The sequence below is a fragment of the Pseudomonas sp. GYB4201 genome (assembly GCF_056312595.1).
On record NZ_JBWGIG010000007.1, the window covers coordinates 1 to 55,505 of the forward strand.

General features: G+C 62.5%; 54 protein-coding genes and 4 pseudogenes (1 of these 58 running past the window's edge). 34 read left to right on the forward strand and 24 right to left on the reverse strand.

The features are described from left to right. The first annotated feature begins 286 nt into the window (after positions 1-286). On the forward strand, positions 287-616 hold the full coding sequence (locus AC0Z2B_RS08265) for a hypothetical protein (RefSeq protein ID WP_416424365.1): 330 nt from the start codon (positions 287-289) through the stop codon (positions 614-616). A gap of 48 nt (positions 617-664) precedes the next feature. Beyond that, the gene (locus AC0Z2B_RS08270; RefSeq protein WP_476295876.1) at positions 665-1,681 is read left to right on the forward strand and encodes a class I fructose-bisphosphate aldolase; all 1,017 of its coding nucleotides are present in this window, start codon (positions 665-667) and stop codon (positions 1,679-1,681) included. Here the strand turns inward: AC0Z2B_RS08270 and AC0Z2B_RS08275 are convergent, their stop codons facing one another. The 4 genes from AC0Z2B_RS08275 to AC0Z2B_RS08290 all read right to left on the reverse strand — a co-directional run bounded on the left by AC0Z2B_RS08275 (position 1,682) and on the right by AC0Z2B_RS08290 (position 5,443). Beyond that, positions 1,682-2,425, reverse strand: coding sequence for a PRC-barrel domain-containing protein (locus tag AC0Z2B_RS08275; protein WP_476295877.1), 744 nt, complete (start codon positions 2,423-2,425; stop codon positions 1,682-1,684). Positions 2,426-2,500: 75 nt separating this feature from the next. After that, positions 2,501-2,962, reverse strand: coding sequence for a YbaK/EbsC family protein (locus tag AC0Z2B_RS08280; RefSeq protein ID WP_476295879.1), 462 nt, complete (start codon positions 2,960-2,962; stop codon positions 2,501-2,503). Beyond that, positions 2,901-4,310, reverse strand: a complete 1,410-nt coding sequence (locus AC0Z2B_RS08285; protein ID WP_476295881.1) for a dicarboxylate/amino acid:cation symporter — start codon at positions 4,308-4,310, stop codon at positions 2,901-2,903. Before AC0Z2B_RS08285 ends, AC0Z2B_RS08280 begins: the two co-directional genes overlap by 62 nt. A 74-nt stretch (positions 4,311-4,384) precedes the next feature. Beyond that, positions 4,385-5,443 carry a tartrate dehydrogenase gene (locus tag AC0Z2B_RS08290; protein ID WP_476295882.1) on the reverse strand — a complete coding sequence of 353 codons (1,059 nt, stop codon included), beginning with the start codon at positions 5,441-5,443 and terminating at the stop codon, positions 4,385-4,387. A 123-nt stretch (positions 5,444-5,566) separates the two neighbouring features. Here AC0Z2B_RS08290 and AC0Z2B_RS08295 point away from each other — a divergent pair, with 123 nt between their 5' ends. Further along, on the forward strand, positions 5,567-6,466 hold the full coding sequence (locus tag AC0Z2B_RS08295; protein ID WP_416424359.1) for a LysR family transcriptional regulator: 900 nt from the start codon (positions 5,567-5,569) through the stop codon (positions 6,464-6,466). Here AC0Z2B_RS08295 and AC0Z2B_RS08300 read toward each other — a convergent pair whose 3' ends face one another. Next, a complete protein-coding gene (locus AC0Z2B_RS08300) occupies positions 6,467-7,876 on the reverse strand; it encodes an MFS transporter (protein WP_476295884.1) in 1,410 nt (469 codons plus the stop codon). A 151-nt stretch (positions 7,877-8,027) separates the two neighbouring features. Beyond that, a complete protein-coding gene (locus AC0Z2B_RS08305) occupies positions 8,028-9,119 on the reverse strand; it encodes an NADH:flavin oxidoreductase/NADH oxidase (RefSeq protein WP_476295885.1) in 1,092 nt (363 codons plus the stop codon). A 51-nt stretch (positions 9,120-9,170) separates the two neighbouring features. Between AC0Z2B_RS08305 and AC0Z2B_RS08310 the strand changes: the two genes are divergently transcribed. The 4 genes from AC0Z2B_RS08310 to AC0Z2B_RS08325 all read left to right on the forward strand — a co-directional run bounded on the left by AC0Z2B_RS08310 (position 9,171) and on the right by AC0Z2B_RS08325 (position 11,933). After that, positions 9,171-9,506: an ArsR/SmtB family transcription factor gene (locus AC0Z2B_RS08310; protein WP_475503193.1), complete on the forward strand. Its 336-nt coding sequence runs from the start codon at positions 9,171-9,173 to the stop codon at positions 9,504-9,506. Between the two features lie 123 nt (positions 9,507-9,629). Next, positions 9,630-10,436, forward strand: coding sequence for a transporter substrate-binding domain-containing protein (locus AC0Z2B_RS08315; RefSeq protein ID WP_473006786.1), 807 nt, complete (start codon positions 9,630-9,632; stop codon positions 10,434-10,436). 78 nt (positions 10,437-10,514) lie between these two features. Beyond that, positions 10,515-11,243 carry an amino acid ABC transporter permease gene (locus AC0Z2B_RS08320; RefSeq protein WP_476295887.1) on the forward strand — a complete coding sequence of 243 codons (729 nt, stop codon included), beginning with the start codon at positions 10,515-10,517 and terminating at the stop codon, positions 11,241-11,243. 3 nt (positions 11,244-11,246) lie between these two features. Next, positions 11,247-11,933, forward strand: a complete 687-nt coding sequence (locus AC0Z2B_RS08325) for an amino acid ABC transporter permease (protein WP_476295889.1) — start codon at positions 11,247-11,249, stop codon at positions 11,931-11,933. 253 nt (positions 11,934-12,186) lie between these two features. On the opposite strand, the gene AC0Z2B_RS08330 is transcribed toward AC0Z2B_RS08325, so the two are convergent. Further along, positions 12,187-12,423, reverse strand: a complete 237-nt coding sequence (locus tag AC0Z2B_RS08330) for a hypothetical protein (protein ID WP_476295891.1) — start codon at positions 12,421-12,423, stop codon at positions 12,187-12,189. A gap of 239 nt (positions 12,424-12,662) precedes the next feature. On the opposite strand from AC0Z2B_RS08330, the gene AC0Z2B_RS08335 reads away from it, so the two are divergent. Next, complete coding sequence (locus AC0Z2B_RS08335; RefSeq protein ID WP_476295893.1) at positions 12,663-13,298, forward strand: hypothetical protein; 636 nt, start codon at positions 12,663-12,665, stop codon at positions 13,296-13,298. 764 nt (positions 13,299-14,062) lie between these two features. Here AC0Z2B_RS08335 and AC0Z2B_RS08340 read toward each other — a convergent pair. Continuing rightward, positions 14,063-14,614, reverse strand: coding sequence for a hypothetical protein (locus AC0Z2B_RS08340; protein ID WP_476295895.1), 552 nt, complete (start codon positions 14,612-14,614; stop codon positions 14,063-14,065). 177 nt (positions 14,615-14,791) lie between these two features. Here AC0Z2B_RS08340 and AC0Z2B_RS08345 point away from each other — a divergent pair, with 177 nt between their 5' ends. From AC0Z2B_RS08345 to AC0Z2B_RS08365, 5 genes are all read left to right on the forward strand, one after another. Next, positions 14,792-15,037, forward strand: coding sequence for a FitA-like ribbon-helix-helix domain-containing protein (locus AC0Z2B_RS08345; RefSeq protein ID WP_476295897.1), 246 nt, complete (start codon positions 14,792-14,794; stop codon positions 15,035-15,037). Then, positions 15,037-15,456, forward strand: coding sequence for a PIN domain-containing protein (locus tag AC0Z2B_RS08350; protein WP_476295899.1), 420 nt, complete (start codon positions 15,037-15,039; stop codon positions 15,454-15,456). Before AC0Z2B_RS08345 ends, AC0Z2B_RS08350 begins: the two co-directional genes overlap by 1 nt. 182 nt (positions 15,457-15,638) lie before the next feature. Further along, positions 15,639-16,055 (forward strand): hypothetical protein, encoded by a 417-nt coding sequence (locus tag AC0Z2B_RS08355; RefSeq protein ID WP_476295901.1) that lies wholly within the window; start codon positions 15,639-15,641, stop codon positions 16,053-16,055. A gap of 38 nt (positions 16,056-16,093) precedes the next feature. Further along, positions 16,094-16,720, forward strand: coding sequence for a LysE family translocator (locus AC0Z2B_RS08360; protein WP_476295903.1), 627 nt, complete (start codon positions 16,094-16,096; stop codon positions 16,718-16,720). A gap of 135 nt (positions 16,721-16,855) precedes the next feature. After that, a complete protein-coding gene (locus tag AC0Z2B_RS08365) occupies positions 16,856-18,340 on the forward strand; it encodes a Fic family protein (protein ID WP_476295905.1) in 1,485 nt (494 codons plus the stop codon). 57 nt (positions 18,341-18,397) lie between these two features. Here AC0Z2B_RS08365 and AC0Z2B_RS08370 read toward each other — a convergent pair whose 3' ends face one another. The 5 genes from AC0Z2B_RS08370 to AC0Z2B_RS08390 form a co-directional block, all read right to left on the reverse strand. Next, positions 18,398-18,931 carry a hypothetical protein gene (locus AC0Z2B_RS08370; protein WP_476295907.1) on the reverse strand — a complete coding sequence of 178 codons (534 nt, stop codon included), beginning with the start codon at positions 18,929-18,931 and terminating at the stop codon, positions 18,398-18,400. Positions 18,932-19,069: 138 nt separating this feature from the next. Then, positions 19,070-19,354: a DUF7693 family protein gene (locus AC0Z2B_RS08375; RefSeq protein WP_476295909.1), complete on the reverse strand. Its 285-nt coding sequence runs from the start codon at positions 19,352-19,354 to the stop codon at positions 19,070-19,072. 95 nt (positions 19,355-19,449) lie between these two features. Then, the gene (locus AC0Z2B_RS08380; protein ID WP_476295911.1) at positions 19,450-20,370 is read right to left on the reverse strand and encodes a substrate-binding domain-containing protein; all 921 of its coding nucleotides are present in this window, start codon (positions 20,368-20,370) and stop codon (positions 19,450-19,452) included. Positions 20,371-20,409: 39 nt separating this feature from the next. Beyond that, positions 20,410-21,201: a TIM barrel protein gene (locus tag AC0Z2B_RS08385; RefSeq protein ID WP_476295913.1), complete on the reverse strand. Its 792-nt coding sequence runs from the start codon at positions 21,199-21,201 to the stop codon at positions 20,410-20,412. Continuing rightward, on the reverse strand, positions 21,198-22,214 hold the full coding sequence (locus AC0Z2B_RS08390) for a Gfo/Idh/MocA family oxidoreductase (RefSeq protein WP_476295915.1): 1,017 nt from the start codon (positions 22,212-22,214) through the stop codon (positions 21,198-21,200). The genes AC0Z2B_RS08385 and AC0Z2B_RS08390 overlap by 4 nt, the downstream gene beginning before the upstream one ends. A gap of 158 nt (positions 22,215-22,372) precedes the next feature. Between AC0Z2B_RS08390 and AC0Z2B_RS08395 the strand changes: the two genes are divergently transcribed. Both AC0Z2B_RS08395 and AC0Z2B_RS08400 read left to right on the forward strand, forming a co-directional pair. Next, the gene (locus AC0Z2B_RS08395; RefSeq protein ID WP_476295917.1) at positions 22,373-24,379 is read left to right on the forward strand and encodes a sigma-54-dependent Fis family transcriptional regulator; all 2,007 of its coding nucleotides are present in this window, start codon (positions 22,373-22,375) and stop codon (positions 24,377-24,379) included. 58 nt (positions 24,380-24,437) lie between these two features. Continuing rightward, positions 24,438-26,000 carry a sigma 54-interacting transcriptional regulator gene (locus tag AC0Z2B_RS08400; RefSeq protein ID WP_476295919.1) on the forward strand — a complete coding sequence of 521 codons (1,563 nt, stop codon included), beginning with the start codon at positions 24,438-24,440 and terminating at the stop codon, positions 25,998-26,000. Between the two features lie 3 nt (positions 26,001-26,003). Here AC0Z2B_RS08400 and AC0Z2B_RS08405 read toward each other — a convergent pair whose 3' ends face one another. From AC0Z2B_RS08405 to AC0Z2B_RS08415, 3 genes are read right to left on the reverse strand one after another with little or no spacing between them, the layout of a single operon-like run. Beyond that, positions 26,004-27,014, reverse strand: a complete 1,011-nt coding sequence (locus tag AC0Z2B_RS08405; protein ID WP_476295921.1) for a zinc-dependent alcohol dehydrogenase — start codon at positions 27,012-27,014, stop codon at positions 26,004-26,006. Between the two features lie 10 nt (positions 27,015-27,024). After that, entirely contained in the window at positions 27,025-27,843 is an 819-nt protein-coding gene (locus AC0Z2B_RS08410) for an SDR family NAD(P)-dependent oxidoreductase (protein WP_476295923.1), read from the reverse strand. 17 nt (positions 27,844-27,860) lie between these two features. Beyond that, positions 27,861-28,376, reverse strand: a complete 516-nt coding sequence (locus AC0Z2B_RS08415; protein WP_476295925.1) for a 2,4'-dihydroxyacetophenone dioxygenase family protein — start codon at positions 28,374-28,376, stop codon at positions 27,861-27,863. A gap of 280 nt (positions 28,377-28,656) precedes the next feature. Between AC0Z2B_RS08415 and AC0Z2B_RS08420 the strand changes: the two genes are divergently transcribed. From AC0Z2B_RS08420 to AC0Z2B_RS08440, 5 genes are all read left to right on the forward strand, one after another. Continuing rightward, positions 28,657-29,046 (forward strand): NUDIX domain-containing protein, encoded by a 390-nt coding sequence (locus AC0Z2B_RS08420; RefSeq protein ID WP_476295927.1) that lies wholly within the window; start codon positions 28,657-28,659, stop codon positions 29,044-29,046. Positions 29,047-29,811: 765 nt separating this feature from the next. Then, the gene (locus AC0Z2B_RS08425; RefSeq protein WP_476295928.1) at positions 29,812-30,420 is read left to right on the forward strand and encodes a dTMP kinase; all 609 of its coding nucleotides are present in this window, start codon (positions 29,812-29,814) and stop codon (positions 30,418-30,420) included. Between the two features lie 132 nt (positions 30,421-30,552). Next, on the forward strand, positions 30,553-32,226 hold the full coding sequence (locus tag AC0Z2B_RS08430) for an AMP-binding protein (RefSeq protein WP_476295929.1): 1,674 nt from the start codon (positions 30,553-30,555) through the stop codon (positions 32,224-32,226). Between the two features lie 51 nt (positions 32,227-32,277). Further along, on the forward strand, positions 32,278-34,131 hold the full coding sequence (locus AC0Z2B_RS08435; protein WP_476295931.1) for an ABC transporter ATP-binding protein: 1,854 nt from the start codon (positions 32,278-32,280) through the stop codon (positions 34,129-34,131). Between the two features lie 141 nt (positions 34,132-34,272). Beyond that, positions 34,273-35,193 (forward strand): LysR family transcriptional regulator, encoded by a 921-nt coding sequence (locus tag AC0Z2B_RS08440; protein ID WP_476295933.1) that lies wholly within the window; start codon positions 34,273-34,275, stop codon positions 35,191-35,193. A gap of 33 nt (positions 35,194-35,226) precedes the next feature. Here the strand turns inward: AC0Z2B_RS08440 and AC0Z2B_RS08445 are convergent, their stop codons facing one another. Continuing rightward, positions 35,227-36,330 carry an alkene reductase gene (locus AC0Z2B_RS08445; RefSeq protein WP_476295935.1) on the reverse strand — a complete coding sequence of 368 codons (1,104 nt, stop codon included), beginning with the start codon at positions 36,328-36,330 and terminating at the stop codon, positions 35,227-35,229. Positions 36,331-36,567: 237 nt separating this feature from the next. Between AC0Z2B_RS08445 and AC0Z2B_RS08450 the strand changes: the two genes are divergently transcribed. Continuing rightward, positions 36,568-37,011, forward strand: coding sequence for a nuclear transport factor 2 family protein (locus AC0Z2B_RS08450; protein WP_476295937.1), 444 nt, complete (start codon positions 36,568-36,570; stop codon positions 37,009-37,011). 56 nt (positions 37,012-37,067) lie between these two features. After that, positions 37,068-37,712: a DUF2268 domain-containing putative Zn-dependent protease gene (locus AC0Z2B_RS08455; RefSeq protein ID WP_476295939.1), complete on the forward strand. Its 645-nt coding sequence runs from the start codon at positions 37,068-37,070 to the stop codon at positions 37,710-37,712. Between the two features lie 40 nt (positions 37,713-37,752). Here the strand turns inward: AC0Z2B_RS08455 and AC0Z2B_RS08460 are convergent. Further along, positions 37,753-37,893, reverse strand: a pseudogene (locus AC0Z2B_RS08460) (IS3 family transposase); the annotation flags it as partial. A 133-nt stretch (positions 37,894-38,026) separates the two neighbouring features. On the opposite strand from AC0Z2B_RS08460, the gene AC0Z2B_RS08465 reads away from it, so the two are divergent. The 9 genes and pseudogenes from AC0Z2B_RS08465 to AC0Z2B_RS08505 form a co-directional block, all read left to right on the forward strand. Next, positions 38,027-39,160 (forward strand): nucleoid-associated protein, encoded by a 1,134-nt coding sequence (locus tag AC0Z2B_RS08465; protein WP_476295941.1) that lies wholly within the window; start codon positions 38,027-38,029, stop codon positions 39,158-39,160. 3 nt (positions 39,161-39,163) lie between these two features. Next, positions 39,164-40,204 carry a hypothetical protein gene (locus tag AC0Z2B_RS08470; protein WP_476295943.1) on the forward strand — a complete coding sequence of 347 codons (1,041 nt, stop codon included), beginning with the start codon at positions 39,164-39,166 and terminating at the stop codon, positions 40,202-40,204. 317 nt (positions 40,205-40,521) lie between these two features. Then, the gene (locus AC0Z2B_RS08475) at positions 40,522-41,955 is read left to right on the forward strand and encodes a hypothetical protein (RefSeq protein WP_476295945.1); all 1,434 of its coding nucleotides are present in this window, start codon (positions 40,522-40,524) and stop codon (positions 41,953-41,955) included. A gap of 5 nt (positions 41,956-41,960) precedes the next feature. After that, positions 41,961-42,437, forward strand: a complete 477-nt coding sequence (locus AC0Z2B_RS08480; protein WP_476295946.1) for a GNAT family N-acetyltransferase — start codon at positions 41,961-41,963, stop codon at positions 42,435-42,437. A gap of 177 nt (positions 42,438-42,614) precedes the next feature. After that, positions 42,615-43,124 (forward strand): annotated as a pseudogene (locus AC0Z2B_RS08485) (IS3 family transposase); the annotation flags it as partial. Positions 43,125-43,149: 25 nt separating this feature from the next. Next, a pseudogene (locus AC0Z2B_RS08490) lies at positions 43,150-44,080 on the forward strand (DinB/UmuC family translesion DNA polymerase); the annotation flags it as partial. Positions 44,081-44,283: 203 nt separating this feature from the next. Beyond that, positions 44,284-44,817, forward strand: a complete 534-nt coding sequence (locus AC0Z2B_RS08495) for a hypothetical protein (RefSeq protein WP_476295948.1) — start codon at positions 44,284-44,286, stop codon at positions 44,815-44,817. Continuing rightward, positions 44,810-45,361, forward strand: coding sequence for a hypothetical protein (locus AC0Z2B_RS08500; RefSeq protein WP_476295950.1), 552 nt, complete (start codon positions 44,810-44,812; stop codon positions 45,359-45,361). The genes AC0Z2B_RS08495 and AC0Z2B_RS08500 overlap by 8 nt, the downstream gene beginning before the upstream one ends. A 170-nt stretch (positions 45,362-45,531) precedes the next feature. Next, positions 45,532-46,024 (forward strand): annotated as a pseudogene (locus AC0Z2B_RS08505) (transposase); the annotation flags it as partial. A gap of 12 nt (positions 46,025-46,036) precedes the next feature. On the opposite strand, the gene AC0Z2B_RS08510 reads toward AC0Z2B_RS08505, so the two are convergent. From AC0Z2B_RS08510 to AC0Z2B_RS08525, 4 genes are all read right to left on the reverse strand, one after another. After that, complete coding sequence (locus AC0Z2B_RS08510; protein ID WP_476295952.1) at positions 46,037-46,798, reverse strand: hypothetical protein; 762 nt, start codon at positions 46,796-46,798, stop codon at positions 46,037-46,039. An 88-nt stretch (positions 46,799-46,886) separates the two neighbouring features. After that, the gene (locus AC0Z2B_RS08515; protein ID WP_476295954.1) at positions 46,887-47,663 is read right to left on the reverse strand and encodes a hypothetical protein; all 777 of its coding nucleotides are present in this window, start codon (positions 47,661-47,663) and stop codon (positions 46,887-46,889) included. A 764-nt stretch (positions 47,664-48,427) separates the two neighbouring features. Then, positions 48,428-48,682, reverse strand: a complete 255-nt coding sequence (locus AC0Z2B_RS08520; RefSeq protein WP_476295956.1) for a DUF3077 domain-containing protein — start codon at positions 48,680-48,682, stop codon at positions 48,428-48,430. Between the two features lie 534 nt (positions 48,683-49,216). Beyond that, positions 49,217-49,648 (reverse strand): hypothetical protein, encoded by a 432-nt coding sequence (locus tag AC0Z2B_RS08525; protein WP_476295958.1) that lies wholly within the window; start codon positions 49,646-49,648, stop codon positions 49,217-49,219. 69 nt (positions 49,649-49,717) lie between these two features. Here AC0Z2B_RS08525 and AC0Z2B_RS08530 point away from each other — a divergent pair, with 69 nt between their 5' ends. Beyond that, on the forward strand, positions 49,718-49,873 hold the full coding sequence (locus AC0Z2B_RS08530; protein WP_476295960.1) for a hypothetical protein: 156 nt from the start codon (positions 49,718-49,720) through the stop codon (positions 49,871-49,873). Here AC0Z2B_RS08530 and AC0Z2B_RS08535 read toward each other — a convergent pair whose 3' ends face one another. Both AC0Z2B_RS08535 and AC0Z2B_RS08540 read right to left on the reverse strand, forming a co-directional pair. Further along, positions 49,874-50,332 carry a hypothetical protein gene (locus AC0Z2B_RS08535; RefSeq protein ID WP_476295962.1) on the reverse strand — a complete coding sequence of 153 codons (459 nt, stop codon included), beginning with the start codon at positions 50,330-50,332 and terminating at the stop codon, positions 49,874-49,876. Positions 50,333-50,497: 165 nt separating this feature from the next. Next, a complete protein-coding gene (locus AC0Z2B_RS08540) occupies positions 50,498-51,289 on the reverse strand; it encodes an NYN domain-containing protein (RefSeq protein WP_476295964.1) in 792 nt (263 codons plus the stop codon). A 261-nt stretch (positions 51,290-51,550) separates the two neighbouring features. On the opposite strand from AC0Z2B_RS08540, the gene AC0Z2B_RS08545 reads away from it, so the two are divergent. Together AC0Z2B_RS08545 and AC0Z2B_RS08550 are read left to right on the forward strand one after the other, a co-directional pair. Continuing rightward, positions 51,551-53,260, forward strand: a complete 1,710-nt coding sequence (locus tag AC0Z2B_RS08545; RefSeq protein ID WP_476295966.1) for a ShlB/FhaC/HecB family hemolysin secretion/activation protein — start codon at positions 51,551-51,553, stop codon at positions 53,258-53,260. A 21-nt stretch (positions 53,261-53,281) separates the two neighbouring features. After that, positions 53,282-55,505, forward strand: the beginning of a protein-coding gene (locus AC0Z2B_RS08550; RefSeq protein WP_476295968.1) for a two-partner secretion domain-containing protein. Its footprint extends 8,765 nt past the window's final position; 2,224 of the gene's 10,989 nt are visible here — the first part of the coding sequence; it begins with the start codon at positions 53,282-53,284; its stop codon lies beyond the right edge, outside the window.

Sequence of the window (55,505 nt, forward strand, 5' to 3'; positions counted from 1 at the left end):
GCGGGTCCCCTCCCTCCGGCGTCGCCCAAGCGGCCGACGGCCCGGAATAGAAGCGCCTCCGGTTCCGTCTTCCCCGGCTACGCCGTGGACCGCTTGGCCAACGCCTCCAGTCGGCCCTGGCGCTTTACGGGGCACACAATCAAGATCAACGGCCGCACGGGATCAAGATCAACAGCAGTCGGTGTAATCCAAGGGTAGCGAAGCGCTGCAGGCGAAATGCTGGCCCCCAAGGCTTTTACTTCCCGCCAAAATCACTTCAATTTCAGGTGCTTGGGGCAGGGATTAAATGCGCAATGTAATGATTACGCTTGCAGGGGTTGCACTCACCGGGGCCACGCTGTGCGCCCAGGCCCGGGACCTTCGGCCCGATGACCGCTACATGTGCGCCTGGGGCGCCGGCACCGCGGCGCGCGCCCAGGAGCTGAAGCTGGCCGGGGTGTCGCGCTACGCCGCGCGGGAAAAGATCCACACCATGAAATTCAGCAAGGGCTGGATGCGCATGCTGGCCCTGGGCATCACCGAGCAGACCTACGACAACGCCACCCGCGCCAGGCCGGCGGTGGTGCACGACACCTTCTACGAAGGCTGCCTGCACTACAAGCTGGCGCGCAAGTAGGGCCGATCGCGCCTATCCTTGGCCATTCAGCCAAGGCAGAGGTGAATTATGACCGATCATTCCAATTCCCTGATCGACACGGCCCGGGCGTTGATGGCGGCAGGCAAGGGCTTGCTGGCCATGGACGAGAGCCTGGGCACCTGCAACCGCCGGTTCGCGCCCCTGGGCATCGCCCAGACCGAGGAGAACCGCCGGCGTTACCGCGAACTGCTGGTGACCACCCCGCAGCTGGCGCAGCACATCAGCGGCGCCATCCTCTTCGAGGAAACCCTGTACCAGCACGCCAAGGACGGCACGCCCTTCGTCGATATCCTCAAGGCCGCCGGCATTGTCGTCGGCATCAAGGTGGACGCCGGGGCGCAGCCGCTGGCCGGTTTCCCCGGCGAGCGCATCACCGAAGGCCTGGACGGCCTGCGCGAGCGCCTGCAGCACTACGCCAGCCAAGGCGCGCGGTTCGCCAAATGGCGCGCGGTGCTGAGCATCGAGGACCAGCTGCCGAGCCGCACCGCCATCGAGGCCAACGCCCACGGCCTGGCGCGCTATGCCGCGCTGTGCCAGGAGGCCGGCGTGGTGCCCATTGTCGAGCCGGAAGTGCTGATGGACGGCGACCACGACCTGGCGCGATGCCAGGCGGTGACCCGCGAGGTGCTGGACACGGTGTTCGCACAGTTGCACCGCCATGGCGTGCTGCTGGAGGGCATGTTGCTCAAACCCAACATGGTGCTCCCGGGCGAGGGCGCCCCGCAGGTGTCGGTGCAGGCCGTGGCCCAGGCCACCGTCGAGACGCTGCGGCGCGCGGTGCCGGCGGCGGTGGGCGGCATTGCCTTCCTGTCGGGCGGGCAGTCGTCGGCGCTGGCCACCGAACACCTCAATGCCATGCACCAGGGCGCGCCCTTGCCGTGGCCGCTGACCTTCTCCTACGGCCGCGCCTTGCAGGACGATGCCCTGCGCCTGTGGGCCGGCGACGACGCCAATGTGCAACGCGCGCAGCAGGCGCTGCTGTTGCGCGCCCGCTGCAACGGCGCCGCCGCCCAGGGCCAGTACCGCCCGGCCATGGAAGGCTGATTACTCGGGCGGGTCGTTGCGGGTTTCGACCGACCAGTACACCGAGCGCTGGTAGTGGGTGTACAGCACCGTCTCATGCTCGCGGCTCAGCGGCGCCGTCTCGTCATAGGGCGGCGACGCCTGCACCGTGGCGCGGTCGATGTCGAGGAGTACTTTTTGCTCGTGCCAGGAAATCTTGTCGATCCATTCCGGGGCGATCAGCACCTTGTGGCCCACCCACCAGTTGCTGGTGTTGATGACCAGGTACTGCACCGCCCAGGACTCCTCGTTCACCAGCAGCGTGGCGACGTGGCCGATGTCGCCGTCACTGGCGTGGATATGGTAGCCACTGACTTCTTCGCCGCTGCGCAGGCGCACGTCGTCCTTGGCTTCACGCGGCGCGACGGCGGGTTCGATGGCCGTGTCCCAGACCCCGCCCGTGCCCCAGTAGAAGGGCAGGCCGTAATAGTCCAGGTGGTCCATTTCGTGCTGGCGCGAAACGGGCCTGGCGGTGTCGATGTCCGGGCTGGCCTTGACCTGCTCGCGGGTGATATTGACGCTGAGGCGGTAGTTGCTCCAGTCGCACTGCTGGATGGAGGCGGGGGCGATCAGCACTTTGCGGCTGGCCAGCCACGAGCCGGTTTCCACCACCAGGTAGCGGACCACCCAGGTGGCGTCGTCGAAATAAACGTCCTTGACCTTGCCGATGTCACCGTCGGTGGCACCCAGGGTGTAGTGTTCCAGGTCGTGCAGGTTTCTTAACATGGGGAATGTCCTGTCGCAGGGGGCAGTACAAGAGTAGGCCCTGCCCCCGAGCACAAGTTCCCGGCCTGACGGGCGTCAGGCCTGGGCGACGTCCACCCATTGCGCGTTCACCAGCGTGGCCATGCGCTGGGGGCACAGGCGCACTGCGGCATTGGTGGCGCCGCCGGCCGGCAGCACTTCGGCAAAGGCCTGCAGCGACACGTCGCAGTACACCGCCACGGCCGCCGGCAAGCCGAACGGACACACGCCGCCCACCGGGTGGCTGGTGTGTGCCTGCACCTCGGTAGCGTCGAGCATCTTGGCCTTGACCCCGAACCGCGCCTTGAACTTCTTGTTGTCCAAGCGCGCGTCACCGCGGGTGACGATCAGAATCACCTGGTCATTGACCCGCAACGACAGCGACTTGGCGATCTGCCCCGGCTCGACGTTGTGCGCGCTGGCGGCCAGGGCCACGGTGGCGGTGCTTTCGGCCAACTCAATGACCGAGAGGTCCGGGGCGTTCGCCGCCAGGAAGGATTTGACGGTTTCCAGACTCATTGCTGCTCCTTGGTTCGCGGGCCAAAACGGTCCATACCTTACCATAGCGCTGCAGCACCGGGGTCAGCCGGGGCACTGTGGCTGCGGGCTCCGGCACCGTTTCACCCTCCATGGCCCGGCGCAGCTTGTCGCTGTCCAACGCGCCCACCCATTTGGCGATGGCCAGGGTGCCGACGCCATTGCCGATGGTGTTGGTGATGGCCCGCGCTTCCGACATGAAGCGGTCCACGCCCAGCAACAGCACCATGCCCGACACCGGGATGGTGCCCAGCGAGGCCAGGGTGGCCGCCAGGATGATGAAGCCCGAGCCACTGACGCCCGCCGAGCCCTTGGAGGTGAACATCAGCACCGCCAGCACGATCAGCTGGTCGCTCAGGCTCAACGGCGTGTTGGTGGCCTGGGCAATGAAGATCGCCGCGATGGTGTAGTAGATCGCCTGGCCATCGGGGTTGAAGCTCAGCCCCGCCGGAATCATCATGCCGGCGACCGGCTTGGAGCAGCCGGCCTGCTCCATGCGCGTGATCATGCGCGGCAGCACCGATTCGGAGCTGCTGGTGCCCAGCACCGTGAACAGCTCTTCCTTGATGAAGCGCAGGAACTTCCACAGGCTGAAGCCGGTGTAGCGGCAGATCGGCCCCAGCACCAACACCACGAACAAGATGCAGGTCAGGTACACGCAGGCCATCAGCTTGCCCAGGGCGAACATCGAGCCGAAGCCGTACTTGCCGATGGTGAAGGCAATGGCGCCGAACGCGCCGATGGGCGCCAGGCGCATGACCATGTTGACGATGTTGAACATGCCCTTCATCAGGCTGTCGACCACGTCGATGAACACCTTGGCGCGCGGCCCGGCGTTGGCCAGGGCCACCCCCAGCAGAATCGAGAACATCAGGATCTGCAGGACGTTGCCCTTGGCGAAGGCGTCGACGATGGTGTCGGGGATAATGCCCAGCAGGAAGTCCATGAACGAGGCGTGGGGCGCCGCCGCGGTGTAGGTGGCGATGCTGGAGGTGTCCAGCGCCTTGGGGTCGATGTTCATGCCGGCGCCCGGCTTGAACAGGTTCACCACGATCAGCCCCAGGCCCAGCGCCAGGGTCGAGACCACCTCGAAGTACAGCAGGGCGCGCACGCCCACGCGGCCCAGTTCCTTCATGTTCTCCATGCGCGCGATGCCGCTGACCACGGTGAGGAAGATCACCGGGGCCAGCAGCATCTTGATCAGTTTGATGAAGCCGTCGCCGATGGGCTTGAGCGCAGCCCCCGTGTCGGGCCACAGCACGCCCACCAGGGCGCCGAGGGCTACAGCGATGAGTACCTGTACATAGAGTTTGCCGAATATGCGTTTCATGACGGACCCTGATTCTTGTTGTTGTCAGGCGCCGCCCCGGCGCGGGCGCGGTGATCCGCGCAGCGCCGGGGAAATCAGCGCTGCAGCAGTTCGATCACCGCGGCGGTTACCTGGCGGGTGGTGGCGGTGCCGCCCAGGTCAGGGGTGTGCACGCCGGCTTCGGTGACGGCCTCGATGGCGGCCATCAGCTGCCGCGCCGCGGCGACCTCCCCCAGGTGTTCGAGCATCATGGCGGCGGTCCAGAAGGTGGCGATGGGGTTGGCCACGCCCTTGCCGGTAATGTCGAAGGCCGAGCCGTGGATGGGTTCGAACATCGACGGGAAGCGCCGGGTGGGGTTGAGGTTGGCGGTAGGGGCTATGCCCAGGCTACCGGACAGCGCCGCGGCCAGGTCGGAAAGAATGTCGGCGTGCAGGTTGGTGGCCACGATCACGTCCAGGCTGGCGGGCTTGAGCACCATGCGCGTGGTGAGCGCGTCCACCAGCTCCTTGTCGGTGACCACGTCGGGGAAGTCCTTGGCCACTTCGTGGAAGATCTCGTCCCACAGCACCATGCCGTGGCGCTGGGCGTTGGACTTGGTCACCAGAGTCAGGTGCTTGCGCGGCCGGGTGCGTGCCAGTTCGAAGGCGAAGCGGTGGATGCGCTCGACGCCGGCGCGGGTGAACACCGAGACCTCGGTGGCCACCTCTTCCGGCAGCCCGCGGTGCACGCGGCCACCGTTGCCGGAGTATTCGCCCTCGGAGTTTTCGCGAATCACCACCCAGTCGATTTCGTGGCCGTTGTGCAGCGGGCTCTTCACCCCGGGCAGCACGCGGGCCGGGCGCACGTTGGCGTATTGGTCGAAGCCCTGGCAGATGGGCAGGCGCAGGCCCCACAGGGACACGTGGTCGGGCACGTTCAGCGCGCCCACGGCGCCGAAGAAGATCGCGTCGAAGGTTTTCAGTTCCGCCAGGCCGCCTTCGGGGATGTAGTGGCCGCGCTTGAGAAAGCTCTCGGAATTCCAGTCGAAGTGCTTGAACTGCAGGGCAAAGGTGCCGCTGCGACGGGCCAGGGCGTTGAGGACTTCGACGCCGGCCTCGATCACTTCCACGCCAATGCCGTCACCAGGCACGGCAGCAATGTTGTAGGTCTTCATGGCTCTCTCCAGGGGCTGTTGTTGTGCGCCGGCACTGGGCTGCGGCGGGTGACTGGAGTATATGTAGTGAGCCAAAGCCATTGGTTAACCACAAATCACTACATCATTAACCTGGAGTTATGAATGAACCAGGCCCAGGACCTGTCCTTTTTCCATCTCTTGGCCAAGCAGGGCAGCCTGGTGGCCACCGCGCGCGAGCTGGGCGTGACGCCACCGGCGGTGAGCAAGCGCCTGGCGGCACTGGAAGCGCGGCTAGGCGTGCGCCTGGTCAACCGCACCACCCGTTCCATGAGCCTGACCCCGGAGGGCGAGCTGTATTTCGCCCACGTGGCGCGCATCCTCGCGCAGATCGACGAGGCCGAGCAGCTGGTCAGCAGCAGCCGCGCCACGCCCAAGGGCCTGATCCGGGTGAACGCCTCGCTGGGCTTTGGCCGCCGCCACATCGGCCCGGCGCTGGCGGCGTTCTTCAGCCACTACCCGGAGGTGGAGATCCAGCTGGAGATCAGCGACCACCCGCTGGACCTGGCCACCCACGGCTTCGACCTGGGCATTCGCTTCGGCAGCCTGCCGGACGCCGCGCTGCACGCCCGCAAGATCGCCTCCAACCGGCGCCTGCTGTGCGCCTCGCCGCTGTACCTGGAGAAGCACGGCACGCCTGTGAAGCTTGCGGACCTGGCCCGCCACAACTGCATTTTCATTCGGCAGAACGAATCACCCTACGGCGTGTGGAGCTTCAACCACGGCGGCCGCACCGAGAACGTCAAGGTGCACGGCGCCCTGGGCTGCAATGACGGCGAGGTGGCGTTGAACTGGGCGCTGGAAGGCTACGGCATTCTGCTGCGCGCCGAGTGGGACATCGCCCGCTACGTGCGCAGCGGGCGGCTGCGGTTGGTGCTGGAAGACCAGACCCCGACCCGCGCCGACGTCTACGCCGTGTACCCCCAGCAGCTGCACCTGTCGGCGCGGGTGCGGCGCCTGATCGACTTCCTGATCGAGCGCTTCCGCCATATCGATGGCGTGTGATCAGCCGCGCTTGCCAATCCGGCTGATGCTCACGCACATCGCCAGCCCGGACGCCACCGCGGCCACTGCCAGGGCCATGTGCATGGCCCGCGCTTCCAGCACCGCGGCATCGGCCAGCGCCTGGCCCGCCGCCGGGTGCCCCAGGTACGCCGCCAGCACCACGGCCACCAATGCCGCGCCCAGGCACTGGCCGAAGGTGCGGGCGATGGCCAGCACCCCGGAGGCGTTGCCGCTGCGCTCACGCGGGACGTTGGCGAGCATCTCGCGGTTGTTGGGGCTCTGGAAGAAGCCGAAGCCCACGCCGCACAGGCATTCGCGCCAGAGAATGCCGAACGTGCCGGCATCGGCCGGCAGCAACGCCATCAGCACCAGCCCCAGGGTCAGCAGGCCCAGGCCGATGGTCGACAGCACCGCGGGCGGATGGCGGTCCGCCAGGCGCCCGGCCTGGGGCGCGGCCAGGATAATGCCCACCGGCCAGGCGGTGAACAGCAGCGCCGCGCCCAGCACGTCGTAGCCGTAGGCGTTCTGGAACAGGAACGGCAGCGACAGGATGGCAATGCCCTGGCTGACGAACGCCGTCAGCGACGTCAGGGCCGCGAGGGAAAAGCGCAGGTACTTGAAGATTTCCAGGGGCAGCAAGGGCACCGGCGCGCGGCGTTGGCGCCAGATAAACGCAGCGCCTGCAGCCACCATCAACAGTGAGTAAGCGCCAGCCTCGCTGGCAGCCGCCGCGCCAGTGGCCATGATCGCCGCGCCCATGGTCACGGCCGACAGCACGGCGCCGAGGTAGTCGAAGGGCTCACCGCTGCTGGCACGCTGCCCGGGCACATAGCGCCAGCCCAACAGCGCGGCGGCGATGCCCAGCGGCAGGTTGATCGCGAACAGCCAGGGCCAGCTGGCCAGCCACAGCACGGCGCCGCCGAACGCTGGGCCCACGGCGGTGGCCAGGGCCACCAGCAGGGCGTTCAGGCCCAGGGTACGGCCCAGCAGGCGGGTGGGAAACACCGTGCGGTAGATGGCCGGGCCGATGCTCAGCGTGGCGGCACCGCCCACGCCCTGGACCACGCGCATGGCCACCAGCACGTCCAGCGACGGCGCCAGCGCGCAGCCCAGCGACGCCAGGGTGAACAGGCTGACGCCGCCCACGAACAGGCGGCGAAAGCCGATGCGCGTGGCCAGCGAGGAAAAAATCATCAGCGTCATGGCGGCCGCCAGCAGGTAGCCGTTGGCAACCCAGATGGTGGTGGCGGCGGGTACGTTGAAGGCATGGGCCATGGAGGGCAGGGCGATGTTCACCACCGTGCCGTCGATCACGGCCATGGCGGTGGCCGTCATGATCGCCACCATCGCCAGGCGTCGTTGGGCGCCGGGCAGGCCGTCGTCGTTGGGTAGATCCTGGAACAGCGACATGCAGATCCCTTGCAAAAGGAGGAGGGCAAGGAGGATAAGCCAGACGGGCGGCGCGCGGGAAGGGCGGACGCCGCCTGCGGCAGCTGCTACAGAGGCCAGCGGCCGCACGCCACGTCAGGTACGTAGCAGTGGCCGAAGGCCGCGTCAGGGTTTACCGATAACGCTCGAGCCAATGGGCGTAAGGCGCTGGCAGGGTCCACGAAGCCTTGTCCACGCCCAGTTCCTTGGCCGCAAAGTACGACCAGTGCGGGTCGGCCAGGTGGGCACGGCCCACCGACACCAGGTCCAGCTGGCCGGCGCTGACGGCGTCATGGGCCAGTTGCGGGGTGCCAAAGCCCCACGCCGAGGTCACCGGCAGGTCGGCCTCGCGGCGCACGCGCTCGGCGATCGGGCCGAGGAACGCCGGGCCCCACGGGATGTTGGTCTCGGCGATGGTGAAGCCGACGCTGACGCTCAGCAGGTCCAGGCCACCGGCCTTGAAGCGGCGCGCCAGTTCGATGGACTCGGCCAGGGTCTGCTCGTCGCGGCCGTCGTATTCGATCACGCCGAAACGGGCGGTCAGCGGCAGGTGCTCCGGCCACACTTCGCGCACCGCGGCCAGGGTTTCCAGGAGGAAGCGGCTGCGGTTGTCGAAGCTGCCGCCGTAGGCGTCGGTGCGCTGGTTGGCGTGTTCGGAGAAGAAGCTCTGGCCCAGGTAGCCGTGGGCGAAGTGCAGCTCGATCCATTCAAAACCGGCGTCACGGGCGCGGCGTGCGGCGTCGACGAAGTTCTGCTTGACCCGGGCGATGTCGTCCAGGGTCATGGCGCGCGGCACTTTCGGCAGGTGGTGGCCGAAGGCGATGGCCGACGGCGCGATGGTGTCCCAGCCGTTGGGCTCGCCAGCGGCGATATGGTCGTCACCTTCCCACGGGCGGTTGGCGCTGGCCTTGCGGCCGGCGTGGGCGATCTGGATGCCCGGCACCGAGCCTGCGGCCTTGATGGCCTGCACCACGGGCACGAACGCCTGGGCCTGCTCGTCGTTCCAGATGCCGGCGCAGCCCGGGGTAATGCGGCCTTCGGGGGCCACGGCGGTGGCTTCGACCACCACCAGGCCGGCGCCGCCACGGGCCAGGCCCGCCAGGTGCACGTGGTGCCAGTCGTTGATCAGGCCGTCGGTGGCCATGTATTGGCACATGGGCGGGATGGCGATGCGGTTGCGCAGCGTCACGTCCTTCAGGGTGAAGGGTTGGAACAATGCAGACATGGGAAAACTCCAGGAGATAGCTATTTTCGCTTGTTCGATCATAATCGAACTATGGCAATTTATGGAAGCCTCGATATCATGTGCGCCATGCGAGCCTATACCCACCCCAATCCCGAAGACTTCACCCTCGAGCGGCTGTTGTACGCCTTGAGCGACCCCGTGCGCATGGACATCGTCCGGCACCTGGCCGGCGTGCCCGAAGCCACCTGCGGCGAACTGGACGGCGGGCGGCCGAAATCGAGCATGTCCCACCATTTCCGCGTGTTGCGCGAGGCAGGGCTGGTGCAGACCCGCAACGTCGGCACCACGCACATGAACTCGCTGCGCAGCGAGGCGCTGGAGAGCCGCTACCCGGGGTTGCTGGCCAATATTCTGTCGCACCGCTAGCCCTGTTTTATATTCCTGAAAAATATAAACAAATAATATTATATTCCTTTTGGTTTTTTAGCCTTACTGCAAGACTTCCGGTGCAGGCACTTTGCCTATCTGCCCCTACAGGAAGTCGAGCCAATGAAAAAACTTACGGCCCTTGCGGCCCTGTCCCTGGCGTTGCTTTCCGGTATCGCCCACGCCGACCGTCTTGAAGACATCAAGAAAGCCGGGGTGCTGCGCGTCGCCGCCTTCGACAGCAACCCACCGTTCGGCTTCATCGACACCAAGACCAAGCAGCTCGCCGGCCTGGACGTGGACTACGCCAAGGCCATCGCCGCCAAGCTGGGCGTGAAGCTGGAACTGCAGCCCACCAACCCGGCCAACCGCGTGCCGCTGCTGGTGGCCAACAAGGTCGACCTGGTGCTGGCCAACTTCACCATCACCAAGGAACGCGCCGAGCAGGTCAACTTCAGCACCCCGTACTTCGCCTCGGGCCAGCAATTCATCGTCAAGAAGGGCACGCTCAAGAACGAGAGCGACCTCAACACCTGGCGCGTGGGCGTCGACAAGGGCACCACCAACGAAGGCGTGCTGCGCGAGAAATTCCCCGGCGCCAAGGTAGTGGCCTACGACGACACGCCGTTCGCCTTTACCGCGCTGCGCAACGGCAACGTCCAGGCCATCACCCAGGACGGCCCGAAGCTGATCGGCCTGCTGGCCAACGTGCCGGACCGCGACAAATATGAAGTGCCACCTTTCACCATCTCCGACGACCTGATCGGCGTGGGCCTGCCCAAGGGCGAGACCGCCCTGACCAACTTCGTCAACGACACCCTGGTAGCGCTGGAGAAAGACGGCCAGGCCCAGAAGATCTACGACACCTGGTTCGGCCCGACCACCAACACGCCGCTGGCGCGCCTGTTCAAGATCGGCGACAAGGGCTGATCCCGCCCTTGTGACTGCACATGGCATGCGCCTGCCCGGGCGCGTGCCTGGTTTCGTTTGACCTGGATACGCGCCTACATGTTTGGTGAATTGCTTGCCCCCCGCTATTTGCAGTGGCTGGCCGACGGCTTCCTGCTGACCCTGGGCCTGTCAGTGCTGGTGTGCCTGGTGGCCACGGTGCTGGGCGCCTTGCTGTACCTGGCGCGCAGTGCGCCGTCGCGGCTGCTGGCGTGGCCGGCGCGGGCCTACCTGCTGGTGATCCGCAACACGCCGCTGCTGGTGCAGTTGTTCTTCTGGTATTTCGGTGTCACCGCGTTGCTGCCCGACAGCCTGGTGACCTGGCTCAACACCCCGCGCAGCCTGGCCCTGGGGCCGCTGACAGTGGAGTGGCCATCGTTTGAATTCATCGCCGGCTTCTGGGGTTTGACCCTGTACACCACCGCCTTCGTCGCCGAAGAGCTGCGCGCCGGCATCGACTCGGTGCGCAAGGAACAGCGCGCCGCCGGCCTGGCCCTGGGCCTGCGCCCGGCGCAGGTATGGCTGCACGTGGTGCTGCCCCAGGGTTTGCGCACGGCCCTGGGCCCGCTGCTGGGCCAGTACATGAACGCGGTGAAGAACTCGTCGCTGACCATGGCCATTGGCCTGGCTGAACTGTCCTACACCTCGCGGCAGGTGGAGACCGAGACCTTCAAGACCTTTCAGGCGTTCGGCTACGCAACCTTGCTGTACATCCTCACCATCGCCCTGATCGAAGCGGCAGGGCAGTTGATCCAACACAGTCGGCGCTACCGCCGGGGAGTGGCCTGAGCCATGGACTTTTCCGTCATCGTCGACAACCTCGGCTATTTCATGTGGGGCGCCTACCCCGACGGCCCCTTGGGTGGCGCGGCGCTGACCCTGCTGCTGAGCCTGCTGTCGGGCATCGCCGCCGGCGTGCTGGGGCTGATGGGCGGCATTGCCCTGGTGACCAGCCGCGGCTGGCTGCGCTGGGTGTTGGTGGGCGTGCTGGGTTTCCTGCGGGCGATTCCGGTGCTGATGCTGATGTTCTGGAGCTATTTCCTGCTGCCGATTCTGTTCCACGTCAACGTGCCGGCTTTGGCCACGGTGGTGTGCGCGCTGTCGCTGATCGGCGGCGCGTACCTGTCGCACTCGGTGGCGGCGGGCATCAACAGCCTGCCGGCCGGCCAATGGGCCGCGGCCAGGGCGCTGGGGCTGCGGCCGGCGCAGGTGTTGTGGCTGGTAATATTGCCCCAGGCCCTGCCGCTGATGCTGCCTTCGTTCCTCAACCAGTGGGTGTCGCTGATCAAGGACACGTCGCTGGCGTACGTGATCGGGGTAGGGGAGCTGTCCTATGAAGCCACGCAGGTGAGCAACCGGGTGATGGTGCACCCGGTGGAGATCTTCCTGTTCGTGGCGTTGGTCTATTTCGTGCTGTGCAGCGCGCTGCAACTGGCGGCCAGCCGGGTGGCCCGGCGTGGCGCCAGTGCCGCCCCGTAGCAGCCTGGCGGCAGCGGCTACGGGTTTTATGTGGGGCTGGAAATAATTAGACACAAAGGGCAGCGACAGCCCCTTCCTATCACGTATTTTTCACATCGGCTGGCGTACTTTGAAAGTGCTCCAGATGCTTTGCCAGGCCAGCTTTCCCCCATCGCCCGCCTGGCGTGCACAGAGCGCAGTCGGTATCACACACTTGCCCCAGCAGCACCCGGGTGGCAGCCCAGGAAGGGTCGCTGACTGGGGCAAGGGTGCCCTAGCTGAGCCAGGTCGTTACTACCCGCCGGTCCAGCTCTTCCCAGTCCGCCATCCCCAGCACCCGCACCGTGTTCAACCCACGCAAGTACCCGCGCAACTGATTGGCCACCGCCCGCTGGGTGTCCGGGTCGGCAGGGTTCGCGCGCAGCACGTCTTCGTACTCGATCAGGTAATCGGCCACGCGCTCCTTGAACTCGGGTAGCACGGCGGCGCGAATCAGGTCGAACGTTCGCATGCAACATCCTTTTTTCGTTGTCATTGGACTGTCGGCCAGTCTGCACGCGCTATTGCCTCGGGATCAAGCGCCTTGAGCGGGGGTGGCCAGGGCAAGATGAAACTTGTCGGTTTTGTGACACTGGTTTATTGACGCAGGGGGGCATGATGGCAAAATGCTCACCCGCGCGGCGCCCCAAGCCCGCGAATCTGGAAAAAGTGTCGCCTGGACACTTTGCTTTTTGACCAAGGAAGTTACCCATGAAGTTCGCAAAAACCCTGGCCCTGGCCGTTTCGCTCACCCTGGGCGGCTGCGCCAGCTTTACCAAGGACGAAGTGGCGCCAGTGACGATGCCGTCCATGGCCAGCTACGCCAACAAACCCAACGTGTTCGTGGATTTCGATTTCTACCAGGGCACGCCAGGCAGCAGCACCGCGGTGGAAGTGCCCCAGGCGCGCAACCAGCTGCGGCCGCAACTGGAAAAGTCGCTGAACGACTCCAAGCTGTTCGGCCGGGTAACCCTGGACGAATTCAACAAGCAGCCGGGTGACTACACCCTGCACCTGAAGGTCTACAACCATCCACCAAGCGGTGGCCAGGTGGTTTGGGCGTTCCTGAGCGGTTTCACCCTGATGCTGGTGCCGGCGCTGGGCACCGACCAGTACACCATGACCCTGGAAGCGCAGGATGCGCAGGGCAAGACGTTGAGCACCGAGAGCAACCACGATGCAATCAATACCTGGATGGGGGTGTTGTTTGTGCCGCTGATGGCGAATACGCCGAAGGAGGCGGTGAGTGATACGTTTACGCGGCAGGTGAATGCGTTGCTCAAGCAGATGGTGGATCGGCAGAGTTTGAAGTATTCGGGGTTGGATGTGCGTGTTCCGCGTGCGTGAGGTGAAGTAAAAGCACAGCAAAAACACAGCAAAAACAACGCGAACCGCTGTTGATCTTGACCTTGATCCCGTGCGGCCTTTGATCTTGATTGTGTGCCCCATAAAGCGCCAGGGCCGACTGGAGGCGTTGGCCGAGCGGTCCCTGGCGTAGCCGGGGAAGACGGAACCGGAGGCGCTTCTATTCCGGGCCGTCGGCCGCTTGGGCGACGCCGGAAGGAGGGGACCCGTAGCGAAGCGGAGGGACCAAGCAGGGGCAAGCCTTTTTTGCTTACTTTTTGTGGCGTTTGACAAAAAGTGAGCCGGCGTAAGGCCGGAAAGGTGATTCTGCATCACCCTTGGTAATGGATATGTGCATGGCTTTCGAATCTCGCTTCTGAGGGATTTGGACATATCCATTTTCGCGGGGATACCACTGACCGTTTCGGCCTTACGCCGACTCCCTTTTTGGCAGTCGCCCCAAAAAGGAAGCAAAAAGGGCTTGCCCCTGCTTGGGCCCTCCGCTGCGCTACGGGTCCCCTCCTTCCGGCGCCGCTCAACGGGCAGACGGCACCCGCTATAGAAGCCTGCGGGTTACCGTCTCTTCGGCCTGCGGCGTCGGCCCTTCGGGCAGCCCGTTGATCGACGCCTCCAGTCGGCCCTGGCGCTTTACGGGGCATACAATCAAGATCACAAGCAGATCAACAGCTAGATCAACAGCTAGATCAACAGCTAGATCAACAGCTAGATCAACAGCGGCTCGAAAGCCGGATCGAGAGCTACCGCAATTACTTCTCTGCCAGCGCCTGGATGAACAGCGGGTCGCTGTACAACGCTTTGAGCAGGTCACGTACCAGAGGGTTGTAGGCATTCGCCGCGTTGGCAATGGCGATCACGCCCAGGAAGCTGCTGCTCCACTGGCTGTTCACGGTCTTGGTGGCGTCGTACTTGACCACCGAGCCGTCAAGCAGGGTGAAATGCGCGGCCAGGGTGCCGTTGCCGGTGATCATGCCGGCGGTGAGGTTGCTTTCGGTCACCACGGCAGTCAGGTGGCGCTGGGCCTGGGGATTGACCAGCCCGGCGCGAGCCAGCTCACCATTGAGCGCGGCCTGCACGTGGCCGGCAATGCTGCCGCTGGGCGAGCTGATGGGGTTCATGCGCACGAACATCGAGCCCTGGCCCGGCGCCGCGGTCACCTGGGCAGGGGTCACCGGTTGCAGAGGAGCGTGCTTCTTGAGGGTCTGGACGTTGTCGAAGTTGGGCTCGTAGGGGGTCATGGTGGCGCCACAGCCTTGCAGCAACAGGGCGAACAACGGCACCAACAATAAAGCTTTTTTCACAGCGGTTCCTTGCTTGGGGGTAGTGAGGGGGCGTGATTATCGGGGGCAGGGCGCGACAGGGCAACCATGAGTGATGGCATAACGATATCTTTCATCTTCGCAGCCGCTCCTCGCCTCGATTTGAGCTCCTGTTAATCAATGACTAATATGCAGTCATTGATTAACGGGAGGTGGGCCATGGCTACAATGACAATTCGCAACTTGGATGACCAGCTCAAGGCGCGATTGCGCGTGCAGGCCGCCATGCACGGCCGCTCCATGGAAGATGAGGCCCGGGATATCCTGCGTTCGGCGTTATGTGCCGAACCTGTCAGGGGTGCCTCGCTGGTCGATTCAATTCGTGCGCGGGTACAGGCGTTCGGTGGGGTAGAGCTTGAGCTTCCCGTTCGGGAGCCGATCGTTGACAGAGTGAATTTCGACTGATGATTCTGCTCGATACCAATGTCTTGTCCGAAACGCTTCGAGCCGCGCCAGATGAAAGGGTCTTGAAATGGTTGGCTCTGCAACCCCGTGCATCGCTGTTCACCACCACGGTGACCCGTGCGGAGCTGTTGTACGGCGCCAACGTATTACCCCAGGGGCAGCGCCGCGAGCTACTGGCGGGGGCCATCCGGGATATCTTCAATGAGGATTTCGCCGGGCGGGTCATGTGCTTCGACAATGATGCAGCAGACGCCTACGGCCAGATCGCCGCCGCTCGCAAAGCCTGCGGCAAACCCATCAGCCAATTCGATGCCATGATCGCAGCCATTGCGAAATCACGCGGCGCGACCTTGGCCACCCGCAACGTCAAGGACTTCATGGAGTGCGGTCTGGACATCATCAATCCATGGACCGCCTAACCCCGTAGCAGCTGCCGAAGGCTGCGTCCCGCACCAACGCGGTATGGCTGGTGCCTCGCGGCGCCTGTGGACGCGGCCTTGGGCCGCTGCTACGGGTGCAGGGCGCGTCACGGGGTGGTGCTTCTAGGCGGTTTTGATGCGGCGTGGCACACTGGCGCCCCGTTTTTTCATGGACTCGATTTATGCCCGCTCCCCACGTCTCGCCCGCGCTCTGGCAGGCCATCACCGACGCCGCTGGCGCCTCCTTGCTGACACCTGGCGGCCAGCGCAATTTCCTCGTAGGCGAGGGCAGCGAGACGCACATCGACGTGTTCACCGGCGCCGAGCGCGCCACCCGCGTGCGCCTGCCGCGCCGGGCCTTCGAGCAGACCCTGGGTTACCTGGCCAGCAACGGCCACCTCGACCGCCCCAATGCCATCGAGGTCAAGGCCAACCAGGACCCCGAGCGCGCCGGCCCGTTGTGCCGCGCCGCACGCCAGCGCCCCGACGGCAGCTTCGGCGCCCGGGTGGTGACCTACGTGCTGCCGATCCTGGAGTTCTGCGACGTGGTGGGCATCAACCGCACGGCGCTGCCCAGCGTTGCCTGGCTGGAGCCTTGATGCAGTAACATGGGCGCTTTTGCGGAGCAGCCCTGACGATGTTGACCTTGCAGCAATTCCTCGGATTCCTCGCAGCCGCGCTGCTGATCACCGCCACGCCCGGCCCGGACAACCTGATGGTGTTGGGCATGGGCATGTCCAAGGGCCGGCGCCAGGGCATCGCCTTCGGCCTGGGCTGCGCGTTTGGCTGCCTCAGCCACACGCTGCTGGCGGTGCTCGGCGTCAGCGCCTTGATCGCCGCGTCGCCTACCGCGTTCACCCTGTTGAAGATCGCCGGCGGCCTGTACCTGATGTGGCTGGGCTACAACGCCTGGCGCAGCTCGGGCGCGGTGAAGGTCGGCGCAGTCAAGGTCGCGGACGAGTCGCTGGCAAAGCTGTTCTCCAAGGGCTGCTTCGCCAACGCCATCAACCCCAAGGTCGTGCTGTTCTTCCTGTCGTTCCTGCCGCAGTTCGTGGTCGCCGGCAACGGCAGCGTTGGCGCCCAGGTGGCGCAGCTGGGGCTGACCTTCACCCTGCAGGCGGCGCTGCTGTTCGGCCTGCTGGGCTATTTTTCTGGCGCGCTGGGGCAGTGGCTGAACCGACGGCCCAAGGCGGGGGTGATCCTGGATCGCGTCGCGGGCACGGTGTTTATCGGGGTGGGGTTGAAGATCATGTTGACGCGCTGAGTGCTTAGGCCGCGCAATTTTCGCCGGGGGCGCTGGCGAGTGAAGAAAAAATGGTGATAATCCCCTTAAGTTAAGATTTTCTTGGGTCGCTAAAGAAAAAATGCCCGGCGACGCGAGCAATTAAGGATTTATGCCATGAACTCAGCAGGATATGCCTGGTTGCAGGAATCCCTACAGCTTTCCGCTTTTGCTGTGCGGCGGCCGGCCAGGGTCCAGCCAGTCACCCGCATCAAGCAGATCGGCCAAACCCTTGCAGTGCCGCCCACCATTGCGCCAGCAGCCGATGACCTGCTAGGCCATGTGCTCTTCGCGCTCAAGCACGAGGGGCTTGACCTTGCCATTTTGGCGCAGGCGTTGCCGCGAATTCCGGCAGCCGTGTTCGAAACGGAGCTGGAAAGGGCGCCCAACGGTATCTATATCCGCAAAGCCTGTTTTCTGCGTGAGGCTTTTAGCGCCCAGGAACTGCGCCAGCACGCTCCTGTACGAGGTGCATTCGTTCCTCTATTCGACCCGGCCCTCTACATAACCATGCCGGGCGAGCGAAACTCTCGATGGCGGGTCGAGTTCAATGGCATTGGCTCGTTGGCGTATTGCGCCACAGTCGAACGCACCCCTGAAATTGTAGCGTTGCTTGCGCACGATATTCTCGCACGGGCCCAGGATTTCATTCGAGCGCTGCCCTCGGGCATGATGGATCGAGCTATTAACTGGGCTTATCTTCATGAAACCCAGGACTCATTTGCCATCGAGAAGGAGTCACCCAGCGAGGACAAGGCGCGTAAGTTCATTCAGTTGCTGAAACAGGCACATCAGCAAATTCCGCTAAGCGAGGATTATTTGGTCCATTTGCAGAACGCGACTATTTCAAATCCGTTCGATATGGCCGCCGCGTTTCGCCATGAGCAGAACCATCTGGCGAGCGGGCTTCAGGGGGCAGCGGGAGTTACCTATGTGCCACCGGAGCCAGGACTTTGCCGGGAACTGATGCTGGAGCTGATGACGTTGGGAAACTCGTCGTCAGATCGTCTGGACCCTCTCGTAGCCGCAGGTGTCATCTCGTTCGGCTTCGTTTTCCTGCACCCCTTCATGGATGGAAACGGCCGCCTCTCCCGCTTTTTGATTCATCAGACCTTGTGCCGCGCGGGTGTGCTGAGCAATGGGTTGCTACTCCCGGTTTCAGTGGCGATGAAGCGCGAGGAGCGACTATATCTGGAGACGCTGCAGCAGTTCTCGCGCCCGGCGCGCGAGTTCTGGGATGTCCGCTGGATCGACCACGGTCAGTATTCTTTCGATTTTACCGGCGACCCCGCGATCTATCGGTTCTGGGATGCAACCCCTGGGGTCAAGTTCACCTTGGAAATGGCCAAGCGGGCGCTGGAGGTCGAACTTCGCGAAGAGACTATTTTCCTGGAAAACTATGATGCCGCCGTCAAGGCCGTAAACGAGGCCTACGACGTGCGCGGCAGCGACTTGGCCAACCTTGTGATGATGTGCCTATCCAACAATGGCGTGGTTTCCAAAAATCGACGCAAGCAGTATCAGTATTCGGTGCAACCGCAGGTGCTTGATTACATTGAGCAGGTAGTCCAAGGCTTGTTGAAAGATCGAACGCAGGACTAGCTCGCCAGGTCGGTGCTGAAGCACACCCACCTGGGAGCCGCGTGCCAGCCTTGCGTCCTAGCGCGCTGCCAACAACCGCTTCACCGTCAACGCCAACGGCACCGTGAAGAAGAAGTGCGACATGAAGCCGCCGATGATCACCGCCGGGTCGTAGTAGTTGGGGTGGTTGTCGGAGGCGATGGAGATGGCCACGTGCATCGCCAGCCAGGCGATGACCGCGTAGAACAGGGCGATGAAGGTGGCTTCATAGCCGCGACGGCGGAAATACGGCCAGATCAGCGCGAACAACACGCCCCAGCCGATGGCGAAGGCGAAGTGAATGACCGTACCCAGCACCGACGCCCACAGGCCCAGGGCCTCCTGCACGTCCTTGCCGAACACCAGCCCCGTGGCGTTGCGCGGGATGCCGCCCAACGGCAGCAAGTGTTGCACGCCCACCCAGATCAACGCCTCGTAGACCCAGATGCACACTGCGCCGGTCAGCCCGCCCAGTGCACCGGCGCGCAACAGGCTCTTGAGGGTGTGTTTGTCCAGGCTGGCACCTGTGCTGCGGCCGCTGGCGTTCAAGCTGAAATCTGCTTCGTGACTCATGCGCTCACCTTTTTATTGTTGTACGGAGGAACCGTCCGACAGCCGAACGTTGGGCACGACTATAGGCTCCGGGTGGTGGGCGCCCCCTCCGGGAAATGCTTAAGCAGGTATCGTTTCTTTTTATCGCCTTGAAAGCGCTCAGGTGGCGCCGAGCAACCGCTCCAGTTGCGCCCGCTCCCAGGCGCTCAACAGCTCCACGGGGTTGCTGCCGAAGGACTTTGAGGCGTCGAACAGATAGGTTCGTGCATCGGCACTGAGGCAACTCTCGCAGTATTCCAGCGCGCTGCCGTCACTGTGCAATTTCACCACCCAGCCATCGACGTCGAAGGTCACGGCGTCCAGCCGTTGCAAGCGGCGTTCGCCCATGGCGACGTCCCGCAGCACTTGATAAACCTCGCGCGCAGCGAGGGGTGTGGTCGGCACGGTGGCAGCCCCTTTCATTCTGACGACGCGGGGCAGGGTACACGAACAGGGGGCTTGCCGCTCGCCCGAGGCAAGCGGCAAGCGGCAAGCAGTGGCTACTTGAAACGTGCCGCGAACAGCGGCACCTGGTCAGGCTTGATCAGCTGGAAGGGCACGAAGGTGTCGCCACTCACCTGTTCGCCCTGGATCATCTTCAGCGCGATGGCCACCGCTGCCTGCGCCTGGGCCTTGGGGTCCTGGAACACCGAGGCGGCGAGCAGGCCCTTGTCGATGGCGGCCAGGCCATCGGGCAGGCCGTCGATGCCCACCACCGGGGTGTCTTTCTGGCCGGCCTGCTTCAAGGCCATGGCCGCGCCGATGGCCATCTCGTCGTTGTTGGCGGCGATGCCGTCGATGCGGGTGCCGGCCAGCAGCCAGTTGCTGGTCAGGTCCATGCCTTTGTCACGCTGCCACAGGGCCGTTTGCTCGCCGACGATCTTGATATCCGGGTACTGCTTGAGCACCTGCTTGAGCCCTTCGGTGCGGCCCAACGTGGCGTTGTTCACCAGGTCGCCCATGATGATCGCCAGGTTGCCCTTGCCGCCCATTTTTTCCGCCAGGTAGCGCATCTGCAGCTGGCCGGCCTCAATGTCGTTGGAGGTCACCGCGGCCACGCCGGGCGGCAGCGTTTTCTCGTCCGGGCGGCGGTTGACGTACACCAGCGGCACCTTGGCGGCGGTGGCTGCGCGGGTGATGTTCACCGCGCCGGCAGTGTCGGCAGGCAGCACGATCACGGCGTCGACCTTCTGCGCCAGGAAGTCTTCCACCTGGCTGAGCTGGCGCACCACGTCGCCCTGGGCGTCCTGCACCTGCACCTGGATGTGCTGCTCCTTGGCGGCCTCCACCAGGTTGTTGCGGATATAGGTCATGAAATTGTCGTCGACCTTGGCGATGGTGATGCCGACGCGGTAGTCGGCCAACGCCAGCTGGCTGGCCAGCAAGGCAGCGGCGGCAAGAAGCAGTCTGGAACTACGCATGGGGAGTGTCCTGTTGTTGTTATGGGGTGGAATACAGGCTTAAAGGTGCAAGGTGAACGCCTCGCGGAACCGCTGCAACGCCAGCGCCGAGTCGCCCGAGGCCCAGCCTTCGAGGCCGACCACGCCGGTGTAGCCCAGCGCGTGCAGGGCCCTGGCGATGGCCGGGTAGTTGATCTCGCCGGTGCCGGGCTCCCTGCGCCCGGGCACGTCGGCCACCTGGATCTCGCCGATGGCGGGACCGGCGCGGCGCAGCAGTTCGATCAGATTGCCTTCGCCAATCTGCGCGTGGTACAGGTCCAGGTTGAGCTTGAGGTGCGGGCTGCCGACGGCCTCTACCAGGGCCAGGGTGTCCTCGGCGCGGGCGAATGGCACGCCGGGGTGGTCCACGGCGGTGTTGAGGTTTTCCAGCAGGAACACCTTGCCGTGCGCTTCGCCCAGGCGGGCGAGCTGCTCCAGGGTCTTGCAGGCCTGCAGCCACATGCGCCCGGTGGTGACGTGCACCGGCCGCACCGGCAAGCCGCCTTCGCCAAGGCCGGTGCCGTGCAGGTTGAGGCTGGGACAGCCCAGTTGCTCGGCCACGCCCAGGGACTCGCGCGCGGTTTCCAGCAGGCGCTGGATACCATCGGCCTCGGTGAGGTTGCCCTCGATGTAGCCGGTCATGGAGGTGAAGCGCGCGCCGGTGGCCACCAGCGCGGCGATGTCCTTGTTAGTCCAGTCCCAGATCTCGGCGGCAAAGCCCAGGGCATGAATGCGCCGCACGCGCTCCACGAACGGCAGGTCGAGGAAGACCATTTCGGCGCTGATGGCGAGGGTGAACGGGCAGTGGCTCATGCCGACACCCCCGCCACCTGGATGGCCTTGCCCTGTTGCACGGACTCGATGCAGGCGCGGGCGATGGCCAGCGCGGCGCGGGCGTCGGCACCACTGGCCAGCGGCGTGGCGCCGGTGCGCAGGCACTCGACGAAGTGGTTGAGCTCGGCCACGTAGGCGTCGCGCAGCAGGTCGGTGTCCAGGCGCTGGGTGTCGGCCTGGATGCCGTCGGCCAGGTAGCGCACCAGCTCTGACTGGGCGACACTGCCCATGGTCAGCATGCCGGCGCTGCCGAACACTTCGCCGCGCACGTCGTAGCCGTACACGGCCTGGAAGTTGGCCTCGGCGGTGGCGATGGCGCCGTTGTCGAAGCGAATCGTGACCACGGCGGTGTCCAGCAGGCCCTTGCCCTTGAAGGCGGGCGCCACCAGCGCGTCGGCCATCACGAACACCTCCACCGCCTGGGCGCCGGGGTTGAGGTAGCGCAAGGCGTCGAAGTCGTGGATCAGGGTTTCCAGGAAAATCACCCACTGGCCAATGCCCGCCGGGTTGTTCAGCGCCGGGTCACGGGTGACCGAGCGCAGCAGCTGCGGCGTGCCGATGCGCCCGCCGACCACGTCCAGGTGCGCCTGGCGGAAGCTGCGGGCGAAGCGGCGGTTGAAGCCCACCTGCAACGGCACCCGGGCGTCTGCGGCGGCAGCGATGGCGCGGTCGGCCTCATCAAGGGTGATGGCCATGGGTTTTTCGCAGAAGATGCCCTTGCCGGCGCGAGCGGCGCTGATCACCAGCTCGGCGTGGCTACGAGCCGGGGCGGCGATCAGCACGCCGTCGATGTCCGGGTCGTCGAGCAGCTGCTGCGGGTCGGTGTAGACCCTCTGCACGCCCAACTGCTCGGCCAGCCGCGCGGCCTGGCCGGGGGTGGGGTCGGCAATGGCGGCCAGGCAGGCGCCGGGAATATGCAGCGCGGCGGTCTGGCCGTGGAAGCTGCCCATGCGGCCGGCGCCGATCAGGCCCAGGCGAATGATCTTGCTCATCGATGACGCTCCTTTTTTGTTGTTGGGCGAAAGCGTGGTCACGCTTGGACAGGGAGAGAGCAAGGCCTGTGCCAGCGCCATAAGTCACTGATTAATATAAAGCTTGCGGGCTAGCGCTGAGGCAGCAGTGTCTATTTCCAAGACATGTCTACACTGACATGTCCAGAATCCAGACACTGCCAAGGCCCGCCATGACGCCCATGGAGTTGACCCAGGAAGCCCTCAACTACATCACCACGCTTGACCCGCGCGAGCTCAGCGACGGCCCCGTCGCCGGCCTCGAACAGGCCTGGCAGGCTTGCCTGGAGGGGCAAACGGCGCGGCCGGCCAAGGTCCGCCCGCTGATCTGGGAGTCGTGGCGGCGCAGCTGCGCCGCCGGCATCGACCCGCAAGATGCGGCCTACCGTTTCGTCAACCCCCAGCGCCTGGTCGCCAAGCTGCAAGAGCACCGGCTGCTGATCGACACGGCGATGGAGATCATGGGCGGCCTGCTGGCCTACAACCCGCGCGGCCACATCAACCTCACCGACGCCGAAGGCACCACCCTGTGCTTCTGCGGCCTGGAGCTGACGCCCATCGGCAGCCAGCTGCTGGAGTCCACCCAGGGCACCAACTGCACCGGCCTGGCCATTGCCGAGGACCGCCTGGTGTACGTGCTGGCCGAGGAAAACTTCGCCAGCGCCCTGCGCCAACGCCGCATGCATTGCGCCGCCGCGCCGATCCGCGACGCCCAGGGCCGCACCCTGGCCATCCTGACCCTGACCGCCGAGCCCGGCTGGTTCCACTTCCACACCCTGGGCACGGTGCAGGCGGCGGGCGAGGCCATCTCCCGGCAGCTGGCGCTGCAGGGCCTGCTGCAGGAACAGCGCAGCGTGCTGGAACTGCTCAACGAAGGCCTGGTGGTGCTCGACGAGGCGGGGCGCATCAAGGCCCTCAACCACTACGCCCGCCAGCTGTTCAAGGCCGGCCCGGAGCTGCTGGGCAGCCCCTTCGCGCAGCTGGGGCGCAGCGACCTCAATGCCGAGATCTGCCAGCACGCCGGCGACGGCCTACGCGACCTGGACTGCACCTTCCAGCTGCACGACGGCAGTCAGCTGGCCTGCCTGGTGTCGGTTTGCCTGGTGGGGCGCCAGGGGCGGGTGGTGTCGGTGCGCGAAAACCGCCGCATCCGCGAGATCACCCGGCGCATCATGGGCGCCCAGGCGCGCTACACCTTCGACACCATCCTGGGCGGCTCACCGGTGATGCAGCACGCCCTGCGCCTGGGGCGCATCGCCAGCCAGAGTGATTCCACCACCCTGATCCTCGGCGAAAGCGGCACCGGCAAGGAGCTGTTCGCCCAGGCCATTCACAACGCCAGCCCACGCAGCGCGGGCGCCTTCGTGGCGGTGAACTGCGGCGCCATCCCCCGCGACCTGGTGCAGAGCGAGCTGTTCGGCCACAGCGAAGGCGCCTTCACCGGCGCGGCCCGCGGCGGCTCGGCGGGCAAGTTCGAGCTGGCCGACGGCGGCACCATCTTCCTCGACGAGATCGGCGACATGGCCTTCGACGCCCAGGTCAGCCTGCTGCGCGTGTTGCAGGAAGGCGAGGTGACGCCGGTGGGCGCGCGCAAATCGCGGCCAGTGGACGTACGCATCATCGCCGCCACCCACCGCAACCTGAGCCAGGCCGTGGCCGAGGGCGCCTTTCGCGAAGATCTCTACTACCGTCTGAATGTGCTCAACCTCAGCGTGCCGCCGCTGCGCCTGCGCCGCGAAGACATCCCGCTGCTGGCGCAGCATTTCCTGCAGCGGTGCGCACGGTCGTTGCGCAAGGCGGTCAGCGGTTTCGCCCCGGCAGCCCTGGAGGTGCTGGCCGCCCATGGCTGGCCGGGCAACGTACGCGAACTGGAGAACGCGGTGGAGCGGGCGGTGCACATGGCCTCCGGCAGCCTGATCGAGCCAGCCGACCTGCCGCTGGAACTGATGCACAGGGGCCGCCGCGAGGCGGGCCAAGAGCAGGCGAGCGGCATGGACTTGGGCGCCCAGGAGATGAGCGCGATCATCGGCGCCCTGCGCAGCACCGGTGGCAACGTGCGGGTGGCGGCGCAGCTGTTGAAGGTGTCGCGGGCGGGGCTGTACGGCAAGATGGAGCGGTTCTCGATTCGCGCGGGGGATTTTCGCTGAGGTCTTGCTGATACGTATTGCGGTATGAATCAACGCACAACAATAACAAGGAGAGGGTATGGAACACTCGCTGCTGGCCTATGAACGCAGCACGCCAACCCCGGCGGACCTGCGCCAGTGCCTGCGTTTCTCGGACGAGGAGGCGCGCATCTGGCTGGACGACCAGAGCATGGTCATGCTGCATTCAACGGCCTTGGGCGCGTTGCGCCAGGAGCTGATCGACAGCCTCGGCCAGGCAGGCGCCCAGCGTGTGCTGACGCGCATCGGCCACGCCGCCGGCAGCCAGGACGCCCTGCGCGTGCGCAAGCGCTGGCCCGGCTCGGACCCGCGCAGCGCCTTTATGGCCGGCGGCCGGCTGCATGCGCTGCAAGGCATCGTGCGGGTGCAGACGCTGCAGCTGGAGCTGAACCTTGCACAGGGGCATTTCCACGGCGAGTACCTGTGGCACGAGTCCCGCGAGGCCCACGAACACCTGGCCCGCCATGGCGTCGGCGACCAGGCGGTGTGCTGGATGACCCTGGGCTACGCCGCCGGTTACGCCAGCGCCTTCCTGGGCCGGCCGGTGGTGTTCCGCGAGGTCGAATGCGTGGCCGCGGGCGGGCATGCCTGCCGCATCGTCGGTGACACCGCCGGCCACGCGCCCGGCCTTGAACTGCCGGCGCAGGCCCCGGTCGCCGCCTGCAGCCATCCCCAGGAGGCAATGATCGGCATCTCCACGGCCTTCCAACTGGCCCGCCACCAGATCGCGCAAGTGGCGCCCACCCGGGCGACGGTGCTGTTCAGTGGCGAGTCGGGGGTGGGCAAGGAGGTGTTCGCCCAGTGCCTGCACCGCCTCAGCCCCCGCGCCAACCGGCCGCTGGTGGCGGTCAATTGTGCGGCGCTGCCGGAGAGCTTGCTGGACGCCGAGCTGTTCGGCGCGCAGAAGGGCGCCTACACCGGCGCCAGCCATGACCGCGCCGGCCGCTTCGAACGGGCGGCGGGCGGCACGCTGTTTCTAGATGAAGTGCAAGCCCTGAGCCTGGACGCCCAGGCCAAGCTGCTGCGGGCGCTGCAGGAAGGGGAAATAGAGCGGGTGGGCGGCACCCGGCCGATCAAGGTGGACGTGCGCGTGGTGGCGGCTACCAACGCCAACCTGCGGGCGGCCATTGCCCAGGGCACTTTTCGCGAGGACCTGTTCTTCCGCCTCAACGTCTTCCCCATTCACCTGCCGCCCCTGCGCGAGCGGCGCGACGACCTGCCACTGCTGATGGAGCACTTCCTTGCCCACTTCACCCAGCTGCATGGCAAAGCGGTGAGCGGCTTCAGCGCCGCGGCGGTGCAGGCGCTGCTGGCCCACGACTACCCCGGCAACGTGCGCGAGCTGCAGAACCTGGTGGAGCGCGGTGTGATCGCCGCACCCGCCCATGGCGCCATCGGCCCCCAGCATGTGTTCCCGGGTGGGGAACAGGCGCACGTCTGCGTAGGCACGGCACCGCTGCGGCAGGCAGTGCGGCAGCAACAGTTGCAGCAGTACCACCAGGTGCTGCACGCCTGCGGCGGCAACCTCTCGGCGGCCGCGCGCCAGCTGGGCATGACCCGGCCGCAGCTGGCCTACCGGCTCAAGGCCCACGGCCAGCGGTGAGGGTCAAGGCAGGTGTGGCGCAACCAGCACCTTGCAGTGGTGGGTGCGCTGGCGCAGGGCGTCGAACGCCTGGGGCAACTGCGCCAGCGACACGGTGCTGCTGACCAAGGCCAAGGGCGCCGCGTCGGGCCCTTCCAGCACATCGACCGCGGCGCGGAACTCATCGCGCTCGAAGAACGCCGAGGTCACCAGGTTGACCTCTTTGGACACCGCCCGGAACGGGATGAAGCTATCGGCCACGGTGCACAGGCCCAGCACCACCACGGTGCCACGGGGGCGCACGTGCTCCAGCGCCTGGGCAATCAAACCGGGGCGGCCCACGCATTCGAAGACGATGTCCGGCGGCCCGCCCAACTGCTCGGGGGTGCGCCTGTGCAGGCTGCCGTCGTCCACCAGCAAGGCACTGGCGCCCAGCTGCAGGGCCCGCTCGCGTTGCCAGTCGCCCAGGTCGGTGATGGCCACCTTGGCAGCGCCCAGGCGCCGGGCCCAGAACGCCACGGCCAGGCCAATGGCCCCGGCGCCCAGCACCAGCACCTTGGCGCCGGGGCGCAGGTGCGCGCGCATGACCCCGTGCAATGCCACCGCGAGGGGTTCGGCCAGGGCGCTGTCCGCCACGCCGACGCTGGCGGGCAGCACCACGCATTGGTGCCAGCGGGCGGTGGCCCACTGGGCGAAACCACCGCCCTGCAGGCTGAACCCGGCGCACCAGGCCGGCCTGCCGCGCTGGCACTCGGCGCAATGCCCGCAACCGCGCAAGGGCGCCACCGCGACGTGGTCGCCCACCCGCACCCCCTGCACCTGGGCGCCGCATTCCACCACGCGGCCGCTGTATTCGTGGCCCAGCACGCTGCCGGGCGCCAGGCCGAACGCCGCTTCTTGGGTCATGTGCAGGTCGCTGCCGCAGATGCCGCAGCGGCACACCTCGATCAACACCTCATCGGCCCGGGGCACCGGCATGGGCAAGGTGTGCAGCTGCATGGGCTGTTTCAGCGCCTTGAAGACGATCGCTTGCATGGGCACCTCCTCAGTCCACGCGGCCAAGCATCTGCCCGCCATCGATGACGATCTGCGCGCCGGTGATGTAGCTGGCCGCCGGGGAGGCGAGGAACAGCGCCAGGCCCTTGATTTCCTCGGTGGAAGCGATGCGGTGTTGCGGCACCCGTGTGGCGAAGGCGGCGCGGTCCGCCGGGTTGCGCAGGCGGCCGCCGGCGATGTTGGTCACGAACGGCCCCGGGGCAATGGCGTTCACGGTGATGCCATGGCGCGCCAGCTCCATCGCCGCCTGGCGCACCAGCGCGGCGGCGCCGGCCTTGGCCGGCATGTACGGGGTGCCGACGATGGCCTCGTTGAGCATCGCCGCGTTGGAGGTGGTGACGATGATGCGCCCCTTACCCCTGGGCTTCATCAGCCGCACCGCGGCCCTGAGCGTGGTGAACACCGAGGTCAGGTTGGTGGCCAGCACCTTGTCCCAGTGGGCCTCGTCGAGCGCCTCCAGCGCGCCTTGCGGGCAACGCTGGCCGTCGCAGTCGAGAAAGCCAGGGCCGGCGTCGATGCCGGCGTTGGCGAATACCACGTCGAGGTGGCCGTAGTGCACGCCCACCCGCTCGAAACAGGCGTACAGCGCCGCGCGGTCGGTGGCGTCCACCACCTCGCCGCGCACCGCCAGCCCCAGGGCTTGCAGGCGGGCCAGCTGGTCGTGCAGTTGCGCCGCGTCAATGTCCAGCAAGGTCACCTGGGCGCCGCCTTCGGCCATCACTTCGGCGTAGGCCAGGCCGATGCCGCTGGCGGCGCCGGTCACCACGCAGGTCAGGCCTTCCACGGAGAATCGTTGCACTGTGTTCATGGTGATTCCTCCGACAGTCAAACGAACAGCGCGGTATTGACCGGCAGGCCGTGCTGCCGGCAATGGCTGACGTAATGGTTGATGAACCAGAACACGTCGGTGGTTTCGGTGTGGTGGCCGTGCTCGTCGAAGAACTCGATGGGCCCGTGTATCCAGAACAGCGCCTTCATGCCGTCGGGGCCTTCGGCGTACAGGGTGTGGGCGGTGCCCGGAGTCTCGTACACGTAGCTGCCGGGGCGCGCCAGCCAGTCGTATTCCTCGTAGCCCCAAGTGCCTTCCAGGGTCACGGCCTGCACCGCCGCCCGGTGCCGGTGGGTGCCGATGCGTCCGCCGCCCTTGACCCAGAGGATGTTGCAGACGCTGCCGGTGCGCACGTCGAAGCTCAGGTGGCGGATGGCCGCGCTGTCGCCGAAGGGCACCCAGGGCGACTCATCCTCGCCGGTGCCGATATGGCCGCCGTGCAGGCCAAAGCGCTCGATCATGGCGGCGTGGGGTTCTGGGGGGAGCTGGACGATAGAGGGGGAGGTAGGCATGGGACGGTTCCTGCTGATTGTTTTTAGGTAGCAGGGCGGTTGCATGGGCTGTGCCAGGCGGGCAGGAGCCCGGATTTGCGAGGGGAAAGGGCGGCGGGAGTTGAGCGGATTGGTGCGGTTTGATGATCAAAAGTGGTGAAAAGGTGAAAGCCGGCAAGTCCTGTAGCCGCTGCCGCCAGGCTGCGCTGGCCCCTGCGTGCGCTGAAGCTCTATCCACGGTCATTGAACCGACACATGTGCAGGCTACAGTGGCCGCAGGGTCAATCATTCGGAGCAGCGCATGAAGGCAATGGACATTGCTACAGCCAGGCGCAAGGGCATCAAGCTTCGCGCCACGGTCATTTATCGCAGGGACGGCGAAGTACTGTTTGTGCGCAAGCGCAACGCGAAGTGGAACCTGCCAGGCGGCAGGGTCGAGGCGGACGAGACGCCGTTGCAGGCGGCGCAACGGGAAATGGCCGAGGAAACCGGCCTGGCCTTCGATGAACTGCGCTACATCTCCGAGTACCGCGAAGACAAGGTCATCCATTACCTGTTCGAAGCGCGCAAGGCGGCCGACAAGCCGCGCCCACTCAACGAAATAGACGCCTGCCGCTGGATCAAGCCCCGTGACGTGGCCAAGCGCCGCGTGCGCCGGCCGATCAAGACCCTGCTCAAGCGCTGCGCGTAACGCGCCAGCTACCCCCCGTAGCAGCTGCCGCCAGGCTGCGTCAGGCCACAAACGCGGCTTGCCTGGCACACCTCGGCGCCTGTGACGCGGCCTTTGGCCGCTGCTACAGGCCAGCTCGCCGCGTGCGTAGCAGCTGCCGCCAGGCTGCGTCAGGCCACAAACGCGGTTTGCCTGGCATACCCCGGCGCTTATGACGCGGCCTTTGGCCGCTGCTACAGGCCAGCTCGCCGCGTGCGTAGCAGCTGCCGCCAGGCTGCGTCAGGCCACAAACGCGGCTTGCCTGGCACACCTCGGCGGCTGTGACGCGGCCTTTGGCCGCTGCTACAGGGCGCACTGGGTCGCCCGCCAGGCCCGGCGTAGCAGCTGCCGCCAGGCTGCGTCAGGCCACAAACGCGATTTGTCTGGCACACCTCTGCGGCTGTGGACGCGGCCTTTGGCCGCTGCTACAGGGCGCACTTGGTCGCCCGCCAGACCCGGCGTAGCAGCTGCCGCCAGGCTGCGTCAGGCCGCAAACGCGGTTTGCCTGGCACACCTCGGCGCTTATGACGCGGCCTTTGGCCGCTGCTACAGGGCGCACTGGGTCGCCCGCCAGGCCCGGCGTAGCAGCTGCCGCCAGGCTGCGTCCGGCGGCAAACGCGGCTTGCCTGGCACACCTCGGCGCCCGTGACGCGGCCTTTGGCCGCTGCTACAGGGGGGCTGGGTCCGGCGGCAGGGCTGCGTCGGCGTTTTGGTATAGTGCACGGCTGCCTTCCCAGGAACCGCCCCATGAACCGCCCGCTTTTTATCTCCATGGATGGCCCCAAGGGCACCGGCAAGACCACGCTGCTGGAAACGGTGACCCAGGCCCTGAGGGCTACCGGCCAGAAGGTCGTGCGCCTGTGCGAGCGCAACAACGATCCCTACCGGCGCGAGACCATGGCCCTGGTCAACCAGCTTGCCCGCCAGCCGTGCGCGGACCTGGAGTGGCAAGTGTGCGAGCGCCTGGCGCAGAGCCGCGCATGGATAACCGAGCAGGTGCTGCCCAAGCAGCCGGCCGGCAGCATCATCCTCATCGACCGCTGGTACCCCTCCGACGCTGCGTTCCGGCGGCTGGTGCCGTTCGCCGACATTCTGCGCTTGAACCTGGCGCTCGACGTGCGCGTGCCCGACCTGCACATCGGCGTGGTCACCACGCCTGAAATTTCCTGGGCGCGGGCCTCCGCACGCAGCCGTGGCCTGGGCAGCACGGTGATCCTCGACCCGCAGGAGCAAGTGGCCTGCACCCAGGCGTTCGAACGCGCGGCCGCCGAGCAAGGCTGGCTGCTGTGCCGGAACGAGGGCAGCGTCGACGACGCGACCCGGCAGGTAGCCGCCGCCATCAATCACCTGCTGTAACCCGTCGCGTCAGGCCTGCGGCGGTTTGACAACAAAACTGCATTCCGTTTACGTTAACGTCACATCTGCACAGGTGGCACATCAAGCAGGAAGCGACATCAGCACACAATAAGCACAACAAAGGTTTACGCCATGAACCCGCTGAGCTATTCCCACGGATCGACACACCCTCCACTGTTCAACCAGACCATCGGCGCGGTCTTCGATGCCACCGTCGCGCGGTTTCCCGAGCGGCCCGCCCTGGTGGTCCACGACCAGGCCGTGCGCTGGTCATGGGCCACGCTCAAGGCTAACGTCGACCGCCATGCGCGGGCGCTGATGGCCCTGGGCATCCGGCCGGGCGATCGCGTCGGTATCTGGGCCTCGAACCGCGCCGAGTGGTGCCTGACGCAGTTCGCCTCGGCCAAGGTCGGCGCCATCCTGGTGAACATCAACCCGGCCTACCGGGCCAGCGAGTTCGAGTACGCGCTGGCGCAGTCAGGCTGCAGCTGGCTCATCGCCGAAGCCGCGTTCAAGTCCTCCGACTACCACGCGATGATCAACCAGGTGCTGCCCGAGCTGGCCGCTACTGCGCCCGGAACCCTGTGCATCGAGCGCCTACCCAGCCTGCGCGGGGTCATCAGCCTGGGCGCCGAGCCGCCTGCCGGCATGCTCGCCTGGGCCGCGCTGCAGCAACTGGCCGAGTCGGTCAGCGACCAAGCGCTGCAGGCACGCCAGGCCGCGCTGCAACCCAGCGACCCGATCAACATCCAGTACACCTCGGGCACCACCGGCGCCCCCAAGGGCGCGACGCTCAGCCACCACAACATCCTCAACAACGGCTTCCTGGTGGGGGAAAGCCTGGGCCTGTGCGAGCAGGACAAGGTGGTGATCCCGGTGCCGCTCTACCATTGCTTCGGCATGGTCATGGGCAACCTGGGCTGCATGACCCATGGCAGCACCATGATCTACCCTTGCGCGGCGTTCGACCCGCTGAAGGTGCTGGAAGTGGTGGCGGCCGAGCGCGCCACCGCGCTGTACGGCGTGCCCACCATGTTCATCGCCCAGCTGGACCACCCCCGGCGCGCAGCGTTTGACCTGTCCAGCCTGCGCACCGGCATCATGGCCGGCGCCGCGTGCCCGGTGGACGTGATGCAACGGGTGATGGAACAGATGCACATGGCGCAGATCCAGATCGCCTACGGCATGACCGAGACCAGCCCGGTGTCGCTGCAGACCGCGGCCCACGACGAGGTGGACAAGCGCGTGGCCACCGTCGGCAAGACCCAGCCGCACCTGCAAAGCAAGATCGTCGACGCCAGCGGCGCCATCGTGCCCCGGGGCGAGGTGGGCGAGCTGTGCACCCGCGGCTACAGTGTGATGCTCGGCTACTGGGGCAACCCCCAGGCCACCGCCGAAGTGCTGGACGGCGAGGGCTGGATGCACACCGGCGACCTGGCGACCATGGACGCGCCGGGCTACGTCAGCGTGGTGGGGCGTATCAAGGACATGATCATCCGCGGCGGCGAGAACATTTACCCGGGCGAGATCGAAGCGTTCTACCGCGGCCACCCTGCGGTGGCGGACATCGCCATCATCGGCGTGCCCGACCCCAAGTACGGCGAGGCGCTGGTGGCCTGGGTGCGCTTGCATCCTGCCCAGCAAGCAACGCAGGAGGCGCTGAAGCTGTGGGCCAGGGAGCGCATCGCCCATTACAAGATTCCGCGGGACTTCACCTTCGTCGAGGCGTTTCCCCTGACCGTCACCGGCAAGGTGCAGAAATTCAAGATGCGCGAAATCACCCTCCAGGCGCTAAAACTCGGCTAAGCCCACCGTTAGATGGCAAAATTGCCGGGAACCGATGATTTGGAGACCCCCATGCTGCGCGTGCTTGAACGATGGCTCGACCCTTTCCCACCCGATGAACTGCCGCCGCCGCCCGAGGGCCTGGCCCGGTTCATGTGGGCGTGCACGCGTGGCGCGCGGGGCTATGTGCTGGCGCTGGCGCTGCTCAGCGCCGGCGTGTCGATCTACGAAGCCTGGCTGTTCTCCTTCCTCGGCCAGGTGGTGGACCTGCTGTCCACCTGGCAGGCCGGTGGTGATGCCGCCGCGCAAGAGCGCCATGTGCTGTGGGGCATTGGCCTGGTGCTGCTGGCCAGCATCGGCCTGGTGGGGCTGCGCACCATGGTCCAGCACCAGGTGCTGGCCATCAACCTGCCGCTGCGCCTGCGCTGGGACTTCCACCGGCTGATGCTGCGCCAGAGCCTGTCGTTCTTCTCCGATGAGTTCTCCGGTCGGGTGACCACCAAGGTCATGCAGACCGCGCTCGCCGTGCGTGACGTGCTGTTCACCATCATTGAGATTGTGCCGGGCATCGGCGTGTACTTCATCGCCATCATCGCCCTGGCCGGCGCCTTCGACCTCAAGCTGGTGCTGCCTTTCATTGCCTGGATCGTGCTGTTCGGCCTGGCCATGCTGTACTTCGTGCCGCGCCTGGGCAAGGTCGGCCAGGAACAGGCACACGCGCGCTCGTCGATGACCGGACGCATCTCCGACGCCTACACCAACATCACCACCGTGAAGCTGTTCTCCCACTCCAAGCGCGAGGCGCAGTTCGCCCGCGCCGCCATGGAAGACTTCAAGGACACCGGTTTCCGGCAGATGCGCCTGGTGAGCCAGTTCGAGATCGTCAACCAGACCCTGGTGGTTGCGCTGATCATCGGCGCCGGCGGCTACGCCCTGTGGCTGTGGCACCAGGGCCAGGTCGGCACCGGCGCTGTAGCGGCGATCACCGCCATGGCCCTGCGCATCAATGGCATGTCGCACTGGATCATGTGGCAGATGACCTCGCTGTTCGAAAACATCGGCACCGTGCAGGACGGCATGGCCACCCTCACGCGCGGCCCCAAGGTGCAGGACCGCCCCGACGCCGGCACCCTGGTCACCCGCGGCGGCGCCGTGACCTTCGACCACGTCAGCTTCAACTACAACGGCGAATGCCAGGTGCTCGACGGCCTGAGCCTGAACATTCGCGCGGGCGAGAAGGTCGGCCTGGTCGGCCGCTCCGGCGCCGGCAAATCGACGCTGATCAACCTGCTGCTGCGTTTCTATGACGTCGACAGCGGCACCATTCGCATCGACGGCCAGGACATTGCCCACGTCACCCAGGACAGCCTGCGCAGCGCCATCGGCATGGTTACCCAGGACACCTCGCTGCTGCACCGTTCCATTCGCGACAACATCGCCTACGGTCGCCCCGACGCCAGCGACGCGCAAATCCGCACCGCCGCGGCCAACGCCCAGGCCGATGGCTTCATCGCCCAGCTCAGCGACCGCGACGGCCACAGCGGCTACGACACCCTGGTGGGCGAGCGCGGCATCAAACTGTCCGGCGGCCAGCGCCAGCGCATCGCCATCGCCCGGGTGATGCTCAAGAACGCGCCGATTCTGCTGCTGGACGAAGCCACCAGCGCCTTGGACTCCGAGGTGGAAGTGGCCATCCAGGAGAGCCTGGACGAAATGATGCAGGGCAAGACCGTGATCGCCATCGCCCACCGGCTGTCGACGATTGCGGCGATGGACCGGCTGATCGTGATGGATGAAGGGCAGATCATCGAGCAGGGGTCGCATGCCGAGCTGCTGGGGCGCAATGGGGTGTATGCGCGGTTGTGGCAGCATCAGAGTGGCGGGTTTTTGGGTGAGGATCGCGGGGTGGTGGAGGAAGTGGAGTAGGGGTTCGTGCGCCTTGGACGCGGCCTTCGGCCGCTGCTACACAAATCTCCGTAGCAGCGGCCAAAGGCCGCGTCCACGATTAGTGTATGATTCGGCGCTTCAGACGGCAAAAACCTGCCCATTGCAGCCTTGGATTCCACAATGCCCACCCCAAGCTTCGACGGTATCAGGGAGTTCGTGACCTGCGCCCGCACCCTCAGCTTCACCAATGCGGCCCTCGAGCTGGGCGTCACCAGCTCCGCCGTTGGCAAGAGCGTCACCCGCCTGGAAGCGCGCCTGGGCGTCAAGTTGCTGCACCGCAGCACCCGCCGGCTCATTCTCACCAACGAAGGCGAGGCCTACCTGGCCAGCTGCCAACGCGCCATGGACGCGTTGGCCGAGTCCGAGAGCTTCCTCACCACCGGCCAGCAGGAGCCCGTGGGCCGGCTGCGCGTCGACCTGCCCGCCGCCTTCGGCCGCCGGCACATCGTGCCAACCCTGATCGCGCTGTCGGTGCGCTACCAGCAACTGGACCTGTCGGTGAGCTTCAGCGAGCGCCTGGTCGACATCATCAACGACGGCGTCGACTTGGTGGTGAGGATCGGCAACCTCAAGGACGACGGGGAAATTGTCGCGCGCAAGCTGGGCAGTCAAAGCCTGCTGATCTGCGCCACCCCCGACTACCTGGCCCGGCGCGGCACGCCCCAGGTCGCCGAGGACCTGCTGCACCACGACTGCATCGTCGGCTGGCGCAACGGCACCCGCAAAACCTGGATGCTGCTGCAGCCCAACGGCAACGTGGTGGAGCAGGAAGTGTGCGTGAAGCACGAGATGGGTGACGGCGAGATGCTGCTGGACATGACCCTGGCCGGCGGCGGGCTGGCGCAGCTGCCCACCTGGCTGGTGCAGGACTTCATCGACCAGGGCCGGCTGGTGCCGGTGCTCGACGCCTATGCCGGCGCCGAAATGCCGATCAACGTGCTCTGGCCGCGCACCCGCTACATCCAGCCCAAAGTGCGGATGATCGTCGATGAGCTGGTGGCGCTGTCCCGGCGCGAGGCGAAGGTGTTTCGCCCGGATTGATCAAGGGCCTGTACAGAACAGGCCCCCGGTTGTTTACTCCGCTGCCGAATAGACCGGATAGTCCACATAGCCTTTGGCACCACTTTTGCCGTAGAACGTGGCGCGGTCCGGCGTCGCCAGCGGCCAGTCGTTGCGCAGGCGCTCAACCAGGTCCGGGTTAGCAATAAACGGCCGGCCGAAGGCCGTCAGGTCAAGCTCACCCGTCTCCAGCGCCCGCTGCGCCGAGTCCCGCGCAAACCCACCGGCAGCAATCAACGTGCCCTGGTACGACGCGCGGAACGTGCGGGCAAAGCCCTCCGGCATGCCCTCGGCACCAATGGTCAACTGGTCGCTAAGGTGCACATAGGCGATGTCGCGCTGCTGCAGCGCCTTGGCCACCTGCACCCAGGTCTCGGCCTCATCCTCGAACGCGGCCATGTCGAACAGCCGGCCAAACGGCGAAATACGCACGCCGACCTTGCCCCGGCCAATGGCCCCGGCTACCGCATCAACGGTCTCCAGCAACAGCCGCAGGCGGTTCTCGATCGAGCCACCGTACTCATCCGTGCGGTCGTTCACCGTAGGGTTGATGAACTGCTCGAACAGATAGCCGTTGGCGCCATGAATCTCCACGCCATCAAAGCCCGCCTCGATAGCGCGCCGCGCCGCCAGCACAAAGTCGCCAACCACGCCCTTGACCTCAGCCGTCGTCAACGCCCGCGGCACCGACGCCTGCACCGGCCCCGGCTGCCCGGCCTCGTCATAGGCATACGCCATGGAATGGGCCGCCTGCTTGCCGCTGGCCGACACCGGCGCCTCGCCCTCGGCCTGCAACGTGGTGTGCGACACACGCCCCACATGCCACAGCTGCGCAAAAATCCTGCCGCCCTCGGCATGCACCGCAGCGGTCACCGTCCTCCAGCCGTCCACCTGCGCCTGGGTATACAGCCCCGGGTTGAACAGATAGCCGCGGCCCTGCAACGACACCGGCACGCCCTCACTGATAATCAGCCCGGCGCTGGCGCGCTGGCGGTAATAGCGCTCGGTAAGCTCATCGGGCACCGTCGTCACGGCGCGGGCCCGGGTCATGGGCGCCATGACCACGCGGTTCTTCAGCTGGGTACCAGCCAAGGTGTACGGCGAAAACAAAATACTCATTGGGGTCTCTCAAGTGAAGCGCTGCGATGCGCTGACCCTGGCCACCATACGCACAAACAATGCGCAGATAACCGGGCTCCAAGGCCAAGCAGTCTGGAATGCGCGTCCAGAATCGCCCGGCACACTTCATCCTCCGGGGCTCAAGTGCCTGGAATCCAACCCGGATTATCTTTCCCCTGCGCGGGGTTACAGTGATCACCATCGAGCGTTGCTCGCATCAAACAGAGGTCAAACACGATGGACTCCACACTCAAGGCACTGCTCGACCGCGAGGCAATTCGCAACCTGCGCACCCTGTATGCCCACCACCTGGACAGCAACAACATCGCCCAGCTCGACCAGGTGTTCACCCAGGATGCAGTAGTGGAGGTGACGGTTGGCCGAATGGAAGGGCTTGACGCCATTCGCGCCGGCTTGACGGACGCGTTCGCGCTGTACGACCGCGATCATCGGGGCAGCTACCCATTCCTGCACGTGATCGCCAACCACTGGATCAACGTCACCGGGCCGGATACGGCAGAGGGGCGCTGTTACCTGGTGGATTTCGAGACGGCCAGGAAGCCTGATCAGAACCCGTTGCTGCTGCTGGGGGTGTATGCGGATGAGTACCGGCGGGTGGCGGGGAAGTGGCGGATCAGTTGGACGCGGTTGGAGGTTGTTTGGCCGGGGAGTGGGGAGTAGGGGCCCGTTAATGACGGTATGCTGCCAGGCTTACTCGTCAAGGACAGTACACAGGAATGGCATCCCTAGATCTTCACTTCATAGACGCCCGCGGCCTACTGGCCGACCACCGCGACTGGCTTCACGCGCGCCTGACAGCCACCCACCACAATGCGAGCGCGTTGCTCCCGCTGGGCCCGCTGGATGTGATCGTGAAAGCCGGCAGCCAGGTTATTCCTGAAAAGGGGCACCTGGGATACGCGCCTGAGCCTGGGCTGATCTATTTGACTGTCGACCCAGCGAGTGACGTTTTCAGGGCGAATGAAAATGCCTCGCTGGAACGGATGTTTGCGCATGAACTTCACCATGCGGCGCGTTGGGATGGGCCGGGGTATGGAGCGTCGTTAGGGCAGGTTCTAGTTTCCGAGGGGCTTGCGGGTGTGTTTGCGCAGGAGGTGTGGGGTGGTTGTCCTGAGCCGTGGGAGCGGCTTGATGTGGGGGTTGTACGGCGGTATGTCGATATGCCGGCGGCCTGCTGGGACCGGGAGGACTATGGGCATGGGGCGTGGTTTTTTGGGGTGGGTGAGTTGCCTAGGTGGTTGGGGTATTCGCTTGGGGTTGGGTTGGTGAGGCGGTTTTTGCGGGAGCATGAGGGGGGGAGTGCGGCGGGGCTTGTGGGGGTGGAGGCGGGGGTGTTTCGGAGTGGGCTTGGGAGTATTTGATGGGCGTGGGTTCGGCGGGGGTATTTGCCGGATGTAGTGGTCAACTGATCCCGGACCCTGAATTGAGTTTTTCCTCTGCGACCGCAGGCGGTAGCCCTTCGTTGAATTGATGCGGTCGCCGCCAGTTGTACCGCTCCATCAAAAACCGACTGATAGACAGAAATACTGGTTGTGCATACAGTTAAAAATGACTACATAAGCCTCTGTGTACAGCTAGTTGGTGAAGGATTCGAACACGCAGAAAAATCGCTATTTGCTCGTCAGTGCTGAGTCTCGTAATCTCACATTGATATTACTGAAATGGAATCCAGCCTGTGATCACACTCAAAACTGCCATCATCCACAGCTTCAAGAAGGCTGCCCATACAGAGCTCGTTTCTGACGTGGTGAAGAAGGACGTTGTGCTCGATACTCTAAACCCGGCCTTAGGATCCCTTGTCGAAGGGATCAACGGTCTGATCGGGAAAGAAGGTAACAGTGTGGTCTACGGGCAATTTGCTGACGATGGTCGGCAGGGTCCGTTTCCGGAACGCTTTAGTACCTTTGTTGGTGTCTGTGATGAAGAGGCTGAATTTGTCGCACTGACGCATTTGGCCATGGATCAGCTCGTTGAGCAGGCAAAAGACCAAATCCTGGCTACAGGTGGTCATATTTTGTGTGCGCAATACACCTCAGGTGCGGCTGACTTCTTTCTAGTCGCTAGCATTAAGCAGCGAGGCGGTATTCAGCTCGATGAGAACTATGTGCCGAAAGCCATTCAAGAAGTGGATTTGAAGACCGTGCAGCAGGCGGCCAGGATCAACTTGATGAAATTCGCCTCAGTCACGGCGCCTGTAGTGCCCGCTGGGGCCGGAGAACTACTAGCAAAGGTGGACGACGACGAAGAGGTTGACTCTACCTACTTATGTTTCATTAGCCGTGGTCGAGATAGTCAGGCTTCTGATTACTTTATTTCTGCTTTGGGGTGCGCCAAAGGCGTCGCATCCGGGCGAGCCACCAAAAATGCTATCGACTACGTAGGCCGCTTTTTCCGTAACAAGAAGGAGCTAAAGCCCTTTGCCTACAAGGCGAAAGAGGCGGTTGTCCGGTATTTGCAGGATCGGATGAAAGACGGTAAATCCGCCCGATTAGATGCAATCTGTCATGCAGCCGTACAGCACGTGCCGCCTGAACTCGTTGACGAAATTTCTGGGCTGAAAGACTATCTTAACGATGAAAAACATCGAGTTCCCGAAGATTTCACGGTTAATCCAAAATCGCTGAAAGAAAAAACAAGAATCAAAGGCGAAGCTGCTAGTTGGTCCCTTCAATTTGAGCGTGGTGCCTTGGGCACGGAGGGGGCTTCCGATGTTTTTTATGACGAGGGCCGGAAGAAACTGATTTTATCAAACATAAGTCAGGAATTGGTTGATCTTATCGAAAAAGAACTCCAGGCCAGGGACGCATAAATTATGTTTTCCAACGTCGTGGCCCTCTACCGAGCAATGGGAGCACCAGCTATCGAAGCTGGGGTCGCTTCCTATGAAGGAGCGAGTACTCCTGAACTCACTGCGGCGCTAGACTCATGTAAAGATCTGCAATCAAAATTCGGTAAAATCCAGCATTACGAAATACTCGACGGGGGCGTCGTAGAGCTAGAGCTACGTCTACCTATGAATGAGTCAGGGCGTTTTTACGCGAATGTTCGTGACCTGGCACGCAATGGGTCGTTGGGCAAAGGGCAGTTTCCACAGAATGTGTATGTAATTGATTTATGTTGGGCAGATTTCGATTCGATTGAACCTGCAAAAATTAAAGAGCTTAAGCGTGTGTGCAGACTGATTGAGCTTCTTGCATTGCTGGCAATCGGCGTGGACAAGGATAGTAGCCTAGACAGTTATAATCTGTTCTTCGCCTTGCCCCCGGACGGCCCCAAGCCTCCTCGAACGTTCCTGTTACCGACACAAGTTGATGAACACATATTAGGTTTTGAACTCAGGCACATGAGTTTGCTTGAGGAGATCCTCAACCGCAAAAATGAAAACAAGGCGCACCTATCTGAACGCAAACTGATGATTCAGATGGCAATTGCTAGCGTAATTGAGAGATTTGAAAGCGAACCTAGCCATTTTTTAGTGGTTGTTCGCGAATGGAATGAAGTCCTTGCTACTTACCGTGCCAATTTGCAAACATACGTTTACAGTTTTTCATTCGAAAAAGCCCGGAGAGAGTTGGCTCAGGCGGAAATTGACTATGGGGCAAAGCTCAGCGGTGTACTGGGAGACATTGCGGGGAAAATGCTGGCGCTTCCGGTTTCTTTTGCTGGCTGGGTAGTGTTGAAAAATACTAGCTCTATGTTTGAAAGTTTTGTTCTTGTGCTTGGCCTCGTCGTTGTGTCGCTGGTTTTGCTTGCGATACTGCACAATCAAATACTTCAGACAAATCGACTACTACATAGCTTTAATATCGTTTTCGACGACTTCAAAGACAAAATAAAAAACTTACCCGCCTAAGCTCCAAGGCTTGTTAAGGACCACAATCAGCCAGGTCGAGACCCAAGGCCGCACTCTGCGGTGCACTTTCTTAATGCTACAATTGCTGGCAATACTGCCTGCATTAGGGGCGGTGTTGGTGGCTCTAGTAAAATGTTGGGGAGCGGTCTCTCCGATATTTAAGATCGCACTATCGGTAGCTTTCTCTATTCCAAACTTCGATCCTGTCTTTCTAAGCCCGTAATCAATTGGGGTCTCAGGGCGCGGCGGGGCAGATAAAGTGTTACAAATATGCTTGCATTCAAGGATGTCAAACTTAAAGCCTGGACTTTGAATCGATGAACAACATCATACCTACGCAAAGCTTAAACAGCCTTATCGATCCGCAGGCACAGCGTCTAGTGGATTTCCTACGTGATATGGGTCTTCCTCACGAAAACATAATGGCCGAACCGGCCGAACGGTCTATCATTGCTAGCAACCTTCCCGGCTACCTGCAATCTTTGCCGGCTGAGGTGAAGCGCGACGCCCGCTACCTATCGAAATTTGTAATAGGCGCTGGCTCTGGTCTCTTCGACTATGCACTGAACGCTATCTGGAATGAGGTCGTAATAGATCTCCGCAAAAAGGCAGCACTTTACGGTCTTGATATTTTTTTCGATGCTGCTGTTGGTGGAAGCAAAACGCGCGAGTTTTACAAGACGGAAGACGATCTCGCTGCGCTGAAGGATGCGGTTCTGCTCGATACCTGCCGCAAGCTGGAGTTGATCTCAGACACGACCTACAAGAAGCTCAAGCATATTTTAGATATGCGTAACGATATAGGCATATCCCACCCAACTAACTACAACATTAACGCATTTGAGCTACTAGGTTGGCTGCAAACGTGCGTGCAGGACGTTTTGCACGATCGCCCGACCGAGGCGGCCCTCCAGGTTCAAGCGTTCATCGCAAACCTCAAAGGACATACTGTCCCAATCGATCTGGCTACGAAGCAGACCATTGAACGCCGCTTTACGGAATTGCCGAGCCATTTGTGTGGAAACCTGCTGCGAACTGTGTTTGGCATCTACGTAGCACCGGACACTGATCAGGGCGTACGCAAGAATATTGCTACTCTGGTGCCCGCACTTTGGAAAACATGTCCTGACGAACCACGATATCGACTCGGTATCGTGTTGGAGGGCTACAATACCAATCTGTACAAGGATAAATACGCGCTCGGAGATCAGTTCTTTGCGCTGGTGGGTGGCAATGCCTACCGTTCTGCCTCCGAGCGCCTTGTCATCGTAGATACTTTGATCACGGAACTACTAGACAAGCACAATGGCTGGGATAACTTCCATCATGAGGCCCCTGTAGCAGCCAATTTGTGGTCATATGTCCCAGATCAAAGCTCGATCTTTGACAATCTCGCTGCACGTCTGTTCAAGACGGTCCTGCTCTGTCGCATCGGTCGCGGCGTGTCTTTTAACGGTGGCGTATCGCCCGGCGGTAAACGCTATTACGACGCGATCCTGAACCTTGGCGGAGACAAGTTCGCGCCGCACATTATGGCTGCGTTCACCGATTACGAGATTTCGGGCCAACTCGGGCGCTCGATCTGCCGAACCCAAGCCAAGCAGGCATTGGAAGCCGCCCGGACAAATGTCATCAACCAGCGGCTGGTCGAGTGCATGACCTATCTAGTCGACCACATCGAAGCTAACCCTGGATGTGCGACGACTACCGATTTCAAACGGCTATCCGCCGATTACATACGCTGGAGCTAATAATAATGGGCTCTATGACAGATCCTTTACAAGCGCTCAATAGCTTCCAACAGGACGTGCGCAGGGGGCTTCCAGTAATTCCAACGGAAAAGTACAAGTCCACGTATGTAATTCGGGATGAGCTCAATGAAAAGGTGCGTTACACATACCTGAAAATTGAGCATGGCCGAGTGAAAGCAATTGCTATGTTTGTGACCGCCGGGTTCATCGAGGGAATTCCTTGCTTCCAAACTGGCTATGCCGTACCGGTCACTTACCGCAACAGGGGATGGGCAACGCAGATCCTCAAAGAGGGCATCGATGAGCTTCAGCAGGGCTTTTCGGCGCACGGGCATGGTGACTTTTACATAGAGGCGGTGGTAGGAATTGACAATATTGCTTCACAGCACGTGGCCCAAAAGGTGCTGGGTCAATCGGTGCCGACCACTGACGAACCGTCAGGGCAACCTGCTCTGACCTATCTGAGACGCATCGTCTGTTAACGGAAATAGCATTAACCATCTACAGGAAGGGTAGGAAGGGTATGCAAGGGCTCAGGGAAGTTAGCTGGAAAAAAGGTCAACGCGTAGCAGAAAGTAGATGGTCGAATCCATGCAATGACGTATCGATACGCCCTGGATTTTTCGCGGGAAAACGGAGGTGAAGTATGGACGTCGGAGGTCAGAGGCAAAAGCAAAGTGTCGGCGCCCAATCGGGTTTGGTGTGGTGATATCACCTATATCTGGGCGGGGACGCACTGGCTCTATCTGGCGGCTGTCCTCGATCTGTATGCCCGGCGGATCGTGGGTTGGGCCATCTCCAAAAGCCCCGATTCGGCATTGGCGTGCAAGGCATTGGAGCTGGCTTATCAGGCCAGCGGAATGCCAGACAAGGTCATGTTTCATTCGGATCAAGGCTGTCAGTACAGCAGTGAGCTGTTTCGCGACAAGCTTGAAGGATTCGGGATGAGGCAAAGCATGAGCCGGCGTGGAAACTGCTGGGATAATGCACCGATGGAGCGTTTTTTCAGCAGTCTGAAGTCAGAGTGGATACCCAAGAAAGGCTACCAGGACGAGGCAAAGGCCAGGCCGGATGTACTTCGCTACGTGATCCATCATTACAACCAGGTCCGGCTTCACAGCCATAACGAGTACCGCACGCCGGTGGAGCATGAAAGGCTGGCGGCGTAGCTCCTAAACAAATGTCCGGGATTGGTTGACCAGATCAAAGGGTAACCTCACCCAGTTCGGCTGCGGGTTCCGATCGAAGGTGCTGCAGTACACCGGTATCCCGGTAGGAGTTGGGATCGCTCGCACTAAGACGCTGGCGAAGCTGGCCAACCTTACCGCGAAGTGCTTCCAGGCTGAGACGGGAGGGGTGGTCGACATCTGCGATCCTTTCACGCGCGACTGGGTGATGCGTAACACCGAGGTGAACGAGCTGTGGGGCATCGACCGGCGGATGACTGCACACCTGCAGGGCGGGGGCATCAACAAGGCGATGGACCTGGCGAAAACCGACCTGCGGATGTTGCGTGAGAAGTTCAGCGTGGTGATGGACAAGACAGACCGCGAGTCAGCCGGCACGGTCTGCCTGTAGCCAAGCAGGAGTTCTACTGCAGCAGGATGTTCGGTAAGCGTCTGACGGAGCTTACGCCGATCAAGCAAGCGGTGGCCACTTATGCGGGGAGGGGGCCGAGAAGCTGCGCGTTCACGGCTCAGTGTGCAAGCGCATGCGCGTCAGCATCAGCACCGGTACGTCTAACCGCAACGAGCTGCATCATGCGCAGGGGCGACGGAGGAGCTGGCATACCCGACCAACGATACATTGCTGCTCACCTGGGCGGCGACAGATGCGGAGGAGCGCGTGTCCCAAGCTTGCTACCGCTATAGCAAAGCGGAGGTGCAGCTGCTCATTCTCAGGCAGCCAGGCGAATTCACGGACGACTTGTTCGCACTCAGCCAACCGGGCGTGCGAGCGACTGATGCCGGTTCTGGACGAGATCAATGGTCGATATGGCAGAGGAGGTCTGAGAGCCGGTGGCGTTCCTCGCACCGGACATCTTTGGAAAGCCTTCAGCTGTAGACTTCGGTCCTTACCTGAGCAAGCCCGCCATCTTCCTCAACGTTGTCATGATTGGCTGTAGGGCATAATGGTAGATCGGCCACTTTTGGTTGGTCGAAGACAGTCGTTGACTGGCGCTATGAAAAATTGGTATTCAAAACATCTATCAGGTCGCCTTGAAACGTTCGAAAGATGTGCTTGACTCACCAATTTTTGAAAGCTCCTGTACGCCAAACTGACTAAGGGCTAGAATCAGGAGTCATCATTTCACAAGACGAAACGACTATGGCCGACAAATTCGAAGAATTTATTAAGCAGCAGCAACAATCCAAAGGCTCTCAAGAAGGGGGGCTGAGTCTTGACCAAGAAAAAGAAATGTGGCTTGCCAAGATTAATGAGCTTTACGCGCTCGTTGATGAAAGTTTGGCGGAGTATACAGCTAGTGGTCAAGCAACAGTAAAATACTCGGACATTACTTTAACCGAAGAGTTGCTGGGTAGTTATACTGCTAAAAAAGCGCAGATTTTAATTGGTCGACAAGTAACCACGCTTACACCGGTAGGAACATTTCTGATAGGTGCCCGAGGGCGCGTAGACATGCAGGGACCGAAAGGCAATGTCAGATTTGTGATTGTCCCCCCAAATTCAAGCGCCCCGCGTGTAATAGTCACAATTGGCGATCAAAAAGCCCCTGAGACTCCTAGAGTTGCGCCGGAGGAATGGGTGTGGAAAATTGCATCTCCTCCGCCGAGAATCACTTACATTGCACTAGATATTAACTCGTTCCGGGAATCCCTTATGGGAGTGATAAATGGCTGAGCGCGTCAGCTTTTCCGCCCTCGAACAGAACCTTGAGCAAATCGCAATTCATCACGCCGATCTTGAGTCGGGGATTTACGAGTTTTTCTCCGGAGATTCGCCAGCTTTGGTGAGGCGCTATGCTGATGCTCTACGCGCGGAAGCAAGGGATAGATCACTGAAGGAGTTAGATTTTACTTCATCGTTGTCTGTGCTTTCATCAGTTGAAGCAACTATCAGATTGGATTATCTGAAACGTGTGTATGAGCGGTGGCGCGACCCTTTGAGTAAAAAAATGCGGGAGATTTACAAAGGCCAGGAAAATAAAGCACGACTCGTGGAAGATTTGCTTTCAGCCTGGAAAGCGACTGAAAATGTTAAGCAGCCGGTAGTTAGTGCTGTGATCGCAGCTTTTCGGTATAGAAATTGGCTGGCGCACGGGCGGTATTGGACTCCAAAACTTGGCAGGGCGTATGACTATCTGACTGTCTATGAGATAGCACAGGAATTCATAGAGATAGTTGAAAGCTACAATGATCAAGTTTCTCATGGAATGGGCCGATAAGAAATACCAGCGCTTGCCCATTCAAAAGTTACCTGGCCTCGAACAGTGCTGCTCCAGAGTGATGAGCGCCATCGGCACCTATTGGTCGAACATTGAGAGGTTGTCATGTAGTGGTCTAATGAAACCGGACACCCATTTAGGCGAGAATGCTCGCCATAGAGAGGTGTCTGATGACCAAGCAACGTCGTCCCTTTACCCCTGAGTTCAAGCGCGAGGCTGCATGCCTGGTGCTTGACCAAGGCTACAGCCATATCGAAGCCGCCCGTTCGCTCGGTTTGGTCGAATCGGCGCTTCGTCGATGGGTGAGCCAGCTTCAGCAAGAACGTGGCGGTGTTACTCCCACCAGCAAGGCTCTGACGCCAGAGCAGCAAAAAATCCAGGAACTCGAAGCCCGTATCAATCGGCTAGAACGGGAAAAATCGATCTTAAAAAAGGCCACCGCGCTCTTGATGGCCGAGGAACACGAGCGTTCGCGTTAATCGATCAACTGCGGGCTAAGAGCCTGTTGAGCTGTTGTGCTCGGTATTTGATGTCACCCGATCTTGCTACTACGCGTACTGCCGGAAACGTCGGTATCCGGATGCCGAACGAGTAGTCTTGCGTAGTCGCGTGAACGAGTTGTTTACGCAAAGCCGAAGCGCTGCGGGCAGCCGGAGCATCATTCACCTCAGTCAATCAACGAGCGGCTTTCCGATTGCTCATAAACTCTACCAGCTCCCGAACCACCTGATCGGCGGCAGCGTCATTGCTAAGTTCCAAGGCTCTGACCCTTCGGACTTCGACACCCTCATAGGTCAACGGAATTAGTCTTTTGTCCGCTTCTGCGGGGAGCTCTCGGTGATATGTGTCACCGTCGACCTCGATGATGAAGGTTAGTCCTTTGTAGATCACGACAAAGTCAGGTTCGAGCCGGTTGTAGCTCTTCCCGACCCTAACAAATACGGGCAGGGGGGCCACCGGAAGCTTTGCTCTGACCAGAGCGCTGAAAAGGATCAGTTCAGCTTTTGAGCGGAATAGGAGTCCTTGGTGCTGCAGTGAAGCGATGTTGTCGCTGCGTACCCGCCCTTGGTTGGTCACCCCCTCACCTTTGACATACCGAAGCGCTTCATCCCGCCAACCATCGCGGGCCTCGATCAGTTTCGGAGCCAAAGAGATTCGCTCCAATCCGTTTTTTGGAGAGGTCGCATAGAACGGTGCACACACCTCTGCAATCGCGACCTCAGTCGCCTCGCGCTCGCTTTCGGACATCGCGTAGTAGAGGGAAACAGGGAGGGTGATTATCAGTTCCCAGTAGTTGACCCCAAAATCCGAATTGATTACCTGAGCAGTGATGTCGCCGGCCACCAATACGGCAATGGCCCGGGCATCACCTCGTTGCTTGAGCGCTTCTACCGCGGAGGAAGCCAAATTTTCCAGGTCGAAAGGGTGAAACCACATATGGGTAATCGCCTCTTGGCAGTTTGCTTGTTGAGTAATGAAATCTGCCCTTCTGAGCTAATATCGTGTTCCTGGGATATCACCACGATTAAACAGGGCTTGGGAGCACCCGAAGCATTTCCCCAAGTAGCGAGTCAAGCGCACTACGGAAATCGACTTGGTGTTCAGTCGGCAGGTCTTCGGAACTTCTCATTGGGATATGCAAATGTCCATCTGCTACGTGGCGCAACGAGGTTTGGAGTTGCAGCATCTGGCTTTTAAACGATTTAGTTCCACCGTAACTGTTTGCGACTTCCGCGAAGGTTTTTAAGCCGAACACAGGTGGGACGTGGTCAGTTATCGCGCGCACTAACATCGCTGTTGCCATATGACAGTCCATCGCATGAACGTGGTTCAGCTCCTCTAACAGCCTGACGAGTCTGATGGGATCAAGGTTTCCTTTCGGAAGCGCTCTGAATGCCTCGATTCTAACTGAATTTACATAGGTTTTTCCCGTGCTGGGTACGGCTTTGAGCGCTAATTGTTTGCTAGTTTCCTCACGATTCAGCGCTTCAAGAAAAAGTTGAGCTGTATCAGTTTTTACTCTATGCAGAGCATCAAACGCGCCACCATTAGCGTTGGTGCCGTGACTTAAGGTGCTGAGCCTTACCAGGATGAAGACTGCTCTCTGGAAGGCATGGACTCTTTTTGGCCCTAGGTCTTCACGCAAAGATGATTGGAGTTTGTCTCCGTCGAGGCAAGCTACGCCAACTGAGCGAATAGCGTCAAATACTGAAGTGGTCCGATTACTTGTACGGATTGCTTCAAGCTGGGCAGTGGCGTCATCCACCATTTGACCGAGTTCAAGATAGAAGTTGCTTTTCAAGACTGCTCCTTGCAAGTGCTCGCGTTACTTTTTATCTAAGAAATTGTCTATTGCGTAACTGCGCCAAAGCCGTATTTTTCAGCTTGAGGCGTTTTTCCCTGGAGGTCGCCCCCTGTACCCACTAGCCATTGTAAATGGTTACGTCACCGTCCCGGCAGTGGTCATGCGTGCATCATCGATGCTAAAGCTCCGAATTTTACCAAATTCAGTGCAGATCCACCACGTATCGATTTCGGTGCACCGGTCAGATCCCCGAGAGCAGCCGCAGCCACACGCCATTCTTCTATATGTTTCCTTGCATCAATGCTGTGAGGCCACTATGCGGGTGGGGCGGCATGGCTAGTATCGTAGGCACATGAAAGCAAAACCTGCGTTGACAACCAGCATATTACTAGTATGCGGAGGTCGTGGGCAGATGTACTTTTTTGCCGATAGGCTGTGAAGAAATTTCTTCAAACAGCGCACGGCCGGGCGTTACAGCTGCCATGGCACCGCGCCGATGGCGCGGCTGTTTTTTCTAGTGATGCCTCAGAAATGTCGCGGTTGGACAGCGTCCTAACCTAACCTTATAGGGGCGAATCGCTGAGGGAGGATCTGTCTTGAAAAAGGCGGTGGGGATGGGAGTGGCTGATGTTAGTCATTGGACTAAACGCTAACACCGAGACAGCACCATCCACGGCATGACGATAAGACTTTTACTAGTTCATGCGCCCTGATATTTCAAGGCACATGGGATTGGAGAACCGAATACAATTCCAGGCGCGCTATTTCACCGCAATCAACGCATCCACCAACCCCTTAGCCCCTTCAATATGATGCAAAGCTGACCAAACCAACCCCTTCGAGCGCCCATCCCCATCGGTCAGCTCATAAGCCGCCTCATGCGCGCATCTCAACAAATGCGACAAATGACACAGCGCATCATCCAGGCTTATCCCAGGGTTCACACTAAAAAACGGCTGCTGCCGGGAGTCCACCATCCCGAAAGCCAGGCTGGTTGTTTCCAATTCGTCACTCACGATCAAAGTCCCTATGAAGATAACCCGTGTGGCTAGCCAGCAAGGCACAGCCACGGAAATTGCTTACGACGTCAGGCATGGCTGCGTTCAAAGCACGCCAGGCCAGAAAGCATAATTGGGGGAGAAGGGCACAGCGAGGCGGATCGGGTGTTGGTTTGACCATGGTGAAGCTCCAGATGAGTTAACGGAGCTGCCATCCATTGTGACCAAACGAATGGGTGGCAGCTGTGCGAGGGTTGGTCAACCGGTCATCTGGGAACCCGGCGCATCCGAGGATGCCCCGCGCACAGCTGCCATAAAACATCATGCAAGCTAGGTAGCGAGCATGGTTATGGCGGCGCTGAACGCCTCCAGTTGAACGGGTGACCAAACCCGGCCGCGGTGTAAGCGGCGAGGGGAGGGTAGTTACCTGTCCAGATGGGCGCAAGCGCGAAAATGTAAGCGATTTATTCCATTATCGCAGAATTTGTAGGACGTTTCTGAGGACAGTTCCGACAGTTGTATTTCCAGGTGTGTGCGTATTTTTTAGAGGGATCACGCCCTTGGCGCCTTGTGCCGAGCATATGCCGCAGTATTCGCGCTTGTCGGCCGCCTGCGCACGTCATTTCGAGACTCATCCTGCATGGCATCGACATCTAAAGCCTGGGAGATCGACTTCATACCCTCCACAAACGCTTTAGAGAAGTCCCGGGCGGGAATGTACCTGGGTACCACAACCTGAAGGCGTCGAAAATCATCGTGCTCCTGGAGCAATTCAAGATAGCGGCGCAGCCGTTCAGGCGCGGTTGTTTTTCGACTCAGGTGCTTCTTGAGCCGTTCTTCAGCCTGCATGATCTCTTCAGGGGTATCAGTCGTATCTTCAAACTCGAGTGCATGAATCTCTCGGGCAAGGCGCTTCTGCGACCAGCCCAGCCGACTAATCAGTCCGTGAATTTCATTTTGCAACGTCTCCGTTTCTGTCCCCATTTGTCCCTAGGCACCTCCGTAATGTTCGAGTCGTCCCACCGGGGACATCAACCCTATAGGAAACTGAAAATGAGCAAAATGACCAAAGCCGACGCTTCGCGTATTCAATCGGGCGCTGCAACTACGCGAGGTGGAAAAACCGATTCCGACTCTTTTGCGGCTCGTGCTCAAAGCGCCGCCGACAAAAATGTGAATGCTTCGAAAGGGGGCAACGGGAAAAAGTGATCACCATGGATAGGATGACGATGTCCTAGCCGCCTTGCACTGCCTGGCAGCCGATGCAAAGGTTGTCAGGTAGTGCATGCGGTCTTCATTGAAGTCTTTGACCTTCAGGGTTTTTTGCACTTGCTCCAGCGCGCAGACGCAATCGTCACGCTTGCCCTCATACGCCGATACGGCGATCGGGCGTTCAGACGAGTTCAAGCACATGTCCACGATCGCGTATTCGCTACGTATCGAGTATCGCTCGGGTACAAAATGGTGTCTCACCTCTACCGTACCAACTACACCTAAGCTGAATGCGACCACTGCAGCGCTGACTGCCTTCTTTACCTTTCGGTATTTGAAGCCCGACATAGGCTTCTGACATTTACTGCATTCTAAAGTCGCTTCGCATCGCAATTGGTTGGCCGTCGAGCAGTGCGGGCAATCAATTTCTAGCGCTAAGCCCTGTGGCAGATCCATCGATGTACTTCACTCCATATTGGCTTTCCATCATACCGTACAGCGCTAAATGCTCTCTACGGCTTGAGCCTGCGGGTGTGTCGGAGTGCCGCCTGAATAGACCAAATGGGAAGGTAGAAGGTGGAGTACAGATGTACTCCATGTCCAATGAGGTGTTCAACTCGATCACTTACTCGGCACCTTATGCCGCGCATACATCGTAGTAGCCCCCCCAGAACCACCCCGCCCCTGCAACTCAAACGCCTGCGGATAAGCCTTGATCAAGTCACTCAACTTCTTGAACCCATGAGTCCGAGGATCAAACTCCGGCCGCAGCTTGGTGATGTTCGTGCCCAGGGCACCCAACTGCGCCCAGCCATCCTCATCGGCAATGTCATCCAGGATCTTGGTAATGAAACTGATCGGCGCCTTGGGCTTCTTGGGTTTTTCCGCGGCAACCGTCCTGGCTGCATCCGGCACAACGGCTGACTCAACCGATGGTTCCGGGCTCGGCGCTGGCGCCACTTCATCACGCAGCAGCTCGATATAGATGAACTTGTCGCAAGCCGCCACGAACGGCTTGGGCGTTTTTTCCTCGCCGAAGCCGTACACGGTCAAGCCTTCTTCGCGCAGCCGCGAGGCCAGGCGGGTGAAGTCGCTGTCGCTGGACACCAGGCAGAAGCCGTCGAAGCGCCGGGTGTAGAGCAGGTCCATGGCGTCGATGATGAGCGAGCTGTCGGTGGCGTTCTTGCCCTTGGTGTAGGCGAACTGCTGGATGGGCTGGATGGAATGGTCGAGCAGCACTTTCTTCCAGCCGCCCAGTTGGGGGCCGGTCCAGTCACCGTAGATGCGTTTGACGCTGGCAACACCATATTTGGCGATTTCCTCGAAGAGGCCTTCGACGATGGCGGCTGGGGCGTTGTCGGCGTCGATCAGCACGGCCAGGTGTTTCTGGGTGGTGGTTGCGTGGGTGGCCATTGGGCGTCCTGGATGGCGTGGGGGCTGTGGGTACAGTACACCATGGGGGCGTGTGGTGATGCGGGTGGCCAGCGCAGCCTTCGGCAGCGGCTACGGGGTTGGGTGCAGGGTGAAATCTGGGGGGGGAGGGCACGCAATCAGGATGACAAACCTGAGTTTTTGTTAATTTGACGCCAAAATGATGGCACTTCAATATCGCGGCCTCTGCAAATGTAAGCAATTGTAAAAAATTGCGATACACACACCCAAGGACGCGATTCAATGTGGTCAAGGACGCCTGCCGCTCGGCTTGCTGTTGTGCTGTGCCTGGCTGTCGCCATACCGCTGGCGCACGCTGCCAGCCCCAACCCTAGCCCCGGCGACCAGGACCTGATCCGCGACCGCCAGGACCGCCTGCTCGAAGAACAGCGCAAGCGCCTGGACGACCTGCAGAACCTGCCCCCGCCTGCGCCAGCCCCCGCAGCCCCGGCGGCGCCGGCCAGCAGCCGCTGTTTCCAGATCGATACCATCGAGCTCAAAGGCGCCGAGCATTTGCCTGATGGCCAGCGTCTGGTGAATCCCTACCTGCACCAATGCCTGGGCGTGGCCCAACTCAACGACGTGCTCAAGGTCATCACCGACCGCTACATCGCCCTGGGCCTGGTGACCAGCCGCGCCTACCTGCCGCCCCAGGACCTGGCCAAGGGGCATTTGACCGTGCAGGTCATCGAGGGCCACCTGCAAAGCCTCAAGCCAGGGCAGGGCAGTGGCCTGTCCCAGCGCGAGCTGGACGTGGGCTTTCCCGGCCGCGCTGGGGATGTGCTCAACCTGCGCGAAGTGGAACAGTTGGTCGACCAGCTCAACCGCCTGCCCTCCAACCAGGCGCAGATGGCCCTGGTGCCCGGCGCCACGGTGGGCAGCACCGACGTGCAGGTCAACAACGCGCCGCAGAAACCCTGGCGGCTTTCGCTGTCGCGCAACAACGATGGCCAGAAAAGTACCGGCCAGCAGCAGTGGGGCTCGCGCCTGGACTGGGACAGCCCCCTGGGCCTGGCCGACCAGCTAAGCCTCAACGGCGGCCAGGACGCCCACCCCGATGATCCGCACAACAGCCACAACGCCGGCCTGAGCTACAACCTGCCGTACGGCTGGTGGAACTTCACCTACAGCTACAACCGCAGCGACTACCGCTCCCTGGCCCAGGCCAACGGTTTCGACTTCAAGCAAAGCGGCGACAGCACCACCCAGCAGTTCAAGGCCGAGCGCGTGGTGTACCGCGACGCCCTGAGCAAGACCTCCCTGAGCCTGGGCCTGTCGCACCTGGCCACCAACAACTACGTGGCCGGCAGCCGCCTGGACGGCAGCAGTAACCGCATCACCGAGCTGCAGTACGGCCTCAACCATGGCCGGCGCATTGGCGGCGCGTTTCTCAACCTGGACCTGGGCCTGCAGCAGGGCATCGGCGCCCTCGATGCCCAGGGCGACCACGACCCGGGCCCGGCCGACCCCACCGCACGCTACCGCAAGTACACCGCCACGCTCAGCTACCTGCAGCCGTTCAAGCTGTGGGGCGAGGCGTTGAGTTTCAGCAGCCTGGCCACCGGGCAGCACAGCGAGGACGTGCTGTTCAGCCCGCAGCGCATGAGCCTGGGCGGGCAGGCGTCGATTCGCGGCTACCAGGACGAATTCCTTACCGGCGACAGCGGCGGCTACTGGCGCAACGACCTGCGCTGGACGCGGCCCGTGGCCTGGGCCTGGCTGCAGCCGGTGTTCAGTGAATACGGCAGTGACATCGGCTACGACCAGGGCGTGATCAGCAACACCCAACACTCAGGCGACGAACATGGCCGGGTGTCCAGTGATTCGCTGGAACTGTTCGCCCGCGGCCAACACCTGACCCTGAGCGTCACCCTGGCCCATTCCCTGGAGCGCCCGGCGGTGCTCAGTGACCGCGAAGCGCCGGTGTATTTCCGCGTCGAATTCCTCCTTTAAAAACGCTTGCGAGACCTGCACATGGACGTTCGCCAACTGGCCTTCCTGGCCCGCCAACCCTCGGCTGCCATTCAACCTCGCGAGCGCTTCTGGGGCATCTCCAAGCGTGGCCTGGCCTTCGTGCTGGCTAACGCCCTGTTCTGGCAGCCGCTGTGGGCCCAGGCCGGTGGCATCACCGTCAGCGGCCAGGGCACGACCACGACTGCGGCGGCCAACGGCGTGCCCATCGTCAACATCGCCGCGCCCAACGCCAGCGGCCTGTCCCACAACCAGTTCGGCGACTACAACGTCGGCAGCCAGGGCCTGATCCTCAACAACGCCACCAGCAGTACCCAGAGCACCCAGCTGGGCGGCATCATCCTGGGCAACAGCAACCTCAAGGGCCACGCTGCCAGCACCATCCTCAACGAGGTCACCGGCACCAACCGCAGCCAGCTCAACGGCTACACCGAGGTGGCGGGCCAGGCCGCTCACGTGATCGTCGCCAACCCCTATGGCATCACTTGCAACGGTTGCGGTTTCATCAACACCCCGCGCGCCACCCTCACCACCGGCAAGCCGGTGCTGGACGCCAACGGCAAGCTCGACCACTACCAGGTGGACGGCGGCGACGTGGCCATCGACGGCGCGGGCATCAACGCCGGCAACGTCGACAGCTTCGAGGTCATTACCCGCTCGGCGCGCATCAACGGCCAGATCAACGCCAACCAGCTGACCCTGGTCGCCGGCCGCAACGACGTCGACGCCACCACGTTGAACGCCACCGCGCGCGCCGATGACGGCAGCGCCAAGCCCAGCCTGGCCATCGACTCCACCGCCCTGGGCGGCATGTACGCCGGCGCGATCAAGCTGGTGGGCACGGAAAAGGGCGTAGGGGTGAACCTGGCCGGCAACCTGGCCGCCAGCGGCGGGGATATCGAGCTCGATGCCAATGGCCAGCTGAATGTGGCGCAAGTAGCGGCCAGCGGCGCGGTCAAGGCCAACGCCCAAAGCGTCACCACCAGCGGCCCGGTGTACGCCGGCAGCCATCTGGACGTGAGCACCAGCGGCGACCTCAATAACAGCCAGAGCCTCGCCGCCCGCGACGCGATCACCTTGAGCAGCGGCGGCCAGCTGAACAACAGCGGCATCATCGAAGCGGGGGTCAACGCCGATAACAGCCGCAACACCGCAGGTGATGTCAGCGTCAGTGCGCAGAACCTCACCAACAGCGGCAGCTTGATTGCCAGCCGCAACCTCACCGCGCAGGTCACGCAGACCCTGGTCAACCAGGCCGGCACGCTCAGTGCCGGGCAACAGCTGCATGCCAGCGCCACCACGTTCGACAACCAAGGCAAGGGCCGGGTACTGAGTAGCGGTAGCTTGGCGCTCAGCGCCGGTCAGCTGCTTAACACAAACGGGCTGGTGACCAGCAACGGCGCGCTCAACGTGCAGGGTGGCACCGTCAATAACAACGCGGGTGAGCTGTCGAGCCAGGCCGCCCTCAGCCTTGACGTGACGGGTGCCTTGACCAACGTCAATGGGCTATTGAGCAGCCAAGGCGCCCTGGGCATCAGCAGCGCCAGTCTCGACAACCGGCAAAAAGGCAAGGTGTGGGGCAGTGGCGCCACTCGTGTTACCACCGGCCAGTTCGACAACGGCCAAGGTGGCAGCCTCACCAGCGGCACCACCCTTGACCTCAACGCCGGCCAGGTCAACAACGGCAGCGCCGGCCAAATCGCCAGTAGCGGTGCCCTGACGGCCAGCGTCACCGGCTTGAACCAGCAGGGCGGCCAGCTGTTCAGCAGCACCCAGCTGAACCTCGACTTGAATCACGGCCAACTGACCAACAGCGGCTTGATCAACGCGCCAGTGCTTGTACTCAAAGGCCTGGCCGACGTGGATAACAGCGGTGGCGAGATTTCCAGCGCCCAAGCCTTCGGCCTGAGCGCTACCACACTGACCAATACAGGCGGCAAGCTAACCTCCGGCCAAGGGTTGACGCTAGCCGTGCAGCAGGCGCTGGACAACGTCAACGGCACGATATCCGCGGCCGTGCTGGCCAGCCGTAGTGCCAGCCTGGATAACACCGGCGGTACCCTGAGCAGCCAGGGCAACATCGACCTGGGCGTGACGGGCGCGCTTACCAATCAGCACGGTACGCTAATCAGCGACGCGAATGTGCTGCTGGGCGCCGCCAGCCTGGACAACAGCAGTGGTTCGGTGTCGGGCAAAGGCGATGTCAGTGCCACGGCAGCCAGCGTCG

Coding starts and splice junctions, on each gene's coding strand:
- AC0Z2B_RS08265 (WP_416424365.1), top strand. CDS start 287: ATGCGCAATGTAATGATTACGCTTGCAGGGGTTGCACTCACCGGGGCC.
- AC0Z2B_RS08270 (WP_476295876.1), top strand. CDS start 665: ATGACCGATCATTCCAATTCCCTGATCGACACGGCCCGGGCGTTGATG.
- AC0Z2B_RS08275 (WP_476295877.1), bottom strand. CDS start 2,425: ATGTTAAGAAACCTGCACGACCTGGAACACTACACCCTGGGTGCCACC.
- AC0Z2B_RS08280 (WP_476295879.1), bottom strand. CDS start 2,962: ATGAGTCTGGAAACCGTCAAATCCTTCCTGGCGGCGAACGCCCCGGAC.
- AC0Z2B_RS08285 (WP_476295881.1), bottom strand. CDS start 4,310: ATGAAACGCATATTCGGCAAACTCTATGTACAGGTACTCATCGCTGTA.
- AC0Z2B_RS08290 (WP_476295882.1), bottom strand. CDS start 5,443: ATGAAGACCTACAACATTGCTGCCGTGCCTGGTGACGGCATTGGCGTG.
- AC0Z2B_RS08295 (WP_416424359.1), top strand. CDS start 5,567: ATGAACCAGGCCCAGGACCTGTCCTTTTTCCATCTCTTGGCCAAGCAG.
- AC0Z2B_RS08300 (WP_476295884.1), bottom strand. CDS start 7,876: ATGTCGCTGTTCCAGGATCTACCCAACGACGACGGCCTGCCCGGCGCC.
- AC0Z2B_RS08305 (WP_476295885.1), bottom strand. CDS start 9,119: ATGTCTGCATTGTTCCAACCCTTCACCCTGAAGGACGTGACGCTGCGC.
- AC0Z2B_RS08310 (WP_475503193.1), top strand. CDS start 9,171: ATGGCAATTTATGGAAGCCTCGATATCATGTGCGCCATGCGAGCCTAT.
- AC0Z2B_RS08315 (WP_473006786.1), top strand. CDS start 9,630: ATGAAAAAACTTACGGCCCTTGCGGCCCTGTCCCTGGCGTTGCTTTCC.
- AC0Z2B_RS08320 (WP_476295887.1), top strand. CDS start 10,515: ATGTTTGGTGAATTGCTTGCCCCCCGCTATTTGCAGTGGCTGGCCGAC.
- AC0Z2B_RS08325 (WP_476295889.1), top strand. CDS start 11,247: ATGGACTTTTCCGTCATCGTCGACAACCTCGGCTATTTCATGTGGGGC.
- AC0Z2B_RS08330 (WP_476295891.1), bottom strand. CDS start 12,423: ATGCGAACGTTCGACCTGATTCGCGCCGCCGTGCTACCCGAGTTCAAG.
- AC0Z2B_RS08335 (WP_476295893.1), top strand. CDS start 12,663: ATGAAGTTCGCAAAAACCCTGGCCCTGGCCGTTTCGCTCACCCTGGGC.
- AC0Z2B_RS08345 (WP_476295897.1), top strand. CDS start 14,792: ATGGCTACAATGACAATTCGCAACTTGGATGACCAGCTCAAGGCGCGA.
- AC0Z2B_RS08350 (WP_476295899.1), top strand. CDS start 15,037: ATGATTCTGCTCGATACCAATGTCTTGTCCGAAACGCTTCGAGCCGCG.
- AC0Z2B_RS08355 (WP_476295901.1), top strand. CDS start 15,639: ATGCCCGCTCCCCACGTCTCGCCCGCGCTCTGGCAGGCCATCACCGAC.
- AC0Z2B_RS08360 (WP_476295903.1), top strand. CDS start 16,094: ATGTTGACCTTGCAGCAATTCCTCGGATTCCTCGCAGCCGCGCTGCTG.
- AC0Z2B_RS08365 (WP_476295905.1), top strand. CDS start 16,856: ATGAACTCAGCAGGATATGCCTGGTTGCAGGAATCCCTACAGCTTTCC.
- AC0Z2B_RS08370 (WP_476295907.1), bottom strand. CDS start 18,931: ATGAGTCACGAAGCAGATTTCAGCTTGAACGCCAGCGGCCGCAGCACA.
- AC0Z2B_RS08380 (WP_476295911.1), bottom strand. CDS start 20,370: ATGCGTAGTTCCAGACTGCTTCTTGCCGCCGCTGCCTTGCTGGCCAGC.
- AC0Z2B_RS08385 (WP_476295913.1), bottom strand. CDS start 21,201: ATGAGCCACTGCCCGTTCACCCTCGCCATCAGCGCCGAAATGGTCTTC.
- AC0Z2B_RS08390 (WP_476295915.1), bottom strand. CDS start 22,214: ATGAGCAAGATCATTCGCCTGGGCCTGATCGGCGCCGGCCGCATGGGC.
- AC0Z2B_RS08395 (WP_476295917.1), top strand. CDS start 22,373: ATGTCCAGAATCCAGACACTGCCAAGGCCCGCCATGACGCCCATGGAG.
- AC0Z2B_RS08400 (WP_476295919.1), top strand. CDS start 24,438: ATGGAACACTCGCTGCTGGCCTATGAACGCAGCACGCCAACCCCGGCG.
- AC0Z2B_RS08405 (WP_476295921.1), bottom strand. CDS start 27,014: ATGCAAGCGATCGTCTTCAAGGCGCTGAAACAGCCCATGCAGCTGCAC.
- AC0Z2B_RS08410 (WP_476295923.1), bottom strand. CDS start 27,843: ATGAACACAGTGCAACGATTCTCCGTGGAAGGCCTGACCTGCGTGGTG.
- AC0Z2B_RS08415 (WP_476295925.1), bottom strand. CDS start 28,376: ATGCCTACCTCCCCCTCTATCGTCCAGCTCCCCCCAGAACCCCACGCC.
- AC0Z2B_RS08420 (WP_476295927.1), top strand. CDS start 28,657: ATGAAGGCAATGGACATTGCTACAGCCAGGCGCAAGGGCATCAAGCTT.
- AC0Z2B_RS08425 (WP_476295928.1), top strand. CDS start 29,812: ATGAACCGCCCGCTTTTTATCTCCATGGATGGCCCCAAGGGCACCGGC.
- AC0Z2B_RS08430 (WP_476295929.1), top strand. CDS start 30,553: ATGAACCCGCTGAGCTATTCCCACGGATCGACACACCCTCCACTGTTC.
- AC0Z2B_RS08435 (WP_476295931.1), top strand. CDS start 32,278: ATGCTGCGCGTGCTTGAACGATGGCTCGACCCTTTCCCACCCGATGAA.
- AC0Z2B_RS08440 (WP_476295933.1), top strand. CDS start 34,273: ATGCCCACCCCAAGCTTCGACGGTATCAGGGAGTTCGTGACCTGCGCC.
- AC0Z2B_RS08445 (WP_476295935.1), bottom strand. CDS start 36,330: ATGAGTATTTTGTTTTCGCCGTACACCTTGGCTGGTACCCAGCTGAAG.
- AC0Z2B_RS08450 (WP_476295937.1), top strand. CDS start 36,568: ATGGACTCCACACTCAAGGCACTGCTCGACCGCGAGGCAATTCGCAAC.
- AC0Z2B_RS08455 (WP_476295939.1), top strand. CDS start 37,068: ATGGCATCCCTAGATCTTCACTTCATAGACGCCCGCGGCCTACTGGCC.
- AC0Z2B_RS08470 (WP_476295943.1), top strand. CDS start 39,164: ATGTTTTCCAACGTCGTGGCCCTCTACCGAGCAATGGGAGCACCAGCT.
- AC0Z2B_RS08475 (WP_476295945.1), top strand. CDS start 40,522: ATGAACAACATCATACCTACGCAAAGCTTAAACAGCCTTATCGATCCG.
- AC0Z2B_RS08480 (WP_476295946.1), top strand. CDS start 41,961: ATGGGCTCTATGACAGATCCTTTACAAGCGCTCAATAGCTTCCAACAG.
- AC0Z2B_RS08495 (WP_476295948.1), top strand. CDS start 44,284: ATGGCCGACAAATTCGAAGAATTTATTAAGCAGCAGCAACAATCCAAA.
- AC0Z2B_RS08500 (WP_476295950.1), top strand. CDS start 44,810: ATGGCTGAGCGCGTCAGCTTTTCCGCCCTCGAACAGAACCTTGAGCAA.
- AC0Z2B_RS08510 (WP_476295952.1), bottom strand. CDS start 46,798: ATGTGGTTTCACCCTTTCGACCTGGAAAATTTGGCTTCCTCCGCGGTA.
- AC0Z2B_RS08525 (WP_476295958.1), bottom strand. CDS start 49,648: ATGGGGACAGAAACGGAGACGTTGCAAAATGAAATTCACGGACTGATT.
- AC0Z2B_RS08530 (WP_476295960.1), top strand. CDS start 49,718: ATGAGCAAAATGACCAAAGCCGACGCTTCGCGTATTCAATCGGGCGCT.
- AC0Z2B_RS08535 (WP_476295962.1), bottom strand. CDS start 50,332: ATGGATCTGCCACAGGGCTTAGCGCTAGAAATTGATTGCCCGCACTGC.
- AC0Z2B_RS08540 (WP_476295964.1), bottom strand. CDS start 51,289: ATGGCCACCCACGCAACCACCACCCAGAAACACCTGGCCGTGCTGATC.
- AC0Z2B_RS08545 (WP_476295966.1), top strand. CDS start 51,551: ATGTGGTCAAGGACGCCTGCCGCTCGGCTTGCTGTTGTGCTGTGCCTG.